Here is a 55,884-nt window from a genome sequence, read left to right as displayed (position 1 = left end):
CGGTGACCTCAGCCTCCGAGCGGGCCGAGGTCACCATGGACACCGTCATGCCGAACTGGAGAGCCAGGCGGACGAGCTGCCGGAGGTCCGGGTGGTGGGTCGGCTCACCGCCCGTGAGGCACACGCCCTCGACCCCGTTCTCCTTCAGCCGCGACAGGGCGCGCGTGTACGTGGCGGTGGTGAGGAAGCCGCGGGCGCGGTCGGCCCGGAAGCAGAAACTGCACGCGACTTCGCAGTGGCCGGCCGTCGAGATCAGCGCCGTACGGACCGGGGTGCTCATTGCACCCCCGTGTTGTCCCAGACCGCGATGGCCACGGTGTTGGTGTAGAAGGCGCACATCTGCGGGTCGGGGGTGCTGCCGCCGATGAGGGCCTGCTCGTTGCGGGACGGGCCGCCGCAGATGGCCAGCGCCGGGCAGTCGCCGCACTCGGGGAGCGGCGCGACCTTCTTCGTCGCCCTTGTGAGGAGGCTGAGGTCCGATCGCAGCTCGTCGAGTGTGTGGAGGAACGAGGGCTCGGTGAAGTTGATGTCGCACACGCTGACCCGGTTGCCGGGCAGCAGGGCTGCGTTGAGGCTGCGGTCGCCCTGCATGTGGTCGAACAGCATCGGCCGGCGGGTGTCGAGGGCCTGGAAGGCCCGGTCAAGGACGGAGAAGATCATCCCGCCCTTCCCAAGCGCGGTCAGGCGGGCCTCGTAGAGTTCCCGGGCCAGGTCCGCGCCGTTCACCCGCCACTTGCCCCCGGTGGGGATGGGCGTGTTGACGTAGATGAACTTGAGGCCGAGGTCGTCGATGATCCACTGCACGCTCTCGGCGAGGCGCCCGATGTTCGACGCAGTCGGGGTGAGGTTGCAGCCGACGTGCAGGCCCTTCGCCTCGACCAGACGCCGGACGTTGCGGCGGATGCGGTCGTCAGCGGGCTGTCCGCCGAGGAGGAGTCGGTTCGCCGAGTTGATCCCCGGAGGGCCGTCGATGGAGATACCCACCCCGTACTCGCGCTGTACGAAGTGGTCGAGGGCCTCGTCCGTCAGGCGGGCGCCGTTGGTGACGACCGTTCGCCGGACCCGCTCGACGCCGTACCGGGCGGCGAGGGTGTCGGCGAGCTCGTCGCCGTACTGCATGAGGTCGAAGCGGATCGTCGGCTCGCCGCCGAACCACTGGATCGAAACCTCCTCTTGCCCAGCGTTCTGCTCGAACAGGAACTCAAGGCCGGCGGCGAGCTCCTGCTCCGTCATGTCCGGCTTGCCGCTGTTGGTGTCGACGAAGCAGTACGTGCAGGCCATGTTGCAGCGGTCGGTGAGCACCACCCGGAGGCCGCTGATCCGGCGCGGCGTCGGGTCGATGCCCAGGGTGTGGAGGCGGTGGTGGAGAGCTTCACGACGGTCGGCCGCAGGGCCGTCCTGGGTGAAGCCGAGCCCGGCGAGGGCTAAGTGTGTCGCGGTCGGGGGGACCCCGGCGAGGTCAGAGACCTCGCCGGAGTCGAGAAGCACACTCTCCAGCGTGACCGGGTCGAGGAGGACAGCCTCGCCGTCACGGTCGTACTGGAAGTATTTCCCCCACAGCAGCTGGGGAGTGGCCACTGGGTCAGGCCGCCGTTTCCTCTTCGGCGATGCCCAGCTCGGCCATGACGGCGCGGACCTTGTCCTCGGCGTCGGCCTGGAGCCGGGCGGAGGCCGCGGGGGAACCGCCGTCGGAGAGGACGATCACACCGGGGAGCGTCGGGTTCGGCGCGATGACCGTGAGACCGGCCGGCTCGGTGCTGATGACCATGACCGCGCCCTCCAGGCTGACCCAGTCGGTGCGGTCCTTCAGGGCCTCCAGGATGCGGCCCTGCTTGTCGCGGAAGGAAGCACGCTCACCCATCCACACGCCCGCCTTGGACTTGGAGTCCACGACGTCCGCGTAGATGAGGTGGTTCTGCTTCTCTTTCCTGGGCTTCGGCATAGCTGATCTCCTTGGTGGAAGGGTGACTGCCCGGGACGGGCAGTTTGGATCCGCTCTGGTGCCGCCGGTGTGGTGCCGTACGGCACCAGACCGGTTTCGTGCACGGCGCCCTGGGCGCCGTTCCCGCCCGGTACCGACCGCTTGATCAGCACCGGGCGGGAAGTCTGTTCAGCCCTTTGTGCGGCTGGTCTGTGCCGAGTGGGCGATCGGCTGGAGGAGCTGGAGGGTGTCCGGATCGGCGGTCCATTCCCGACCCGAACGGTCCAGAGGGCGCATGTGCGCCACCTTCCTGACCGGTCTGCCGGTGAGTCTCGATGCGTAGATCAGGACGGCGCCCACGGTTCCGCGCCGTCCGCTGGCGGGGTGTTCGACGTCCTGGCCGAGGAACCGGTGCCCGGTGTCCTCCGTGACCCAGACGTTCGCCCCCGTGGTCTCGCTCATTGGGCTCCTCCGAGGCCGAGGAAGGCGTCGAACTGGGCGGAGCTCCAGGTGGAGGGGTCGCCGTTCCGGCTACGGAACGCCTCGGCGGCCCGGGGCAGGCCGTGGCGCTCCGACGGGGTGCCGGCTGACGTCTCCACGTACGGGGCTACGACGGCCTCGTAGTGCGTGCTGGTCGCGCCAGGGGTTCGTCGGGGAAGCCGGGGGCTGCTCACGGTCCACTCCCTTTCACCGGGGTCGTCGAAGTGACGTAAGAGTCCCCCTGGTATGGGTGTCACGGCCACGACGCGGTGGGTGTCATCTGGTGCTCGCCCGGGTGACCGAGGTGTCATGGAGGTAGCCCTGCGATGTCATCTGCTCGGATTTCATTGCGCAGCAGGGGTGTTGACGGGTAGGCACGAAGTGGAGCGGGGCGCGACGTGGCCCGTCTCCTGACCTTGAGGGAGCGACCGATGGACGATCCGGCGACGCTGCTGCGCGTCTTAGTCCAGCAGCGGCATTGGCGTTACAGGGACTTCGTCACGGCGTTCGAGCGCGCGGCCTCACAGGCCGGCGTACAGGGCCTGTCGGTGTCCGAGTCACAGTTCCGGCGGTGGACCTCGGGCCGGATCAAGACGATGCCGGGGCCGGACACGTGTCGGGTACTGGAGCGGCTCTTCGACGTGGAGGCCGCGGCACTGTTCGGGTCACCGCCCGCGCTATCGAACTCGACATCGGTGGCTTCCACTGCGTACGACCTCGAAAGTGAAATCGCGATGACCGCACGTGACGCCGCCGATGAGGCGGGGGCTGCCGCCGCGCAGTCCGTATCCGACACGACCATCGACCAGCTTCGTGACGACGCACTGTCCCTCGCCCGCTCGTACGGGGCCGTGAGCGCCTTCGACGTGTTCCGGCGGGCGAAGGTCCTGCGCTCGGAGGCGGAGCACCAACGTGGACTCACCAAGGTGCCTGTGCAGCAGCAGGACCTGCTGATCGTGGCGGGCCAGGCGTGCGCGCTGCTGTCGACCGCCGCGTTCGACCTCGGAGCCCTGGACGACTCGGCACGTCTCGCCCGGTCGGCTGCCCTGTATGGAGAGATGGCTCGCTTCGATCCGCTACGGGCCTATGCCACCGGGTCCTTAGCGGTCTGCGCGTACTTCACGGGCCGTCCCTCGGAGGCCGTACGGCACGCGCGGACCGCGCTGGCCTACGCCGGTCTGGGCGACACGGCCAGGCGGCGGCTGCTGTCCATCGAAGCCCGCGCCCACGGGCACCTCGGGGACCGGGAACGGGCCACCCGCGCGCTCGTCGCGTCCACGCGGCAGGACAGCGGCGAGCGGGACGCCCTGCACGACGAGGTCGGAGGTGAGTTTGCCTTCAGCGAGGAGCGGCTGCTGATGTCCAACGGCACCACCGCTCTGCTTGTCGGTGACGGAGCGGGGGCGGAAGTGACGGCGCGACGGGCGCTGGATCTGGTCGCGTCCCGGCCGCCGGCCCGGCAGTCGGTACCGGTACGGGGCAAGGCCGCGGCCGACCTCGCAGCGGCGCAGCTGCTCCGGGGCGACCTGGACGCGGCGGCTGCGACGCTGGAGACGGTGTGGGCGATTCCGGCGGAACAGCGTGTGGCGGGGCTGCTGGATCGCACCGGCGGTTTGCGGCGGGCTCTGACAGCCCCCGCGTTCAGGGAGACGCGGATAGCTGTCACGCTCGGCGAACAGATCGAGGAATTCGGGCGTCTCTCGGCACCGAGGCAGCTGGGTACGGGGAGCGGGCTCCTCGCCATCGAGCCCTGAACCTGCCCCTGTTCCTACGGGTGGCCGAGGGCGGCGAGGATCAGGGCTTCCTTGGCTGGGTCCACTCCGTGCTCGTCCCACCGTGGGTGTTCGACCGGTCGACCGTCTGCCTGCATCCACGCCCATGTGTCGGCAATGGTGTCGGCGAGCGGACGGCAGCGGAGCCCGGCCGCTACGGCACGGGAGGCGTCAACGGACCACACTCCAGAGTGGGTGCGCCACAGCGGGAGCTCTGTCCACTGCTTCACACCATGCGCGGTAAGTGCCGCCGCATCGGCCCACGCCGGGCTGCCAGTGTTACCGGTGACGGCCAGGCACGTGGCGATGAAGTCGGCCCAGCTGATGCCTTCGGGGTGGGCGATGTTGAACGCCTGGCCGGGGCCATCGGTGTCGGCGGCCTGATCGACGGCGAAGGTGGCGACGTCCCGCACGTCCACGGGCTGGATCATCTGGGCGGCGGGGGCGGGGACAACGATCGGGCCGCCGCGCTTGGCACGGGTGAGCCACCACGGGAGGCGGCCGACGTATTCGCCAGGCCCCAAGATCACCCCAGGCCGGAGGAACACCACGTCGTCCCCGAAGGCGGCGCGCACTGCGGCCTCTCCGCCTGCCTTCTGGAACCCGTACTTCGTCGGGCTCCCATCGGCGCCGGTGTACCCGAACGACTCATCGGCGTCCGGCGGGCACTCCAACAGCGGGGAGTCCTCGGTGAGCGGGTGGTGCGGCCACCCCTCATAGACGGAGACCGTGGAGACGTGCACCCACCGGGCTGCGGCCGGCCGCAGGAGGTCGGTGGCGAGGAGCACGTCACGGGGCGGGAACTCGCTGCTGGACGTGTCGACCACGGCATCCCACGGTCCTCGTGAGGCCAACCGCTTCAGATCATCGGCACTCGTCCGGTCACCCCGGACGGCGTCGGAACCCTCGACCGTACCGGAGCGGCCCCGGTTGAACGTCGTTACCTCCCAGCCGCGTCGAAGCGCGTCGTCAACGATCGCCCGGCCAAGGAACCAGGTGCCGCCCATCACCAAAATCCGCATGGGGGCGACCCTGCCACGAACCGCAACGCGACACCATCCCGCCTCTGATCTTGTGCGGCCGAGCCTGGCGGTAATTCGGATCGGCGAGGTCCCGGCCGTTGCTACCGTCGATTCGAAATCCCCATCCCACTCGCTGGATAACCGCAACGGCCTTTGCCTGGTCGGCTGGCCGGTCGCCGAGAGGATTGCGCGGCAGGTGGCTCAGCGTCTTGCCGAAGAGGTCCTGCCGGAGGTGGACCGGCGGCAGCAGGCCGTGGATGAGGAGCGCGCCCGGCCCTCCTGGCAGTCGTACCACCGCCGGGACGACCGCAAGCTGGACGCGGAGGCGGGTGCCCTGCGCACGGTCCAGGAGTGGTGCGGGGAGGAGAAGGCCGAGCGCTACGACGAGCTCGTCGCCCTACGCGCCGAGGTGCTGCGACTCGGCGAATTGGTCGAGCAGGCGGTGAAGGCGCTCCGGGACCGTGGGCACGGCGTCATCGCCTCCACCATTGAGCGCGGCCTTGGGGTCCATATCTCCAGCCTTGGTCCCGACGTACGTCGTTGAAGCCGTCACGCCACCGCTCGGGCTCCGGCTTGGGCGGTGTGGGCTCGGCCGGTGGCTTCACCTTTTCCGGGCGGTGCGGGTGCCAGCCGTCGAGGAACGGCTGCAGCTCGTCCCCCGTCGGCTCCGCGTGGAAGTTCCGGACGCCAAGCCCCTTCCCGTTCAAGGTGGGGTCCAGACGGTCGGCCTCCGTCCAGCCCCACGCCGACCACTCCCGGAGCCGCTCGGCCTCGATGGGGTCCTCCGTCTGGGCGGCGGCCTCATCCAGAGCGGTGCAGAAGGTCCGGATCTCTCCTTCGGCTCGCCACTGTTCCAGCGCCGTGCCGAAGTGCTCGGCCCGAGCGGCGTCCACCGCCTTGATCGAAGCCACGCCGACCGCAGCCTCCCACTCCCGTTGGGCGCGCTCTTGCCTCTCGGCTTCCAGTCGGCGGTTCTCGGCTTGCTGCCGTTCCCGCTCGTCCTGGAGCCGACGCTGTTCGGCCTCCCGCTCCAGCCGGGCCCGTTCCTGCTCGTCGGCCCGGGGCCTGAGCGCCCGGAGTACCGAACCGATCTGGTCCTCAAGCGGCTTCTTCTCGGTGTCGGCCCACTCCTTCTTCCAGCCGTACTGGTAGCCCTGTTGCTGGGCGAGGACCATCTCCAGTTCCCCGGACGGCTCGAACCGTTGCGCCGGGACGACTCGCTGCCAGTCGTACGTGCGGCGGCCCGTCGGCTTGGGCACGTACCGGACCTGTTTCTGTCGTTCCTTGAAGGTGATCTCGTACGTCCGGCCATGGATCGTGAGCAGTGGCCTCGGCTGCCTGCGCTTCTTGGACACCGCGATCTCCCCGTGGAGGGGGAGGGCCTGCTCGGCGATGAGGCGGAGCAGGTCCAGAACGCGGGGCAGGACCCCCTCGGAGATCTCGAAGGCGCTGTGATCCGCAGTCACGGCCGCGACGACATCGTCCACGTCGGTGATCACACGACTGCGCGCCAGCCGAATCCGGTTCCACTCCGTGTCGTCCTCGCCGGTCACCCGGAGCAGCCCCAGGAAGAAGTCCCCCTTGGTCCGCCCGCTGTACTTCAGGTGGTACCCGGCCGGCGCACACTGGCGAGCCGCGTCGAATGCCCTTCGGTAGCGGGCCCGCGCGGCCTCGTCCGGGTTCGGGACTCGGAGGAAGCGGCCGGCCTGCTGCACCTCGGTGATCAGAGCCGGTCCGATGTCGGCGGGAGAGGGCCTCGGGGTTCTAGCGATGCGCTGTGCCGGGGGCTTCTGTTCGACGGCGGCCTTCTGTTCAGGGCGGTCGGATTCCTGCTTCTTCGGTCCGGACGTGGTTGCCGGGCGAGACTTCCGTGGAGCCGGCTCGGGCCGGTCAGGGTGATGGCCGTGCTGGAGGTAGAAGCGCCCGACCTCGGTGATCTCCGCCCTCCATCGTCCGCCCTCTTTGGGCATGGCGATGTGCCCCCGCTCTTTCAGGGCTCGGGCGGTGAGGGCGAGTTCGGGGGTTCCCGACGAGACGGGTTCGACGCCCTCACTGATCCGAGTCAGGAGGGCGAGCTGGCGATCGTTGAGCGGTGACCAACGGTGCATGGTCTCGGTGGTACCGGCCGCGTCAGCCCCGCACAAGCGGAATCGTGATTCGGCTGGAAATCATCGCATTAGCTGACACGGCGTCGGGGAGAGATGAGCGAGTCATCACCGACAGTGAAGAGGGGGTTGCATGCGGCGGAGGGCCGAGACGGACAAGGCACTCAGTCAACTCGACGTCATACGGCGCACACTTGAGGATCCTGCTACGGGCCTGAGTGCGCTCTACGTGACGGTGGACCAGACACGCCAGAAGGTCCTCGAAGCAGTGGCGCAAGGCACGATGGGTCTGCGTGAGGAGAACCGCGAGCTCCGGCGGCGGCAGGAACGGATGCTCACCGACCTGGCGGAGGCGCGGAGCGGTCTGGAGGCCCTGAGTCGACGGCTGGAAGAGGGCGTTCAGGCGGTGCCGCTGCTGCCGCCCCAGGTGGCGAGCCCCTTGGTTGCCGGCGCCCCGGCCACCACGGAGTCCGTTGTGCAGCCGCCCGCTGGGCCGGACCCAGCCGAGCCCGAGGTACTCGGAGAGCCGGCCGAGCTGACCGAACGATCCGACGGGAAGGAACCCCGCGTGCTGGAAGAAGTCCGCAATGCCCACGGCCATGGGAACACGGCAGGAAAGCCGGAAACCGGGCCGCACCTGACGCCCGTCGCGGAGCCGGTCCAGGACCCCGCTCAGGCCGACCAGGATGACCAGCGCGCCCACCTGCAGTGCCTCCTGTCGGCTGCTGCGATCGCCTCCGCGACGCTGATCTGTCACCGGGAGACGTGGGACTTCATCGCAGAGCACACCAGCGGGCACACCCACTTCCGGCTCCCCGAGCGGATCGACGACGCGGATGGCGGCCGGGTCGAGGCATCCCTCTCGGGAAGGTCCCTGCTCGCCGTGCTCACCACGATGTGGAAGGTGACCCGGGAACACGAGGGCGGCGCAACGTCGCCTGGTGATGGCGGCCAGGACCTGGCCACGTGGGCGCTCGCCGCAGCCGTCTACCGCAGGACGGCTCTCGCGGTCGACCGCGTGACGCATCTGGCCGAGAAGGAGAACGGCCCCGCGTTGATCGTCCTCGACGACAGGAGTGCGCGCACGACTACCCCGGAAGGCGGCGCCGCTGCCTGACCGGCTCCCCGTGGGAGCCGGATCCGCGGAGGTCGGCTCCCCGATGGCTCCCGAGACAGGGGAAAACGCCAAACAGGGGCCTGATCCACTGAGTGGATCAGGCCCCTGACCTGGTCTTACGAAGTCGGGGTGGCGGGATTTGAACCCACGACCTCTTCGTCCCGAACGAAGCGCGCTGCCAAGCTGCGCTACACCCCGATCGTCGCCCTAGCGGCGCTTGCTGCCCTGGCGACATCGATTACTTTAGCGGACCCTTGGCCGGAGACGAAATCCGGTTTTCGCGCAGGGGGCGGCGGGGGCGCGGAAGACCGCCGTACCCGCCTTCCCTCACCCCTGCGACTTGGGGGTCAGCGTCAGGAGGGTCGCCTCCGGCGGACACGCGAAGCGGACCGGGGTGAACCGGTTGGTGCCGCAGCCGGCCGAGACGTGGAGGTACGCGCGGTGACCGCCCGCCTCGTGCGTGGAGAGGCCCTTCACCCGCTTCGTGTCCAGGTCGCAGTTGGTGACGAGCGCGCCGTAGAAGGGGATGCACAGCTGCCCGCCGTGCGTGTGGCCCGCCAGGATCAGCGGGTAGCCGTCCGCCGTGAAGGACTCCAGCGTCCGCAGGTACGGGGCGTGCACCACGGCCAGCGAGAAGTCCGCGTCCGTCTCCGGGCCGCCGGCCACCCGCTCGTAGCGGTCGCGCTTGATGTGCGGGTCGTCCAGCCCGGTGAAGGCGAGCTCCAGGCCTTCGAGCTTCAGCCGAGCCCGGGCGTTGGTGAGGTTCAGCCAGCCCGCGGCGTCGAAGGCGTCCCGCAGTTCCTCCCACGGGTTGTGCACGGCGCCGACGACCGGCTTGTTGCCGTTCAGCCCGTGCCGGCCCTGGACCTTCTCGATCAGGTAGCGCCCGGGGTTGCGCAGCCGCGGCCCGTAGTAGTCGTTCGACCCGAAGACGTAGACGCCGGGGAAGTCCATCAGGGGGCCCAGGGCGTCGAGCACCTCCGGGACACCCTCGGTGTCGGAGAGGTTGTCGCCGGTGTTCACGACGAAGTCGGGGCGCAGACCGGCCAGCGACTGCAGCCAGGCGCGCTTCTTGCGCTGCCCGCCGACCATGTGGATGTCCGAGACCTGGAGCACGCGCAGCGGGCGCATCCCCTGGGGCAGGACGGGCACCGTGATACGGCGCAGGCGGAAGGACCGCGCCTCGAAACCGGCGGCGTAGGCCACACCCGCGGCCCCCACCGCGGCGATTCCGGCAGCTGCCTTCAGGGGGACTCCGTAACGCGCACGCATGGGCCCATCGTCGCAGACCCGGAAAACCAACGGGCGCCACCGCCCCCGCACCTGGCAGACTCAGGTCCATGACCACGCTCAAGGCCAGGCTCCAGGAAGACCTCACGACCGCCATCAGGGAGCGGAACGAGCTGCACTCGTCCACCCTGCGACTGACCCTCTCCGCCATCACCAACCAGGAGGTCGCGGGCAAGGAAGCACGCGTGCTCTCCGACGAGGAAGTCCTCAAGGTGATCGCCAAGGAGGCGAAGAAGCGCCGCGAGGCCGCCGATGCCTTCGCCCAGGGCGGCCGTCCCGAGCAGGCCGCGCGGGAGACCGCGGAGGGCGAGTTCCTCGACACGTACCTGCCCAAGCAGCTCACCGACGACGAGCTCGTCGCGATCGTGGCGCAGGCCGTCGCGGAAGCCAGGGCCGCGGGAGCCGAGGGACCGCGGGCCATGGGCGCCGTCATGAAGATCGTGAACCCGAAGGTCGCCGGACTGGCCGAGGGCGGGCGCGTCGCCGCGGTCGTCAAGCAGCAGCTTTCCTGAGCCCGCACGGGAAGTGCGGAGGGGCCCCAGCCGGATCCGGCTGGGGCCCCTCTCGCGTGCGGGTGCCTACTGGGTGTCGGGTCCGCCGATCAGGCCCGGCGGGATCGTGATCCCCGGGAACGGGTTGGTCGGATCGCTACCGCCCGTGGGCCCGCCGGTCGTCTGGCCGCCGGGCCGGCCGCCGGGCTTGTTGTCGCCCGGCTTGCCGGGCTTGTGCGGGTTCGTCGGGGAAGTGGGCGGCTTGTTGGGGCGGGGACCGCCGGACGGAAGCAGCGGGTCCGGGATGCTGACCGTGGTGAAGGAGAGAACCTCGCGCCCGGCCAGTGCGCCCGTGACCGCGTCCTTCCAGATCGGGCCGGGCAGGCCGCCGCCGAAGACCTTCTCGTACGGCTTGCCGCCGATCACGATGTCCTCCATCGTGATTTTCTTCGCGCCGCCCGAGCCGACCCACACCGCGCTCGAGATGTTCGGGGTGTAGCCGACGAACCAGGCGTTGTACCGGGAGTCCGTCGTACCGGTCTTGCCGGCGCTGTCGCGGTCGGTCAGGCCGGCCCGCTCACCCGTACCGGAGTCGACCACTCCGCGCAGCAGGGTGTTGATGGTGTCGGCCGTGTCCTGCTCCATGGCCCGGTCGCACTTGGACTTCGGCACCGCCAGCGCCTTGCCGTGGGAGTCGGTGATCGACTCGATGGCGACCGGGGTGCAGTAGATGCCCCGGTTGGCGAAGGTCGCGTACGCGTTGGCCATGGTCAGCGGGGAGAGCTCGGCGGAGCCGAGCGCGATCGACGGGGCCTCCGGCAGCTTCGAGCCGTCCGCCGGGGTCACGCCGAGCTTCTGCGTCATCTCCGTCACCGGGCAGAGGCCGATCTCGCCGATCATCTCGACGAAGTACGTGTTGATGGACTTCTCCATCGCCGTCCTCAGCGCGTACGGGCCGATCTCGTCCTCGGTTTCGTTCTTGGCCGTCTGGATCTTGCCGTTGACGGGCAGGTTCAGCCACTGCGACCCGTCGCACTTCTGGATCGGCGTCGGGTAGTCGATCTTGTTCGGTGCTCCGTACACCTTCGTCGGCGGCAGGCCCCGCTCCAGGGCGGCCGCCGCGATGAACGGCTTGAAGGTCGAACCCACCTGGAAGCCGAAGTTCGAGCCGCCCATCCGCTTGTCCACGGAGAAGTTGATCTGCGTCTCGTTCTTCCCGAAGCCGTACGGCTTGGACTGGCCCATCGCCAGCACCCGTCCGGTGCCCGGCTGGACCATGGTCACAGCCGTCGCGATCGAGTCCTCCTGGTAGACGTGGTCCTTGATCGACTCGTTGGCCGCGTCCTGCGACTGCGGGTCCAGGGTCGTCCGTACCGTCAGGCCGCCCTGGTTCCAGATCTTCGCCCGCTCCTCGCGCGTCTTGCCGAAGACCGCGTCGGTCAGGAAGGTGTTGCGCACGTAGTCGCAGAAGAAGCCCGCGCCCTTGACCGCGGTGATGCAGCCGTTCTTGGGCCGGGTCACCTTCAGCGTGACCGGCTTCGCCTTCGCCGCGTCGACCTCCGCCTGGGAGACGTCCTTGATGTCGGCCATCCGCTGGAGGACGACGTTGCGGCGCTTGAGCGCCTCCTGCGCGTCGTTCACCGGGTCGTACCGGCTCGGCGACTGGACGACGCCCGCGAGCAGCGCGGACTCGTCCAGGGTCAGGTCCTTGGCCGGCTTGCTGAAGTAGCGCTGGGCGGCGGATTCGATTCCGTAGGCCTGCTGGCCGAAGTACGTGATGTTGAGGTAGTTCTCGAGGATCTTCTTCTTCCCGAGCTCCTCCTCGACCTGGATCGCGTACTTCAGCTCGCGGATCTTGCGGCCGAGGCTCTTCTCCTGGGCCTCGCGCACCTTGGTCTCGTCGTCGCCGGCCTCTTCGACGAACACGTTCTTCACGTACTGCTGCGTGAGCGTGGAGGCGCCCTGAGCGGCGCCGCCCTCCTGCGCGTTGCGGTTGACCGCGCGCAGGATGCCCTTCATGTCGACCGCGCCGTGCTCGTAGAAACGCGAGTCCTCGATGGCGACGATCGCCTTCTGCATGTACGGGGAGATCGCCGTGAGCGGGACCACCTGCCGGTCGCGCGAATAGACAGTGGCGATCAAGCCACCCTCCGCGTCCAGAATCGTGGTCCGCTGGCTCAGTGGCGGAGTCTTGAGATTGGCCGGGATCTCGTCGAATCCCTCGACCGTGCCCTTGGCCGCGAGTCCCAGGGCGCCTGCCGCCGGAATCGCCATACCGGCGAGCACAACTCCGGAGAGAACGGACACCCCGAGGAACTTGGCGGCCTGCTGGCTCCCCGTGAGCCCGCCGCCCGAGCGCTTCTTTCCCATGGAGGGCAGCCTACGTTCTCATTCGCCGGACACGCGCGAATGCCTTGGCCTAAGCTGTCCTCAACTGTCACAGCAGTGCGGTGCGACATCAACCCCTCGGCTTGATTTTCACCCTTCCCGAATGGGGTGGACTCATGTCCGAATATCGCCGTCCGTGCTGAGGGCACTCATCCGGCGACTCGGTGATTTCACCCGAATCGCCGGAATGGTCGGGCATGTCGTCCGATCACTCCGTCGGGTGATCTGCCGCTTACCCATAGTCCGTTCGGACCATTCAAGATTGGGCCCGTCGGGGGTGTTGCACTGTGCCCGCCTTCCGTAACGTCCTCAACTGGCAGCGGTGAATATGCCGCTGCCGCCGTGGGGGAGCCTCGATTCGGGAGAGGACGGCGCCGGGATGGGCTGGGTTACCGACTGGAGTGCGCAGGCAGCCTGCCGCACTACCGATCCGGATGAACTGTTCGTTCAAGGAGCGGCACAGAACAGGGCCAAGGCGGTGTGCACCGGATGTCCGGTGCGGACCGAGTGCCTGGCCGACGCGCTCGACAATCGTGTCGAGTTCGGCGTGTGGGGCGGAATGACCGAGCGGGAACGGCGTGCGCTGTTGCGCCGGCGTCCCACCGTCACCTCGTGGCGACGGCTGCTCGAAACCGCCCGCACGGAGTACGAGCGCAGTACGGGCATCCTGACCATGGATGTCGACGAGGAGATCGACGTTCCGTACGAGACGTACGCGGCGGCCGGGTAGATCACCCGGACTCGCACGTACGGTACGAACGCCTACGCTCCGGCCGGAACCCCGGCCGCGAGTCGCTCTCCGATGGCCCGCAGCCCGGCGAGGTCGTGCACATCGCCGGGCAGGGCGGCCACTTCGGCCACCGCCACCTCGGGGTGCAGTGAGGTGAAGCGATCGCGTGTGCGCTGCTCACGCGCGATCACCTGCATCCGTTCGGCATGCAGGCGCAGCAGTCCTGCCGTGATCTCGTCCACGTCGGGGGAGCCGTCGTCGGCGGCGTCACGAAGTCCAGCTTTCCCGGACTCCTGATCGACAATGCCGCCTTCTTCAAGATTCTCCGCGGCGGCCAGCGCCCGTGCGGCGGACAGCTGGTCGGCGCCGCTGCCGTGCACCCGGTTCAGTACCAGACCGGCCAGCGGCATGTTCTCCGCGGCCAGCCGCTCCACGAAGTACGCCGCCTCGCGCAGGGCGTCCGGTTCGGGCGCGGCGACCACCAGGAAGGCCGTACCGGGAGCCTGGAGGAGCCGGAAGGTGGCGTCCGCGCGGGTGCGGAAGCCACCGAACATGGTGTCCATCGCGGCCACGAAGGTCTGTACGTCCTTCAGCAGCGAGGCCCCCATCAACTTGCTGAGCGTGCCCGTCATCATCGACATGCCGACATTGAGGAACTTCATCCCGGCCCGGCCGCCCACCTTCGCCGGTGCCATCAGCACGCGGATGAACTTCCCGTCCAGGAAGGACCCGAGCCGCTTCGGCGCGTCCAGGAAGTCCAGCGCGGACCGGCTCGGCGGAGTGTCCACGATGATCAGGTCCCAGTCGTCCCGGGCCCGCAACTGCCCCAGCTTCTCCATCGCCATGTATTCCTGCGTGCCCGCGAAACCGGCCGACAGGGACTGGTAGAAGGGGTTGGCGAGGATGGCCTGGGCCCGTTCGCCGTCCGCGTGCGCCTCGACGATCTCGTCGAAGGTCCGCTTCATGTCCAGCATCATGGCGTGCAGTTCGCCGTCGTCCGCCCCTACGGTCGCCACCCTGCGCGGGGTGTTGTCCAGCGAGTCGATCCCCATCGACTGCGCGAGCCGCCGCGCCGGGTCGATGGTGAGCACGACCGCCCTGCGCCCGCGCTCGGCCGCCCGTACGCCGAGGGCCGCGGCCGTGGTGGTCTTGCCGACCCCCCCCGCCCCGCAGCACACGATGATCCGGGTCTTCGGGTCGTCCAGCAGCCGGTCGACCGCCAGCCGCGGCGGAGTGTCCAGACCCACGGTGTCCACCCCCTCGCTCATTCGGCCACCGACTGCTTCCGCAGTTCCTTGGCCAGGTCGTACAACCCGGCCAGATCCATCCCCGCGCCGAGCAGCGGGAGTTCGTACGTCGGCACGCCCAGCTCGGCCAGTACGGCACGCTGCGCGCGCTCCAGCTCCACCCGGCCCGCGTGCTCGGCGGCCTGCGCGAGCAGCGGGTCCACCAGCCGCTCGGCTGCCGCGCCGCGGCGCGCGCCGCCCAGGCCCGCCCGGGACAGCGCCCTGGCCACCTCGGCACGGTGCTCGCCGGCCGCGGCGCGCAGGGTGTCCTCGTCCAGGTGGTGCGGGCGCACCATGTTGACGACGACGCGGCCCACCGGAAGCCCGGCTTCCCGGAGTTCGGCGATGCCGTCCGCGGTCTCCTGGACGGGCATCTCCTCCAGGAGGGTGACCAGGTGCACGGCCGTCTCGGGGGACTTGAGCACCTTCATGACGGCCTGCGCCTGGTTGTGGATCGGCCCGAACCGGGCCAGGCCCGCCACCTCGTCGTTGACGTTCAGGAACCGGGTGATCCGCCCGGTCGGCGGCGCGTCCATGATCACGTGGTCGTAGACGAACCGGCCGGCCTTGTCCTTGCGCCGCACCGCCTCGCAGGCCTTGCCGGTCAGCAGCACGTCGCGCAGCCCCGGGGCGATGGTCGTGGCGAAGTCGATGGCGCCGAGCTTCTTGAGCGCACGGCCGGCCGATCCGAGCTTGTAGAACATCTGGAGGTAGTCCAGCAGCGCCCGTTCGGCGTCGATGGCGAGCGCGAAGACCTCGCCTCCGGCCTCGCCGCCCCCGCCGGGCGCGACGGCGATCTTCCGCTCCTCGTACGGGAGCGCCTCGGAGCCGAAGAGCTGCGCGAGCCCCTGCCTGCCCTCGACCTCCACCAGAAGAGTCCGTTTGCCCTCGCGTGCGAGGGCAAGCGCGAGTGCCGCGGCGACCGTGGTCTTGCCGGTGCCGCCCTTGCCGCTGACCACCTGGAGCCTGCTCACAGCGTCCGAGCCTAACGACTCGGATCCCGGGGCGCGCATGAGCCCCGTAGGACAGGCACTACCCTCGCTCCCATGACCAAGAAGTTCGAATACGCGACGGTCCCGCTGCTGGTCCACGCCACCAAGCAGATCCTGGACACCTGGGGCGAGGACGGCTGGGAGCTCGTCCAGGTCGTGCCCGGGCCGAACAACCCCGAGCAGCTCGTGGCCTACCTCAAGCGGGAGAAGGCATGAGCGGCGTTGTCGACGCGAAGCTGGCCGAGCTCGGCCTGACCCTGCCCGAGGTCGTCCCGCCGCTCGCCACCTACCAGCCGGCCGTGCGGTCGGGCGTGTACGTGTACACCGCCGGCCAGCTCCCGATGGTCAAGGGCAGCATGCCGGTCACCGGCAAGGTCGGCGCCGAGGTCTCCCCGGAGCAGGCCAAGGAGCTGGCCGCCACCTGCGCGCTGAACGCCCTGGCCGCGGTCAAGTCGGTCGTCGGCGACCTCGACAAGATCGCGCGTGTCGTGAAGGTCGTCGGCTTCGTCGCCTCGGCCCCCGACTTCACGGGCCAGCCGGGTGTGCTGAACGGTGCGAGTGAGCTCCTGGGCGCCGTCCTCGGCGACAAGGGCGTCCACGCCCGCAGCGCGGTCGGCGTGGCGGTCCTCCCGCTGGACGCCCCGGTCGAGGTCGAGATCCAGGTCGAGCTGGTCGCCGGAGCCTGAGCCCTCGGGGCAAAGACTCGGCGGGGGCCGGATTGCCCGTAGCGCAATCCAGCCCCCGCCCACGGCCGAGTCGGGCCGGGTGCCCTCGAACATCGGCCCGGATGGCCGTAGCATCCGGCCATGCCGAATGGTCAGCAGCAGCCCCAGGCCCAGCCCTCCGCCGGAGGCCAGTGGTACCCGCCGGAGTGGCCCGCCCGTATCCGCGCGCTCGCGGAGGGCTCGCTCACCCCGGTGGACCCGCGCCGCGCCGCCACCGTGATGCTGCTCCGCGACACCCCCGCGGGGCCCGCCGTGCACATGCTGCGCAGGCGCGCCTCCATGGCCTTCGCCGGAGGCGCGTACGCCTACCCCGGCGGCGGGGTCGACCCCCGCGACGAGGAACACCAGGTGGGCTGGGCCGGCCCGAGCCGGGACGACTGGGCCCGCCGCCTCGGCACGGACACCCGAACCGCCCAGGCCATCGTCTGCGGCGCCGTCCGGGAGACCTTCGAGGAGGCGGGCGTCCTGCTCGCCGGGCAGACCCCGGACACCGTCGTCGGCGACACCACCGGCGACGACTGGGAGGCCGACCGCCAGGCCCTCGTGGCGCGGGAGCTGTCCTTCGCGGAGTTCCTGGACCGCCGCGGCCTGCGGCTGCGCTCCGACCTGCTGGGGGCGTGGGCGCGCTGGATCACCCCGGAGTTCGAGCCGCGCCGCTACGACACGTGGTTCTTCGTCGCCGCCCTCCCCGAGGGCCAGCGCACCCGCAACGCCTCCACCGAGGCCGACCGGACCGTCTGGATCCGGCCCGCCGACGCGGCCGCCGGGTACGACAAGGGCGAGCTGCTGATGATGCCGCCCACCATCTCCACCCTGCGTTCCCTGGAGCCGTACGGGAGCGCCGCCGACGCGCTCGCCGCGGCCGACGCGCAGGACCTGACCCCCGTACTGGCCCGGGCCACGCTGGAGGACGGCGAGCTGGTGCTCAGCTGGCCGGGCCACGACGAGTTCACGAAGCGAGTGCGTCCCGGAGGCTCCGCATGACCGACGCCGCCGCTCTGCCCGGCCAGCCCCGCGGGGTCGTCACCTCCGGCCCCGCCACCGCCCGCGCGGTCAACGTCCTGGCCCCCAACGCTTCCGCGATGACCCTGGACGGCACCAACACCTGGCTGCTGTCCGAGCCCGGTTCCGACCTGGCCGTCGTCGTCGACCCCGGCCCGCTGGACGAGGCGCACCTGCGCGCGGTCGTCGACACCGCCGAGCGGGCCGGCAAGCGGATCGCGCTGACCCTGCTGACCCACGGCCACCCCGACCACGCCGAGGGGGCCGGCCGGTTCGCCGAGCTCACCGGCACCAAGGTCCGCGCCCTGGACCCGGCCCTGCGCCTGGGCGACGAGGGCCTGGCCGCCGGGGACGTGATCCGCACCGGCGGTCTGGAGCTGCGCGTGGTCCCGACCCCGGGCCACACCAGCGACTCGCTCTGCTTCCACCTGCCCGCCGACCAGGCCGTCCTGACGGGCGACACGATCCTCGGCCGCGGCACCACCGTCGTCGCGCACCCCGACGGCCGCCTGGGCGACTACCTGGACTCGCTGCGCCGCCTGCGCTCGCTCACGGTCGACGACGGCGTGCACACCGTCCTGCCGGGCCACGGGCCGGTCCTGGAGGACGCCCAGGGCGTCGTCGAGTACTACCTGGCCCACCGCGCGCACCGCCTCGCCCAGGTCGAGACCGCCGTCGAGGACGGCTTCGTCACCCCGGAGCAGGTCGTCGCCCACGTCTACGCGGATGTGGACCGCTCCCTGTGGCCGGCCGCGGAGTGGTCCGTCCGGGCGCAGCTGGAGTACCTTCAAGATCACGGACTGATCCCTGGAGGGCCCGAATGAACACCGTGTTCTTGCTGGTCATGCTGGTTGCCACGGCTGGTTGGATCACCTCCACGGTGACACTCCGCGTGCAGAGCCTGCAGCTCAAGGTGGACCGCACGGAGCGCCGCCTGGCCCTGGTGCTGGACCACTTCGGCATCGAGGAGCCGGAGCCGGCCGGGATGGACGAGGTGCGGGCCCACCTCATGGCCGACCGCAAGATCTCGGCCATCAAGACCTACCGCCGGATCACCGGCGCGGGCCTGGCGGAGGCCAAGACGGCCGTCGAAGCCCTCGTGGTCGACGAGAAGCGCTGAGGCTGCCCTAGCCCCTAGCCCCTAGCCCCTAGCCCCTAGCCCCGAGGCGTTTTCGTACCGTGCCGGGCCGTGTACTCGTCCGCGAGCCACGGCCCGAGGTCCTCGATGTAGCCGCGCAGCACGGCCGCGTCCGCGACCGGGTCGAGCGCCACGGCGGCCGCGGCCCGCATCTGGGCGGCGCGCTGCGGGTAGTACGTGCCGAAGACTTCCGCTGACTCGGTGAGATCGCTGGTCCAGCCGCCCCACCGTGGCATGACCAGCGTGAATCCGGTGCGCACCAGGCGCCGTGCGAAGGCCCGGGCGAGGGCCCGGTACTCGTCCGGGCCGGATGCCGCCTGCGCCTTCGCCCGCCAGGTGGGCAATACCTCGGCCAGGTCGCCGTTGGTCTCCCGGGCGAGCAGGCTGTCCGGGCGGTAGCGGGGCAGGTGCTCGGCCAGGTCTGCGCCGAGCAGCGGGGTGCACAGGCAGGCGAGGAACCAGCCGAGGTCGAATCGTTCCTGCTCGCTCAGCAGGTTGTCCTTGCCGTACAGCAGGACGGGGGCGCCGTCGATCTCGGGGAAGTCCTCGTCGAGCCCCTGTGCCAGCACCTCGGCGGCGTCCCGGTCCTCGTCGGCGGGCTCGTGGTGCAGGGCGAGCAACAGGTCGAGGTCGGACCGCCCGGGCCGGGCCGTCCCGCGCGGCACGGACCCGTACAGGTACGCGCTGTGCAGCCGCCGCCCGTACGCCTCGGAGATCCGCTCGCGCGCGGCGGCGACGACCCCCTTGAACTCGGCCTGCACCTGCCCGAGCGATCCCTCCCGCTCGAAGTACCCGTACGCGTCGAGACCTCTGTGCTCCATACCTCCACTGTGCACGGTCCCCGGGCGAATCCGGCCCCGTCCGGGCAGGGGGCCGCACCCGGGAAACGCGAAGGGCCCCGCCCGAGGTACAGGCGAGGCCCTTCACGAAGCCGGGGGTCAGCGCGAACGCTTCGCGAGGCGCTCCACGTCCAGCAGGATCACCGCACGCGCCTCCAGGCGGAGCCACCCACGGCCTGCGAAGTCGGCCAGAGCCTTGTTCACGGTCTCGCGAGAGGCGCCGACGAGCTGCGCGAGCTCCTCCTGCGTGAGGTCGTGCACCACGTGGATGCCCTCCTCCGACTGCACGCCGAAGCGGCGCGACAGGTCGAGGAGCGCCCGCGCCACACGACCGGGAACGTCGGAGAAGACCAGGTCGGACATCTGGTCGTTGGTCTTGCGCAGGCGCCGCGCGACGGCGCGCAGCAGCGCGGTCGCGACCTCGGGCCGGGCGTTGAGCCAGGGCTGGAGGTCGCCGTGGCCCAGGCCGAGGAGCTTGACCTCGGTCAGGGCGGTGGCGGTGGCGGTGCGCGGGCCCGGGTCGAACAGCGACAGCTCGCCGATCAGCTCGCCGGGACCGAGGACGGCCAGCATGTTCTCGCGGCCGTCGGGGGAGGTGCGGTGGAGCTTCACCTTGCCCTCGGTCACGACATACAGCCGGTCGCCGGGATCGCCCTCGTGGAACAGGGCGTCGCCGCGTGCGAGGGTCACCTCGCCCATGGAGGCGCGGAGCTCCGCGGCCTGCTCGTCATCGAGCGCCGCGAAGAGCGGGGCGCGCCGCAGAACGTCGTCCACGAGTCTCTCTCCTATGTCGACCAGCTCAGGGGACCGGTCTCCCATTTTGCCGGACGGCTCAAACAGTGCGATCAATCACTACCTAGGATGCCGGACATACGGGCGTGCTGTGCGGTGGGAGACCAATCGGGGTGGTGTTACCTGAGGTCCGGGCGGGTGTCAGCGGCCGGCCTTAGGCTGGCCGGGTGTCCAACAAGCCGGTGAGAGCACAGGCCAAGGGGTCTGCGGGAGTGACCGCCACCCAAAATTCAGCCGTGGGCGAACAAGCCCCCTCGAAGGTGTCCGCGAAGGCCCAGCCCGCCCGTCAGGGCAAAGGTTCGGCCAAGAAACCGTCCGTGGCCAAGCCCGAATCCCGTCTGGCGATGGTCCGCCGGGCCCGCCGCATCAACCGCGAGCTGGCCGAGATCTATCCGTACGCCCATCCGGAGCTCGACTTCCGCAATCCCTTCGAGCTGCTCGTCGCGACGGTGCTGTCCGCGCAGACCACCGATCTGCGGGTGAACCAGACGACCCCGGCCCTCTTCGCCGCCTACCCCACCCCCGAGGACATGGCGGCGGCGGCTCCCGAGCACCTGGAGGAGCTGATCAAGCCGACCGGGTTCTTCCGCGCGAAGTCCCGGTCCCTGCTCGGCCTCTCGCAGGCCCTGCGGGACAACTTCGGCGGGGAGGTGCCGGGCCGGATAGAGGACCTGGTGACCCTGCCCGGCGTCGGCCGCAAGACCGCGAACGTGGTCCTCGGCAACGCCTTCGGGGTCCCGGGGATCACCGTCGACACCCACTTCGGCCGGCTCGTGCGCCGCTGGAAGTGGACCGAGCAGGAGGATCCGGAGAAGGTCGAGGCGGAGATCTGCGCGATCTTCCCGAAGAGCGAGTGGACGATGCTCTCGCACCGCGTCGTCTTCCACGGCCGCCGGATCTGCCACGCCCGCAGGCCCGCCTGCGGAGCCTGCCCGATCGCCCCGCTCTGCCCGGCGTACGGGGAGGGCGAGACCGACCCGGAGAAGGCGCGCAAGCTGCTCAAGTACGAGAAGGGCGGCCAGCCGGGGCAGCGCCTGAGCCCGCCCCCGGACTACCCGGGCCTCCCGGCCCCGCCGCTGGGCACCCCGGCGCCCTGACGGGCGACGACAGGAACGAATCGGTACCCGGACCGCGTTTGGCGGTGTGGGACACGGTGTTGACGGAGAGACGCGGACAGGGGTGCCTATGACGCGCGGTACACGGGACGAGACGACGGCGGGAGCCCGTGATGTGGGCGGGGCCCGCGATGCCGGCGAGGCAGGGGAGGGCCGCGACGCGATCGAGGTCACCACGGACGGCCTGCCCGGCTGGCTCGACCCCGTCGTCGAGGCCGTGCGCACGGTGCGCCCGACCCAGCTGAGCCGGTTCCTGCCGCCCGAGGACGGCGGGGGCCGGCAGTCCGCCGTGCTCGTCCTGTTCGGCGAAGGCCCCCGCGGGCCCGAGCTGCTGCTCATGGAGCGCGCCGGCACCCTGCGCTCGCACGCGGGCCAGCCGTCCTTCCCAGGGGGCGCCCTGGACCCCGAGGACGGCGATCCGCACACCACCGGCCCGCTGCGCGCGGCGCTGCGCGAGGCCGAGGAGGAGACCGGGCTCGACCCCTCCGGTGTCCAGCTCTTCGGGGTGCTGCCCCGCCTCTACATCCCGGTCAGCGAGTTCGTCGTGACCCCGGTCCTCGGCTGGTGGCGCGCCCCGAGCCCGGTCGGCGCCGTGGACCCGGCCGAGACGGCCCGCGTCTTCACGGTCCCGGTGGCCGATCTCACGGACCCCGGGCACCGGGTCATGACCGTCCATCCCAGCGGCCACCTGGGCCCGGGATTCACCGTCGAATCGGCTCTGGTCTGGGGTTTCACCGCCGGGGTGATCGACCGGATCCTGCATTTCGCGGGCTGGGAGCGACCGTGGGACCGCTCACGTCACGTCCCGCTCGACTGGCGCGCATGAGACGGTGGCCCACGTGAACGTGCTGGACATCCTGTTGTTGCTCGCCGCCGTATGGTTCGCGATCGTCGGCTACCGCCAGGGCTTCGTCGTCGGCATCCTGTCGGTGATCGGCTTCCTCGGCGGTGGTCTCGTCGCGATGTCCTTGATCCCGCTGGTCTGGGACCGGGTGACGGACAACGGCACCCAGGTGTCCACCACGGTCGTCGTCATCGTCGTCGTCGTGATCATCGTCTGTGCCTCGATCGGCCAGGCCCTGACCACCCACCTGGGGAGCCGGCTCCGGCGCCACATCACCTGGTCACCGGCGCGCGTGCTGGACGCGACCGGCGGTGCCCTGGTCAACGTCGTCGCGATGCTGCTGGTGGCCTGGCTGATCGGATCCGCGCTCGCCGGTACGTCACTTCCCACGCTGGGCAAGGAAGTCCGCAACTCCAAGGTGCTCCTGGGCGTGTCGCGGGTGCTGCCCGCCCAGGCGAACACCTGGTTCTCGGACTTCAGTGCGACCCTCGCGCAGAACGGCTTCCCGCAGGTCTTCAGCCCGTTCTCCAACGAGCCCATCGCCGAGGTGAAGGCGCCCGATCCGGCGCTCGCGCACAGTCCCGTCACCCAGCAGGCCAAGCGCTCGATCGTGAAGGTCGTCGGCACCGCACCCAGCTGTAGCAAGGTGCTGGAGGGCACGGGCTTCGTCTTCGCGCCCGGCAAGGTGATGACCAACGCGCATGTCGTCGGCGGAGTCGGCGAGCCGACCGTGCAGGTCGGCGGCGAGGGCAAGCTGTATGACGGCAAGGTCGTGCTCTACGACTGGGAGCGCGACATCGCCGTCCTGGACGTGCCCAAGCTGAAGGCCCCGGCGCTGGAGTTCACCGACAGGGACGCGGCGAGCAGCAGCGACGCGATCGTCGCCGGCTTCCCGGAGAACGGCGCGTACGACGTCCGCTCCGCCCGCGTCCGCGGCCGGATCAACGCCAACGGCCCGGACATCTACCACCGGGGCACCGTCCGGCGCGACGTCTACTCGCTGTACGCGACGGTCCGCCAGGGCAACTCCGGCGGTCCGCTGCTGACGCCCGACGGCAAGGTGTACGGGGTCGTCTTCGCGAAGTCTCTCGACGACCCGAACACCGGTTACGCGCTGACGGCGGACGAGATCCGCGACGACATCCGGATCGGCCGGATCGCCGAGCAGCGGGTCGACAGCCAGGGCTGCGCCCTCTGACGCGCTGAGGCCGAGGTGCGGGGCCCGGCGCCGAGTCGCGGGCCCCGCCGGTGTCTCTACGTCCGCGGATGACGCAGCCGCGCCGAGACCCACAGGGCCCGGCGGCGCAGGATGCGCGGAATCCCGAGTCGGAGGTCGTGGCCGTGGCGGCCGGCCCTCTCGTAGCTGCCCGGCGTCGCTGCCGAGCGGCGTTCGCGTGCGGTGTCACCGTAGTCGTGCGTCCAGCCCATACTCCGAGCTGTGCCCGTGCCCCAAGGTCGGTAACCCCGTCCGGGGCGGCCAATTGGCCTATGCGCCGGGCAATTGAATGCTTGTCATATCGATCAGCGGTCGGGTTCGGGGTCCTTGAGCCAGTTCACCAGCTCGGTGGAGAAGGCCAACGGGTCCTCCTCGTGCGGGAAGTGCCCGAGGCCGTCGAACAGCCGCCACCGGTACGGGGCTTCGACGTACTGGCCGGAGCCGGCCGCGCTCCGCGTGCGCATCACGGGGTCGAGCGAGCCGTGCAGGTGCAGCGTCGGCACCCGTACCGGCCGCTTCATCCGCCGGTTGAACTGGAGCCCGTCGGGCCGGGCCATGGACCGCATCATCCAGCGGTAGGGCTCGATCGAGCAGTGCGCGGTGGACGGGATGCACATCGCCCGCCGGTACACCGCGATGTCCTCGTCGGTGATGTCCTCCTGGAGCCGCGGCCCGGACCAGTCCCTGATCAGCTGCCCGACGAGCGCCCCGTCGTCGGCGACGAGCTGCCGCTCGGGCACGAACGGCCGCTGGAAGCCCCAGATGTGCGAACTCGCCCGGGTCTGACCGAAGTCCGACAGCATCGCCGAGCGCCAGCGCCGAGGATGCGGCATGGACGAGACGACGAGCCGGCGCACGAGCTTGGGCCGCATCACGGCCGCCGTCCAGGCGAGGTAGCCGCCCAGGTCGTGCCCCACGAGCGCGGCGTCCGGCTCGCCGAGGGACCGTACGACCCCGGTGATGTCGAGCGCCAGGTTGGCGGGGTCGTAGCCGCGCGGAGTGCGGTCGCTGCCGCCCACGCCGCGCAGGTCCATCGCGACCGCGCGGTACCCCGCATCGGCGAGCGCCACCATCTGGTGCCGCCAGGTCCACCAGAACTGCGGGAAGCCGTGCAGGAGCAGCACCAGCGGTCCGTCACCGAGCTCGGCGACGTGGAAGCGGGCGCCGTTGGCGGCGACGTCCCGGTGCGTCACCGCTTTCCCGCCGGGGAGATCGAGCCGTACCGCCGTGGCAGCAGTGGGGGGAGTGCTGGGGTCCGGCGAAGGCGCTGTCATGAGGACGAGCGTGCCACACCCACGGCCTTGTCACTCAACGGCCGCTCGTGGGGCTTGACGGTCACGACGAGCGCGGCGGTCTGCTTGACCGCTTCGATGGTCTTCGCCGGCGGCTTGACCTTCTTGAACTTCGCGTAGGCGACCAGCCCGACCAGGCCCGCGAGCAGCCAGAACGCGACGCCGACGATGAGGAAGGACCAGGCGAGCCCGAGCCCGAGGTTATGGATCCCGTAGGCCGCGGCGAAACTCAGTACGGGGAGGGAGAAGAGCAGGAGCACGCCCGCGACGATCGCCGCGCCGCTGCCGATGCCCGCGCGCTTGACGTCCTGCTTGATCTCGACCTTGGCGAGGGCGATCTCGTCGTGCACCAGGGCGGACATCTCGGCGGTGGCCGAGGCGACCAGCTGGCCGAGCGTGCGCTCGGCTCCTTGCGCCCCTTGGTCCACTGCGCTCATCGCTCTCTCCCTCTGTCGTCAGTTGCCGGCGGCTGTCCTGCGCCGTCGGTCCCAGTCAGATCATGCCGGACCGTCGCCCTCGATGCTGGACCCGGCCGCCGCTTCGGCCTTGCGGCGGTGCTCCGCGGCCTTCTCGTCGTAGATCTTCGCCATCCGCAGGTGGTATGCGGGGTTGTGCTCCTCGTAGATGTCCGGGATGCCGTCGCGGTCCTCGTCGCGCTCCTCGGCCTCGGTGAGCGCCCGGTACTTGCGGTCGCGGAGCTTGAGCAGGACGCAGGCGACGATCGCGGCGATGAGGGAACCGATCAGGACGGCGGCCTTGATCTCGTACATGAGGGTCCGGTCGTCTGCGAAGGCGAGTTCGCCGATCAGCAGCGAGACCGTGAATCCGATGCCGGCGACCGAGGCGACGGCGAGCACGTCCGGCCAGGCGAGGTCCTCGTTCAGCTCCGCCTTGGTGAAGCGAGCCGCCAGCCAGGTGCCGCCGAAGATGCCGACGGTCTTGCCGACGACCAGGCCGAGGACGACGCCGAGGGTCTCCGGCCGGGTGAAGACCTGGGCGATGGCCTCGTCGGAGAGCGAGACTCCGGCCGAGAAGAGCGCGAAGAGCGGTACGGCGAGCCCGGCCGAGACGGGCCGTACGAGGTGCTCGATGTGCTCGCCGGGGGACTGCTCCTCGCCCTCCTTGCGGTGACAGCGCAGCATCAGGCCCATGGCGACACCGGCGATGGTGGCGTGGACCCCGCTGTTGTACATGAGGCCCCAGATGACCAGGGCGAGCGGGACGTAGACGTACCAGCCGCGGACACCTCGGCGCAGCAGGAACCAGAACAGCGCGAGGCCCACGACGGCGCCACCGAGGGCCGGGAAGTTGATGTCGCTGGTGAAGAACACCGCGATGATGATGATCGCGAAGAGGTCGTCGACGACGGCCAGGGTCAGCAGGAAGGCGCGCAGGGCGGAGGGCAGCGAGGTGCCGATGACCGCGAGGACGGCGAGCGCGAAGGCGATGTCGGTTGCGGTCGGGACCGCCCAGCCGGCCAGTGAGCCGTCGCCGAGCACGTTGACGAGGGCGTAGACCAGCGCCGGGGCGGCCATGCCGCAGACGGCGGCGATGACCGGGAGGGCGGCGGCCTTGCGGTCGCGCAGATCGCCCGCGACCAGCTCGCGTTTGAGCTCGATGCCGGCGACGAAGAAGAAGATGGCGAGCAGGCCGTCGGCCGCCCAGTGCTGTACGGACAGGTCCAGGCCGATGGCGGCGGGGCCGATGTGGAAGTCGCTGACGGTCTGGTAGCTGGCCGCAAGGGGAGGGGTGTTCGCCCAGACCAGGGCGCAGATCGTGGCCACGAGCAGCAGCACACCGCCGACGGTCTCGGCGCGCAGGGCATCGGCCACGAAGCGGCGCTCGGGCAGCGAGAGCCGGCCGAGGAACTTGCGGCGCTGGGGTTCGGTCGAGTTGGGCGTGGCCACGGAAGGGGACCTCCGGTTGGTCGACGGCATGACGAATGCAGTTGCCGACCAGACTTCCCGGCTCACCCTGTGGACTTTCTTGACGCTTTCAATATTTTACAGGGTGTAGCCAAGGGTGTATCGGGCGATCATCACTTTATGCGCGAAAAGGGCGTCCGGCGCGTTGCGCACCGGACGCCCTTCCGAGCCCGATCGGCCCGTCGGCCCGCGTCAGTCCTCGCTGGAGGCGGCCGGCAGCTTGGACTGGATCAGGTCCATGACCGAGGAGTCGGCGAGCGTGGTGACGTCCCCGACCGCGCGGTTCTCCGCGACGTCGCGCAGCAGACGGCGCATGATCTTGCCCGAGCGGGTCTTCGGCAGCTCCTGGACCGGCAGGATCCGCTTCGGCTTGGCGATCGGGCCGAGCGTGGCGCTCACGTGGTTGCGCAGGTCCGCGACCAGGTTCTCGGTCTCGGAGGCGCTGCCGCGCAGGATGACGAAGGCCACGATGGCCTGGCCGGTGGTCTCGTCGTTCGCGCCGACCACGGCCGCCTCGGCGACCGAGGGGTGGGAGACGAGCGCCGACTCGACCTCGGTGGTCGAGATGTTGTGCCCGGACACCAGCATCACGTCGTCCACCCGGCCCAGCAGCCAGATGTCGCCGTCCTCGTCCTTCTTGGCGCCGTCGCCGGCGAAGTACTTGCCCTCGAAGCGCGACCAGTAGGTGTCGATGAACCGCTGGTCGTCGCCCCAGATGGTGCGCAGCATCGAGGGCCACGGCTCGGTGAGGACGAGGTAGCCGCCTCCGCCGTTGGGGACCTCGTTCGCCTCGTCGTCCACGACGGTGGCGCAGATGCCCGGCAGCGCACGCTGTGCCGAGCCCGGCTTGGCCTCCGTGACGCCCGGCAGCGGGGAGATCATCATCGCGCCGGTCTCGGTCTGCCACCAGGTGTCCACGATCGGGCAGCGGTCGCCGCCGATGTGCTTGCGGTACCAGATCCAGGCCTCGGGGTTGATCGGCTCGCCGACCGAGCCCAGCACGCGCAGGCTCGACAGGTCGAACTTCGCGGGGATGTCGTCGCCCCACTTCATGAAGGTACGGATGGCCGTGGGCGCCGTGTAGAGGATGGTGACGCCGTACTTCTGCACGACCTCCCAGAACCGGCCCTGGTGCGGGGTGTCCGGGGTGCCCTCGTACATCACCTGGGTGGCGCCGTTCGCGAGCGGCCCGTAGACGATGTACGAGTGCCCGGTCACCCAGCCGATGTCGGCGGTGCACCAGTAGACGTCGGTCTCCGGCTTCAGGTCGAAGACCGCGTGGTGGGTGTACGCGGCCTGCGTGAGGTAGCCGCCCGAGGTGTGCAGGATGCCCTTCGGCTTACCCGTGGTCCCCGAGGTGTAGAGGATGAACAGCGGGTGCTCGGCGTCGAAGGCCTGCGGCGTGTGCTCGGCGGACTGGCGGCCGACCACGTCGTGCCACCAGACGTCGCGGCCCTCGGTGAAGGCGGTGTCCTGGCCGGTGCGCCGTACGACGAGCACGCGCTCGACCTGCGGACACTTGCCGACGGCCTCGTCGATGGCGGGCTTCAGGGCGCTGGGCTTGCCGCGGCGGTAGCCGCCGTCGGCGGTGATGACCAGCTTGGCGTCGGCGTCCTGGATGCGGGAGGCGACGGCGTCGGCGGAGAAACCGCCGAAGACCACGGAGTGCGCGGCGCCGATGCGGGCGCACGCGAGCATCGCGACGACCGCCTCGGGGATCATCGGCAGGTAGACGGCGACGCGGTCGCCGGCCTGGACGCCCAGCTCGGTCAGGGCGTTCGCGGCCCTGGAGACCTCGTCCTTGAGCTCGGCGTAGGTGATCGCACGGCTGTCGCCGGGCTCGCCCTCGAAGTGGATGGCGACGCGGTCGCCGTTGCCGGCCTCCACGTGCCGGTCCACGCAGTTGTACGCGACGTTCAGCTTGCCGTCCGCGAACCACTTCGCGAAGGGCGGGTTCGTCCAGTCGAGCGTCTCGGTCGGCTCCGTGGCCCAGGTCAGCCGCCGGGCCTGCTCGGCCCAGAAGCCCAGCCGGTCCGCGTCGGCCTGTGTGTACGCAGCCTGTGTCACATTGGCAGCGGCGGCCAGATCGGCAGGCGGTGCGAACCGCCGCTCCTCCTTGAGCAGATTGGCCAGGCTTTCATTGCTCACGACATCTCCCTTTCCCAGGGTGTCCGTTGTGTCCCCGGGCATAGCTCATCAGTCAGCGGCCCAGGTGACAAGGGGTAGCCGGAAATTGGTTTAGACCTATAGCACGTTCGGACCCATGCGACGGCCCCTTCCCGCTGCAGGGCACGGGAAGGGGCCACACGATTGCACGGAGGGGTGAGGCTATCGGTTCATCAACGCTGAGGTTCAGGCGTGCTGTCCGACGGTGGCGAAGACCCGGCAGTCGAAGAAGTCCTCGCCTTCGGACAGCAGGTAGGCCTGTGCCTCGCCCACGTGGAAGTACATCCCGTGCAGCTCCAGCGTGCCCTCGGCGAGCCGCCTCGCCACCGATTCGTGGGCCCGCAGGTGCTCCAGCTGCTGCACCACGTTGGTCAGGCACAGCTGCTCCACGGCGTCGGCCGGGAGCCGGCCCGAGATCCGGGCCCAGGCGTGGTGACGGCTGGCCATCCGCTCAAGGCTGGGCAGCCCGTGCCGCAGCCAGCGGCGCAGCGGGGTGATCGGGGCCCCGGGGGTGGAGTTGAGGAGCGCCTGCATGGCCCCGCAGCCCGAGTGGCCGCACACCGTGATGCTGTCCACCTTGAGAACGTCCACCGCGTATTCGATGGCGGCCGCGACCGAGTCGTCGGTGGACTCGGCGCCCGGCAGCGGGACCAGGTTGCCGACGTTGCGGACCGTGAACAGGTCGCCCGGTCCGCTGGCCGTGATCATGCTGGTCACCAGGCGGGAGTCGGCGCAGGTGAGGAAGAGCTGGGAGGGCCGCTGCCCCTCGCGGGCCAGCCGGGCCAGCTCGTCCCGTACGTGGGGCGCGGTGTCGCGCTGGAAGGCGCTGATCCCGTTGGCCAGCTGACCGGCGCCGCGCCGGCGGGGGGCCAATGCCGGGGCGGCCGCGGCCGCCGCTGACGTGGGAGCCCCCGCCGCGACAGAGCCGTCCGTGACCGTGGCCTCCGCCGTGTCCGTACGGGTGTCCATGGCGCGGTGGTCGCAGTGGTTCTGCCACGGCGTCCAGGGGCGGCAGCACTGGTGGCCCCCGCGTTGTGGTGCGCGCCGGGCCGGGTCGAAGAAGTGCGCCCCGTCGGTGCGGCGGCCGGTGACCTCCACCGATCCGCCGTGGGCGCGATGGGAGTCCTGCCAGTCCTGCAGCGTCTCGTAGGCCGCGTGGTCCATGAACGAGCCGTCCAGCTCGATCACGGCGCGCCCGTCGTGCGGGATCTGGTTCAGTACCCGGGTCAGCCGCGGCACGGCGAGGAAGGTCAACTGGCCGCGCGCCCACACCCGGTGGACCCCGGTCTCCAGCTGCTCCACCGTGATCCGGGTCTTTGCCAGCCGGTGGAGGGCGAGCGCGACCGCCACTGCGATGCCGATGGCCACGCCCTCCAGGACCCCGCCGAGGACCACTCCCACGATGGTCGTGCCGTAGACCACGGCCTCGCGGTGCCGGGTGACGGTACGCAGGTGCGTGGCGCTCACCATCCGCACTCCGACCGCCATCACCAGTGCTGCCAGCGCGGCCAGCGGGATCAGGTCGAGGGCGGGGACGAGCAAGCCAGCTGCGAGCAGCACCCAGAGGCCGTGCAGCATGACCGAGCGCCGGCTGACGGCTCCGGACTTGACGTTGGCCACGCTGCGCATGGCCCCGCCCGCGACGGGCAGCCCGCCCAGCGCACCGGAGACGATGTTCGCCGCGCCCTGTCCCCGCAGTTCCCGGTTGAGGTCGGCGCGCGGCGGGCGGTTGCCCGTACCGCGCTCGGAGGCGATCAGCTTGTCGGTCGCGACAGCGGAGAGCAGGGACTCGACGCTGCCGACCAGGGTGACGGTCAGCACGGCGGCGATGATGCCGAGAACAGGGCCCTCGGGGAGCTCGGGCAGGGCGTGGCTGCGCCAGGAGGGCAGGTCCACCCGGGGCAGGCTGAGGCCGGTCAGGGCGGCGAAAGCGGTGGCCGTCGCCACGGCGGCGAGCGCCGCCGGCACCTTGCGCAGGGCTTGGCCGGTCCGCCCGGGCAGCTTCGGCCAGGTGAACAGGACGAGAAGCGTCAGCACGCTCACACCGAGCGCGACCGGGTGCAGATCGGCCAACTGATCCGGTAGGGCGAGGACGTTGGCGACGGCGGAGCTCTGCGGCGTGCCACCGAGCACGATGTGCAGCTGGGCCAGCGCGATGGTCACGCCGATGCCGGCGAGCATGCCGTGCACGATGGCCGGGCTGACCATGAGCGCCGACCGGGCGGTGCGCAGCAGGGCGAGGCCGAGCTGGCAGACGCCGGCGAGCACGGTGACGGCGCAGGTGGTACGCCACCCGTAGTGCTGGATCAATTCGGCGCTGACGACCGTGAGTCCGGCCGCGGGTCCGCTCACCTGGAGCGGGGCTCCGCCGAGCCGTCCGGCGACGATCCCGCCGACGGCCGCGGCGACCAGCCCGGCCTGGAGCGGGGCGCCGGTGGCCAGGGCGATGCCGAGGGAGAACGGCAGGGCGATCAGGAAGACCGCGATGGAGGCGGAGAGGTCCGCGGGAAGGTCCTTGCGGCTCTCCCGGCGGATCCTTTTGTTCGTCGGTGTGGGGGAGGTGGCTGTCATAAGGTCCCGTCTCCTCTGAGGGAGGGATGAAGCGGCGGGAGTCTCAACACTCGGTAAATGGATGGTAATGGAGAGTAAAGAGCGATGGTAGGTAATAGGGGCAAATGGCCTATGAATTAACCCTCCAGGGTGATTAATCATTTTGTACGGCTTGTCACATCTTCCTCATATCGGATCGCGTGGGACGTTGCGGCGCGGAAGTCCTGCGATGAACTGCGAGGGAGAGGTGGGCGGATGATCGCCGCCACGAAGAAGATCGCCGGCGGCCTGGCCGCCACGGCCCTGGTCCTGGGAGCCGCCGGGTGCGGCTCCTCGGAACCCGCCAAGTCCCCGGCGCCGGGAAGCCAGAACGCCCGCAAGGGCGCCGCCGCCCCCGAGGCACCCGGCAGCGTCAACCGGCCCATCGGCGACGGTTCGACCGCGTACACGGGCACGCAGCCGAACGTGCAGAAGGCGCAGAAGCTGAAGCCCGGCGAAAAGCCGCCGCAGTTCGTCGTGTTCTCGTGGGACGGGGCCGGCGAGGACAGCCAGAAGCTCTTCTCGCACTTCCGCGAGGTCGGCAAGAAGTACAACGCCCGGATGACGTACTTCCTCAGCGGCGTGTACATGCTCCCGGAGGAGAAGCGTTCCCTCTACACGGCCCCGCAGCACGAGTCCGGCCGCTCCGACATCGGCTTCGGCGACCTCCAGGGCATCAAGGACACCGCCACCCAGGTCCGCGGGGCCTGGCTGGAGGGCAACGAGATCGGTACCCACTTCAACGGCCACTTCTGCGGTCCCGACGGCGGCGTCGGCACGTGGTCCGTGGACGAGTGGAAGAGCGAGATCAACCAGGCCAAGTCGTTCGTCAAGAACTGGAAGACCAACGCGGGCCTGAAGGACATGCAGGCGCTCCCGTTCGACTACGACAAGGAGCTCATCGGGGCCCGTACCCCCTGCCTCGAAGGCCAGAAGAACTTCATGCTGGCAGCGAAGGACATGGGCTTCCGCTACGACTCCAGCGGCATCAGCAAGCAGCTCTGGCCCAAGAAGACGGACGGGCTCTGGGACATCCCGCTGCAACTGGTGCCCGTGCCGGGCCGCGCTTTCGAGACCCTGAGCATGGACTACAACTTCATGACGAACCAGTCCGGGACGACCTCCCAGGGCGACCCCTCGCAGCACGCGTACTGGGGCGACCAGATGCGCGACGGCCTGCGCCAGGCCTTCGACCGGGCCTACGAGGGCAACCGCGCACCGCTGATCATCGGCAACCACTTCGAGTCCTGGAACGGCGGCACCTACATGCGCGCCGTCGAGGAGTCCATCAAGGGCATGTGCACCCAGAAGGAGGTCCGCTGCGTTCCGTTCCGCGAGCTGGTGGACTGGCTGGACGCCCAGGACCCCAAGACCCTGGAGTGGATGCGCACCCTCGACGTCGGCGAGACGCCGAAGGCCGGCTGGACGAAGTTCCTGACCGCGGGGCCGCCGGCCGCACCTCCGACGGCCCCCGCCGGGGTCAAGCCGGCTGCGGAGCCGGCTGATGCCGGTGCGGACCAGGGCTGACGAGAGCGTCCGGATCGGCCGTCTCCCCGCCCCGTTCGGTACACCCGAGGCCCTCGTGCAGGACGAACTCGGGGTCGACCTGGTCCGCCAGGTCGGCCCCGGTCTTGGCGTTGCCCCAGCTCTCCGCGTTCTTGAGGTGGAACCGCACCATCTGCTCGGTGTACCGCTCCCAGTCGCGGTGCGCGTACGAGTCGTCGGCCGTGTCCTGGAGGACCTGGAGGGCGAGCCTGTTGGTCGCCTCCAGCAGCTCGAAGGAGGCCGGCCGGCCCTTCTCCATCGCCCGTACCCAGTCGGAGTGCCCGACGGTGACCAGTAGGTCCTCGCCCACCTCGTCCTGGAGGAACTCGATGTCCTCCGGGCCCTGCACCTTGTTGCCGATGACCTTGAGCGAGACCCCGAAGTCCCGCGCGTACTCCTTGTACTGGCGGTAGACGGAGACGCCCTTGCGGGTCGGCTCGGCGACCAGGAACGTCATGTCGAAGCGGGTGAACATGCCCGAGGCGAAGGAGTCCGATCCGGCGGTCATGTCGACGACGACGTACTCGTCGGGTCCGTCGACGAGGTGGTTCAGGCACAGCTCGACGGCCCCGACCTTGGAGTGGTAGCAGGCCACGCCCAGATCGGCCTCGGTGAACGGCCCGGTAGCCATGAGCCGTACGGGCTCCCCGTCGAGCAGGAGCGTGCGCGCGCAGGCCTCGTACACCGGGTTGTCCTCGGTGACCCGCAGCAGGCGCGAGCCCCGGCCGGGCGGGGTCGTCTTGATCATCGTGTCGGCGGACGTGATGCGCGGGTTGGAGCCCCGCAGGTACTCCTTGATCAGGGGCAGGTGCGCGCCGAGGGCGGGCATTGCGGAGGTCGCGCCGTCGTCGAGTCCGAGCGCGGCGCCCAGGTGCTGGTTGATGTCGGCGTCCACCGCGACGACGGGGACCTCATTGGCGGCGAGGTGGCGGATGAAGAGGGAGGACAGCGTCGTCTTGCCGCTGCCGCCCTTTCCCACGAAAGCGATCTTCATGTTCACCAAGCGTAGCGGGTTGACCGCATTGCGTTGTCAAGGTGAGTGAAGAAGACCACTCCAAGGAGGGGTCGGTGCTACGGGGGCGCAGTGCGTAGGCTCCCTACTTATGAGTAGCGCTTCTGACCCGTTGGCCGCCCTGTCCGGGCTGCCGGGTGTCGCCGATTCCGTGGATTCCGTACGCAAGGCCGTGGACCGGGTCTACGGGCACCGGGTGATGCGCCGCCGCAGCGGCGAGATCACCTCGGAGGCCGCGCTGCGCGGCGCCCGCGGGAGCGCGGCGCTGTCCGGTGCGGACTGGGCGTTGGAGGAGGTGCGCCGCCGGACCGACTTCGGGTCGGAGCCGGAGGCGCTGACGGTGGGCGCCGCGCTGCGGCTCACCGCCGAGGCCGGCCAGCTGCTGAGCATCTGGCGCCAGTCGCCGCTACGGGTGCTGGCGCGGCTCCACCTCGTGGCGTCGGGGTCGACGGCGGACGGGGACGTGGTGGGCCGTCCGCGGCTGGCGGGCGAGCCGGTGGACGAGCCGCTGGTCGAACTCCCGCTGCCGAGCGCCGAGGAGGTCGCCGGCCGACTGGACGGACTCTCCCGCCTGATCATCGCTGGCGGCTCCGCCCCGGCGCTGATCACGGCGGCGGTGGTGCACGGTGAACTGCTGGCCCTGCGCCCCTTCGCCACGTACAACGGTCTGGTCGCGCGGGCGGCCGAGCGCATCGTCCTGATCAACAGCGGGTTGGACCCGAAGGCGATCTGCCCGGCGGAGGTCGGCCACGCGGAGCAGGGCCCGGAGGCCTATCTGGCCGCCTTCGAGGGGTACGTCTCCGGTACCCCGGAGGGGATGGCCGCCTGGATCGCCCACTGCGGCCGCGCGATCGAGCTCGGGGTGCGCGAGTCGACGGCGGTGTGCGAGGCGCTGCAGCGCGGCGCGGCCTGAGATTTTCCGGCCGGAACCGGCCGGATCCGGTGCTGGATCCGGCGAACAGGGCCGGACATGGGTTGCGGCGACACCGTCTTGCTTTGGTGTCGCCGCTGGCACTTACGCCCAGTTACCAAGCGTCCTCGAAGGTTGCCCATCAGGTCGGGAACTTTGCCCGTCACCTGGTGCGGCTGGCCCGTAATCGACGGGTCGACGTCGCGTGGGTGCTCGGCGTTCATGCTTCGGTCCGTGGGCCTTACTGCGTTTTAAAGATGATCCTCTCGGATGTTCTTTGGTCTCGCGGGCCGTTGCTTTATTTGTACTCCGCTTGGGAGCCATGCGAAACCCCTGGCTCCACTTTTTACCTACCGGGATGACCTCGGGCGAATCGGACAGTCCGTATCGCCCCAGGTCAGGACATTCGCCCCGGCGGGCGTCAGGCGGACGCGGCGGCGGCCAGTGCGCGGTTGCGGCGCCGGCTCGCGTACCAGACCAGCCCGGCGGTGGCGGCGGCCGCGCCCACGGCCGCGGCGGCGACCAGCGCCGGCCGCGCGGGCATCGACAGTCCGGGCAGTCGCTGCTTCAGCCGCACCGGGCGGTTGAACACGAGCACCGGCCACTCCCGTGCCAAGGCCTCCTTGCGCAGGGCCCGGTCGGGATTGACGGCGTGCGGGTGTCCGACCGCCTCCAGCATCGGGATGTCGGTGGCCGAGTCGCTGTAGGCGTAGCAGCGGGCGAGGTCGTACCCCTCGGACTCCGCGAGCTCGCGGACGGCTTCCGCCTTCGTGGGTCCGTAGGCGTAGTACTCGATCTCGCCGGTGAAGCAGCCGTCCTCGCCCACGACCATGCGCGTGGCGACGACCCGGTCGGCGCCGAGCATCTCGCCGATCGGCTCGACCACTTCCGCGCCGGAGGTCGACACGATCACCACGTCGCGGCCGGCGGTGTGATGGGCCTCGATGAGGGACGCGGCCTCGTCGTAGATGATCGGGTCGATGAGGTCGTGCAGGGCTTCCGCGACGATCTCCCGCACCTGCTGCACGTTCCACCCCTTGCAGAGGGCGGAAAGGTACTCGCGCATCCGTTCCATCTGGTCGTGGTCGGCGCCGCCGGCCAGGAAGATGAACTGCGTGTACGCGGTGCGCAGCACGGCGCGCCGGTTGATCAGGCCGCCCCGATAGAAGGACTTGCTGAACGTCAGGGTGCTCGACTTCGCAATGACCGTCTTGTCCAGGTCGAAGAAGGCTGCGGTGCGAGGCGAGGAGTGCGGCAAGGGCTGATTTTCCACGCCCCGAGCATATGCGCCCACCATTCGGCGTAAGGTGTGGCGCGTGGGTTTGCCTGAGAAGGCTCTCGGGTACACCATGGAAGTCACGGATCGTTCGCGACCGTGCTAACCCGGTCTGGCTCCTCCCCCCCCGAGTCGGACCGTGGGGACGACCCCCGCTCTCCCCCCCGGCGGGGGTCGTCGCATGTCCGGACGCGGTTCGCGTCCACGCCTTCGGCCCCAAGTGGCCATTCCTGCGGCCCTCCTGTCGTACGAGGCCTCCATGGCGAAGGCCCCTCACCCCTTCTGACTCGTGACGTTGCGTAGTGGTTCCGCAGCGCTCCGGAACTCACCGGTGAGGGTGACCGGGTTATTCACAATCGGCTCGGTGTCCACAGTTTTCGCGCAAGATCCACTTCTTTTTCCCGATCGCTGCACGGTGATTCCAGCCGCGAAGTCCGCGGTGCTGGATTTGCAGTGAGAAGGGGGCGGAGATCGTGGCTCGATCGAAGTCGTGCGAAACACCGGAGTCCGTGGTGGGCGGGGCCGGGAGCGCCGCCGGGAGCGTGGCCGTGGGCGCGGTCGTCGGCGGGCGTCCGCTGATCATCACCGAGGATCCCCTGCTGCTCGACGATCTGCTGCGGCTGTGCGCCGCCGCGGGTGCCGAGCCGCACGTGCACCACGAGGTGCCGGAGCCGGGCGGGGCGGGCGGGCCCGGCGGGAGCGTCGGATGGGAGTCCGCGCCCCTGGTGCTCGTCGGGGACGATGCCGCCCGACGGGTGCGCGGGGCGCCGCGCAGGGACGGCGTGTTCCTCGTCGGCCGGGACCTGGACGACCCCGTCGTGTGGCAGCGGGCGGTGGAGATCGGCGCCGAGGAGGTGCTGAGGCTCCCGGACGCCGAGAGCCGTCTCGTCGACCGCATCGCCGATGTGGTGGAAGGAGCCGGCCGGCCCGCGCTCGCCGTCGGGGTGATCGGCGGCAGCGGCGGGGCCGGGGCCTCCACCCTCGCCTGCGCACTCGCCGTCCGCGCCGCGCGCACCGGGGAGCGGACGATCCTCATCGACGGAGACCCGCTCGGCGGGGGCATGGACGTCCTGCTCGGAGGCGAGCGCGCGGAAGGGCTGCGCTGGCCCGACTTCGCGGGCTCGCGTGGACGGGTGGGCGCCGGAGCCCTGGAGGAGTCCCTGCCCGAACTGCACGCCCTGCGGGTGCTCAGCTGGGACCGCGGGGACCGGGTGGTGGTGCCGCCCGCCGCGATGCGGTCGGTGGTGTCGGCCGCGCGCCGCCGGGGCGGTGTCGTCGTGGTCGATCTCCCGCGGAGGGTGGACGAAGCCGTGGCGGAGGTACTGGCCCAGCTCGACCTGGTGCTGATGGTGGTGCCGGGCGAGCTGCGGGCAGTGGCGGCCGCGGGCCGGGTTGCGGCCGGGGTGCGGATGGTGGCCCGGGACGTACGCGTCGTCGTACGGGGCCGTTGCCCGGGCGGTCTCGACCCGGAGGCGGTGGCCGCACTGCTGGGGGTGCCACTGGCCGGTGAGGTGCCGGTCGAGGTGGGGCTTCCCGGGCGGGTGGCCGAGGGGGAGGCGCCGGGGGCGCAGGGGCGGGGCGCGCTGTCGCGCTTCTGCGACGGCTTCTGGCAGCGGGCGCTCGGTTCCGCCCAGGGGGTGCCGGCATGAGCACGTTGCTTCTGGACGCGGTGCGCCGTCAGCTCGCCGAGAGCGGGGCGGAGCCGACCCCGGCGCGGGTCGCGGCGGCCCTGCGGTCTCAGGGCCGGCTGCTGGGTGACGCGGAAGTGCTCGGCGTTGCCGCCGAGTTACGGTCCGAGCTGGTCGGCGCGGGCCCCCTGGAACCCCTGCTCGCCGACCCGGACGTCACCGATGTGCTGGTGGCGGCCCCGGACCGGGTGTGGGTGGACCGGGGCGGCGGGCTGGAGCTGACGGGGGTGACGTTCACCGACCAGGGAGCGGTGCGCAGGCTCGCCCAGCGGCTGGCCGCCGTCGCGGGGCGCCGGCTGGACGACGCCCGGCCCTGGGTGGACGCCCGGATGCCCGACGGGACCCGGCTGCACGCGGTGCTGCCGCCGGTGGCGGTCGGGTCGGCCTGCCTCTCCTTGCGGGTGGTGCGGCCGCGGGCGTTCACGCTGGAGGAACTGGTGGCGGCGGGGACACTGCCGCCCGGCGGGCACCGGCTGCTGCGGGAGATGATCGAGGCCAGGCTGTCCTTCCTCGTCTCCGGCGGCACCGGAACCGGTAAGACCACTTTGCTCAGCGCCCTGTTGGGGCTGGTCGGCCCCGGCGAGCGGATCGTGCTGGCCGAGGATTCGGCCGAGCTGCGCCCCGACCATCCGCATGTGGTGCGGCTCGAAACCCGGCCCGCCAACCAGGAGGGCGCGGGCCTGGTCACGCTGGCGGACCTCGTCCGCCAGGCGCTGCGGATGCGGCCCGACCGCCTGGTGGTCGGCGAGGTCCGGGGAGCGGAGGTCGCAGACCTGCTCGCTGCTCTGAACACTGGTCACGAAGGGGGCTGTGGCACGGTCCATGCCAATGCCGCCGCCCATGTCCCGGCCCGGCTGGAGGCCCTGGGGACGGCAGCCGGGCTCGACCGGGCCGCCCTGCACAGTCAGTTGGCCGCCGCGCTGACGCTGGTGGTGCACCTGGTGCGGGACCGGGAAGGGCGGCGCCGGGTGGCCGAGGTGCACGTGCTGGAGCGGGACGCCGCAGGTCTGGTGGTCACCGTGCCGGCGCTGCGCTGGGCCGCGCAGGGCTTCGTACGGGAGCGGGGCTGGGAGCGGCTGCGCCCGCTGTTGCGAGGTGCCCGGTGAGCGCCGTGGCGGCGCTGCCGGTGCCGGTGTTCGCGGGGGTGCTGTGCGCCGGGGCGGCCACCTGGGGTCTGACCGGAGGCGACCGGGAGTTCCACAGGGCCCGGGCGGTGGTGTCGGCCCGGGGCTGTCCGCAGGCGCCGCGCGTGCCGGCGCGCCCGGATCGGCTGCTCGCGGCCGTACGGGTGCGGGCGGCGCGGTGGCGGGAGTGGGGCTGTCTCGGCGCCGGGCTGGTGGTCGCCCTGCTCGGCACATCGGTGATCCCGCTGCTGGCCGGGGCGGCAGCGGTGCCGCTGGTGCGGCGGTGGCTGCGGACAAGGGCGCGGGAGCTGGCCAGGGTGGCGCGGGCGGCCGAGGTGGTGGCTCTGTGCGGTGCGGCGGTGGGGGAGCTACGGGCGGGAGCACAGCCCGGTCAGGCCCTGACCGCGGCGATACGGCGGACGGCGCCCGTCCCCGGCGGTCCGGGCGCCATGGAGGCGGGCGTGCTGGCCGCCGCGGCGTTCGGCGGGGACGTGCCCGGGGCGCTGCGCCAGGCGGCGCGGGAGCCCGGCGCGGAAGGGCTGGCCGGGATGGCGGCCTGCTGGCGGGTGTCGGTGGACGGCGGTGCGGGCCTGGCCGCCGGGCTGGACCGGCTGGAGGGGGCCCTGCGGGCGGAGCGGGACCGGCAGGAGTCGCTGAGGGCCCAGTTGGCGGGGGCGCGGTCCACGACGGTGGTGCTCGCGCTTCTGCCCCTCGTGGGCCTCTTGATCGGCACAGGGCTGGGAGCGAATCCGCTGCGGGTGCTGCTGCACACCCCGATGGGGTGGGGCTGTCTGGTCGCGGGCGGGGTGCTGGAGGCGCTGGGGCTCCTCTGGTGCCGACGGATCGTACGGATGGGGGAGCGGTGATGGGCGGCTTCGTGATCCACAGGCTGGGGATCGTGCTGTGTCTGGCGGTGGCCGCGCTCTCGGCAATGTCGGCGGTGGCGGGGCGGCTCCGGGCGCGGCGGGCCCGGCGCAGGCTCGGGGCTCTGCTGGGCGTGCGACCGGGCCCGAAGGGGCCGGTGCCGGGTGCGCGGCTGCGCCGTGTGGCGGCCGCCTGGGGTGGGCCGGCCGGGGCGCTGCTGGCGGCCTGGGTGCTCGTCGGCGGGGTGGCCGGTGGGGCAGTTGGCGTCGTGGCTGCGCTCGGGACGCGGCGGTGGCAGGGCAGGGCGCGGCCCGCGGCAGGCCTGGGCCTGCGGGAGGCGGAGCGTCAGCTGCCGTTCGCGGCCGACCTGTTGGCCGCCTGTCTGGCGGCCGGGGCCGGTCCGGTGGAGGCCGCCGAGGTGGTGGGTGAGTCGCTGGGCGGCCCGGTGGGTGAGCGGCTGGCGCGGGCCGGGGCTGAGCTGCGGCTCGGCAGCGAACCTGGAGCGGCGTGGGGGAGGTTGGCGGAGATACCGGGCGCCCGAGCTCTCGCGGAGTGCCTGGAGCGGGCCGCACGGACGGGTGCTCCTGCGGCGGAACCCGTCTCCCGGCTCGCGTCCGCTCTCCGGGAGGACCGGACCAGGCAGGCGGGCGCCAGGGCGCAGCGGGCGGCAGTGCTCGTCACCGCGCCGGTGGGGCTGTGTTTTCTCCCCGCTTTTCTCGCGATCGGGGTAGCGCCGGTGGTGATCGGAATGGCTTCCGGCCTCCTCACGAACACCTGACGCCACATTAACCACGTACATCAGCAAGGAATATCAACGGGAGGTTGCCATGAGGATCATCTGGTTTCGTGTGCGGACGGCGCTGCGAGGTCGCGGGAGCGACGCGGGGATGTCCACCTCGGAATACGCCATGGGCACGATCGCGGCCTGTGCGTTCGCGGCTGTTCTGTACAAGGTGGTGACGAGCGAAGTGGTCTCCACGGCCCTTCAGTCGACCATCGGGAAGGCGCTCGATGTGCCGTTCTGAGAGAAATCCCGGGGGAAACCGGGGAATGGGCGACCGGGGATATGTGACGGCCGAGGCCGCCTTGGTGATCCCGGCGCTGGTGCTCTTCGCGGCGCTGTTGGTGTGGGCGCTGATGGCGGCGGCCGCCCAGATCCGGTGCGTGGACGCGGCCCGGGTCGGCGCCCGGGCGGCGGCCCGGTCGGAGCCCACAGAGGTGGCGGTGGCGGCGGCCCGGGCGGCCGCGCCGTCGGGGGCGCGGGTGGAGCTGGAGCGGGAGGGGGATCTGTGGCGGGTGCGGGTGGCGGCCCCGGCTCCCGGGCCGGGCGGACTGCCGGTGCGGCTCGGGGCGCGGGCGGTGGCCTTGGCGGAGGACAGCGTGGGGCCGCCGCCGTGAGCCGGGACCGGGGTTCGGCGACGGTGTGGGGGGCGCTGGTGGCGACGGTGCTGGGGGCCGTGTTCGGCGGTGTGCTGCTGCTCGGGCAGGCGGTCGTGGCCCGGCACCGGGCGGCGGCGGCCGCGGACCTGGCGGCGCTCGCGGCGGCGGCGACCTGGGCCCACGGACCGGAGACCGCCTGCGCCGCGGCCCGCCGGGTCGCCCGGGCGCAGGGCGCGTCCCTGGGTGCCTGCACCGTCCGGGGCGAGGTGGCCGAAGTGACGGCCCGCCCCGCCACGGGACCCTTCGCCCCGACGATCACCGCCCGCGCGGGCCCTGCGGCCGAGGACGTCGGGGCCGGCGGTCGCGGGGGCGGGGCGGACTCCAGCCCGTCCCGGAAGCCGCCCGGAGCCGGCCCCGCTACTGCGGTGGGGCCTGCGGGGCCTGCGGGGCTTCGGACAGGAGGCGGGTGAGGAGGCGGATGGCGCCGCGCTTGTGGAGGGGGTCGTTGCCGTTGCCGCACTTGGGGGACTGGATGCAGGAGGGGCAGCCGGCCTCGCACTCGCAGGCCGCGATCGCGTCGCGGGTCGCCGTCAGCCAGGCGCGGGCCGTGTGGAAGGCCCGCTCCGAGAATCCGGCGCCGCCGGGATGGCCGTCGTAGACGAAGACCGTCGGGAGGAGGGTGTCGGGATGCAGCGGCACGGAGACGCCGCCGATGTCCCAGCGGTCGCAGGTGGCGAACAGCGGGAGCAGACCGATGGAGGCGTGCTCGGCGGCGTGCAGGGCGCCGCCGAGGATCTCCGGGTTGATCCGGGCCTCGTCGAGCTGGTCCTCGGTGACCGTCCACCACACGGCCCGGGTACGCAGGGTGCGGGGCGGCAGGTCCAGCTTGGCCTCGCCCAGCACCTCGCCGGTGATCAGTTTGCGCCGCAGATAGGAGACGACCTGGTTGGTGACCTCGACGGAGCCGTAGCAGAGCCGGGCCGAGCCCCACGGGATCTCGGACTCGGTCTCCAGGACCGAGATGGAGGTGGTGTCGCGGGCGGTGGTGGAGAAGGGCGGATCCGCCTCCTCGACGAGGGCGGCGGCATCCTCCAGGTCCAGCTGCTTCACGAGATACGTGCGGCCCTGGTGCAGGTGGACGGCTCCCTCGTGGACGGCGGTGTGGGCGGCCGACTCGTCGACCGTGCCCAGCAGCCGGCCGGTCGAGGCCTCGACGATCTGCACCGGGCGGCCGCCGCCGCCCCGGATGTCGGTCAGGTCCGAGGCCCGCTCCCGGCGGGTCCAGTGCCAGGCCGTGGCCCGCCGGCGGAGCAGCTTCGCCGCCTCCAGCTGGGGGATGAGCTCGTGGGTGGCCGGGCCGAAGAGCTCCAGGTCGGCCTCGGTCAGCGGCAGCTCCGCCGCTGCCGCGCACAGGTGGGGGGCCAGGACGTACGGGTTGTCCGGGTCCAGGACGGTGGCTTCCACCGGCTGGCGGAACAGTGCCTCGGGATGGTGGACGAGGTAGGTGTCGAGCGGGTCGTCGCGGGCGATCAGCACGGCCAGGGCGCCCTGGCCCGAGCGCCCGGCCCGGCCCGCCTGCTGCCACAGGGAGGCCCGGGTGCCCGGGTAGCCGGTGATCAGGACCGCGTCCAGGCCGGAGACGTCCACGCCCAGCTCCAGGGCGGTCGTGGCGGCCAGACCCAGCAGCTCGCCGGAGTGCAGGGCCCGCTCCAGGGCCCGGCGCTCCTCGGGCAGGTATCCGCCACGGTAGGCGGCAACCCGCCGTACCAGCGAGCGGTCCACCTCCGCGAGGCGCTCCTGGGCGATCACGGAGATCAGCTCGGCGCCGCGCCGGGAGCGGACGAAGGCCACCGTGCGGACCCCCTGCACGACCAGGTCCGCCAGCAGGTCGGCGGTCTCGGCCGTGGCCGTACGGCGGACGGGCGCGCCCTTCTCGCCCCGCAGCTCGGTGAGGAGCGGCGGTTCCCAGAGGGCGAAGACCACCTCGCCGCGCGGGGAGGCGTCGTCGGTGATCTCGATGACGCGGACCCCGGTCAGGCGGGACGCGGCTTCCGCCGGGTCGCTGGCGGTGGCGGAGGCCAGCAGGAACACCGGGTCGGAGCCGTAGCGGGCGCACAGCCGCCGCAGCCGGCGCAGTACCTGGGCCACGTGGGAGCCGAAGACCCCGCGGTAGGTGTGGCACTCGTCGATCACGACGTAGCGCAGGGCCCGCAGGAAGGAGGACCAGCGCGGGTGGGCCGGGAGGATGCCGCGGTGCAGCATGTCGGGGTTGGTGAGGACGTAATTGGCGTACTGGCGCACCCATTCGCGTTCTTCTACCGGCGTGTCGCCGTCGTAGACGGCGGGCCGGACCGCGTTGCCCAGCGGGGCGGCCAGTTCCCGTACGGCGCGGCGCTGGTCGGCCGCCAGGGCCTTGGTGGGGGCCAGGTACAGGGCGGTCGCCCCGCGTCCGTTCGGCGCCTCGGCGCCGTCCGCGAGGGCGGAGAGCACGGGGGCCAGATAGGCCAGCGACTTGCCCGAGGCGGTACCGGTGGCGACGACCACGGATTCGCCGTCCAGGGCGTGCTCGGCCGCCGCGGCCTGGTGTTCCCACGGATGGTCGATCCCGGCGGCCTGAATTGCGGCTACGACATTCGTTCGGATGCGGTCGGGCCAGACCGCATGACGACCCTCCCGAGGGGGCAAGTGCTCCGTATGGGTGATGCGCGCAGCCCGGGAAGGCCCCCGTGACAGCCTGTCCAGGGCCGTGCCGGGGGTGGTTCGGAGGTCCGCGGGTGGCGTGGGCCGACCGGGACGGTGAGTATTGGCCATTGGAACCGAGTGTGTCACTGGCGTGCGGGACAATGGTCCCAAGGCGTCGTGCGCGCCTGCCGGTAAGTGATTGAATGCCATCGCGGCAGCCAATCCCTCACCTACCTTCGGGTGGGGAGGCCCCTGGGGGGCGCCGCTCGATAGCAAGGTGCTGGAGGATCCGTGGACCTGTCCCTGTCGACTCGCACTGTCGGCGACCGTACGGTCGTAGAGGTCGGTGGCGAGATTGATGTGTATACCGCGCCCAAGCTGCGCGAGCAGTTGGTCGAGTTGGTGAACGACGGCAGCTACCACCTGGTTGTCGACATGGAGCGAGTGGACTTCCTCGACTCCACCGGCCTTGGTGTGCTCGTGGGAGGCCTCAAGCGCGTCCGCGCGCACGAGGGTTCGCTGCGTCTGGTGTGCAACCAGGAGCGCATCCTGAAGATCTTCCGCATCACCGGTCTGACCAAGGTGTTCCCGATCCACACCACGGTGGAAGACGCCGTCGCCGCCACCGACTGACGGCTCCGTACGGCGAGGAGCCGAGACGAGAGCGGGGGTACCGGGCCACGGTTGGCCCGGGCCCCTGTCAAGGCACGCCCGTAGTCCGAGGGGGACGCGCATGGCCACCGTTGAACTCCGCTTCAGCGCCCAGCCCGAACACGTCCGTACGGCCCGCCTGGTCGCGGCCGCCGTGGCGCGCCGGGCGGGCGTGGAGGAAGCCGTCCTCGACGAGGTCCGCCTCGCCGTGGGTGAGGCCTGCTCGCGTGCCGTCGGACTGCATCGCAGCATCGGACTGACCGCGCCCGTCCGGGTCGTCCTGACCGAAGAGGAGAAGGTCTTCTCCATCGAGGTCGGCGACGGGGTTCCCGGACCGGGCGGCGGCCCGGGCGATGCCGTGTCGGGCATCGATGCCGTCCTGGACCCCGACATCGAGGGCGAGGACGAGATGGGCCTCGCCGTGATCAGCGGGCTCGTCGACGACGTCGAGGTGACCAGTGGGGAATCGGGCGGGACCATCCGGATGAGCTGGCCGGTCTCGGGAGCCCCCGAGTCGCCGTAGATCCACTGCGCCGCGCATTCCTTCGTATCTTCCGATCTTTATCCAGGCCCTGCTGAGCAGGGCCTTTTTCATTTCCCTAGATCAATGACCGTGCGTCAATGCTTTTGCCCCATTACCACTTTCGAGGGTAATGGAGTGACGCGATCTATTGCTGAGGAGCAGGAGCACGCCAATTCCGTTTCCTGCGCACTGTTTTGATCAGGGCGCGCTCCCTACAATCCGTCCACATCTTGAGCTCATCACGTCAAGGAGGACGAATGACGGGGCTCTTCACCCCTATCGCGCCGGATCGCACCTCTGATCTGGCAGCCGCAGTACTCACCGATGACAACCGGCTCATCGTGATCGTCATCGCGGCCGTGGCACTGGCCGCACTCGTCGTCGCGCAGATCCTGGTCCGCCAGGTCCTCGCCGCCGACGAGGGAACCGACAGCATGAAGAAGATCGCCGCAGCCGTTCAGGAAGGCGCCAACGCCTATCTGGGCCGCCAGCTGCGCACGCTCGGCGTCTTCGCCGTCGTGGTCTTCTTCCTGCTCTTCCTGCTGCCCGCCGACACCTGGTCCCAGAGGGCGGGGCGGTCCGCCTTCTTCCTCGTCGGTGCCCTCTTCTCGGCGGCCACCGGCTACATCGGCATGCGCCTCGCGGTCCGCGCCAACGTCCGCGTCGCCGCCGCCGCGAGAGAGGCCACCCCCGCGGAGGGCGAGCCCGCCAAGGACCTGACCGAGGTCTCCCACAAGGCGATGAAGATCGCCTTCCGTACGGGCGGCGTGGTCGGCATGTTCACCGTCGGCCTCGGCCTGCTCGGCGCCTCCTGCGTCGTCCTGGTCTACGCGGCCGACGCGCCGAAGGTCCTGGAGGGCTTCGGCCTCGGCGCCGCGCTGATCGCGATGTTCATGCGCGTCGGCGGCGGCATCTTCACCAAGGCCGCCGACGTCGGCGCCGACCTGGTCGGCAAGGTCGAACAGGGCATTCCGGAGGACGACCCGCGCAATGCCGCGACCATCGCCGACAACGTGGGCGACAACGTCGGAGACTGCGCCGGAATGGCCGCCGACCTCTTCGAGTCGTACGCCGTCACCCTCGTGGCCGCACTCATCCTCGGCAAGGCCGCCTTCGGCGACCTGGGCCTGGCCTTCCCGCTGATCGTCCCCGCGATCGGCGTCATCACCGCCATGATCGGCATCTTCGCGGTCTCCCCGCGCCGCAGCGACCGCAGCGGCATGACGGCGATCAACCGCGGCTTCTTCATCTCCGCAGTGATCTCCCTGGCCCTGGTCGCGATCGCCGTCTACGCGTACCTGCCGGCCACGTACAAGGAGCTCGTCGGGGTCGAGGACGCCGCGATCTCGGGGCACTCCGGAGACCCGCGCGTCCTGGCGGTCGTAGCCGTCGCGATCGGCATCGTGCTCGCGGCGCTGATCCAGCAGCTGACCGGCTACTTCACCGAGACCAACCGCCGGCCCGTCCGGGACATCGGCAAGTCCTCCCTGACCGGCGCGGCCACCGTCGTCCTCGCCGGCATCTCCGTCGGCCTGGAGTCCGCCGTCTACACGGCGCTGCTCATCGGCCTCGGCGTCTACGGGGCGTTCCTGCTCGGCGGTACGTCGATCATGCTCGCGCTCTTCGCGGTGGCCCTGGCCGGCACCGGCCTGCTCACCACGGTCGGCGTCATCGTCGCCATGGACACCTTCGGGCCCGTCTCCGACAACGCCCAGGGCATCGCCGAGATGTCGGGCGACGTCGAGGGCGCCGGGGCGCAGGTCCTGACCGACCTGGACGCGGTGGGCAACACCACCAAGGCCATCACCAAGGGCATCGCCATCGCCACGGCCGTGCTCGCCGCCGCCGCGCTGTTCGGCTCGTACAACGATGCGATCGCCGGCGCGGTCAAGGAAGTCGCGGCCAAGGCGGGGGAGATGAACCTCAGCCTGGACATCGCCCAGCCCAACAACCTGGTCGGGCTGATCCTCGGCGCGGCCGTGGTGTTCCTGTTCTCCGGCCTCGCCATCAACGCGGTCTCCCGCTCCGCGGGCGCCGTGGTCTACGAGGTGCGCCGCCAGTTCCGCGAGCACCCCGGGATCATGGACTACTCCGAGAAGCCCGAGTACGGGCGCGTCGTGGACATCTGCACCAAGGACGCGCTGCGCGAGCTCGCCACGCCCGGCCTGCTCGCCGTCCTCACCCCGATCGCCGTCGGCTTCAGCCTCGGCGTCGGCGCGCTCGGCTCCTTCCTCGCGGGTGCCATCGGCACGGGCACGCTGATGGCGGTCTTCCTCGCCAACTCCGGCGGTGCGTGGGACAACGCGAAGAAGCTCGTCGAGGACGGCCACTACGGCGGCAAGGGCAGCGAGGCCCACTCCGCGGTCGTCATCGGGGACACGGTCGGTGACCCGTTCAAGGACACCGCCGGTCCCGCGATCAACCCGCTGCTGAAGGTGATGAACCTGGTGGCGCTGTTGATCGCCCCGGCCGTCGTGCAGTTCAGCTACGGCCCGGACGCCAGCCCCGTGGTACGGGCGATCGTCGCGGTCCTCGCGATCGGCGTCATCATCGGCGCGGTGTACGTCTCCAAGCGCCGCGGCATCGCGGTCGGCGACGAGACCGAGGGCGGAGCCGCCGAGCGGGTGGCCCAGCCGGCCGACCCCGCCACGGTCTCCTGACCCGAGGCCTCATCGGTACGGGCAGAGCCGGGCAGGGCCGGCCGTGCGCCCGAAAGGCGGACAGGCGGCGCGGACTGACGCGCCGTCTGTCCGCCTTTGTGTGTCCCCGGATGGCAGCCGTGTATCTTCCGGGCCGAGAGCCTTCGAAGGGACCAATCCGGTGAACAAGAAGCTTGCGGCCGCGTTGTCGGGCGGTGCGGTACTGATGCTCGTCCTGTCCGGCTGCGGCGGGGACGACAGCGATGGGAAGGCCAACGCCTGGGCCAAGAAGGTCTGCGACCAGTGGCAGCCCGAGCTCACGAAGATCGAGGCGGCCAACGCCGACATCAAGCGCGTGGCGACGGAGAGCAGCAAGCCCGAGGAGGTCCAGAAGACCGACTCGGCGGCGTTCGGGACCATGTCCGAGTCGTACAAGACGATGGGGACCGCCCTGCAGCAGGCGGGAAGTCCGCCGGTCAAGGACGGCGCCGCGACCCAGGAAGCCGCGGCCAAGGGCTTCGAGGCGACCTCCAAGGGGTATGCCGACCTGAAGGTCAAGATGGACGCCCTGGACCCCAAGGACCAGACGAAGTTCGCCGACGGCCTCAAGGAAGTGGCCGGCGGCCTCCAGGAGGCGACGAAGGGCGGCAAGGACGCGCTCGCCCAGCTCAACGCGGGCGGTCTGGACAAGGCCATCAACAGCCAGAAGGGCTGCCAGGTGGCGGCGCCGTCGCCGTCGCCCAAGTAGCGCGCCGGTCGGGGCGATGAGCTGACAGCCGACGGTCAGGGCGGCCGGGTCCCGTGAGGGGCCTTGGCCGCCCTGTCGCACGTTCCACCCCGTGGCCCGCCCCGGTGGCCCACGCCGACGCCCGTGCTCCGCACGGATTGACGGCCCCAACCGCCACAATGGTGGGGTGAGTACCACCAGCCTTCCCTCGCCCGATCACGCCTCCGAGCTCCGCACCGCCATGCTCGCCGCCGGTTTCACCGCCGACGGCCTGCTCGACCTGCTCGGCGCCCCCGCCTACGCCGCACTGGCCCGCAGCGAGACTGTTCCCGCCCTGCGCGCCACCCGCGGAGGTGGTGACGGCCCGCTCGCGAGCCTGGTGCGGCTGTTCCTGCTCCAGCAGCCCGTTCCGTACGCGCAGGCCGCGGCCGCGCTGCCCGCCGAGGCGGCCCTGGCCGACGGCTGGCTACGCCGGGAGGGTGCCGCCGACGGCGAGGACACCGTGCGCGCCACCGTCGACGTGCGGCCGTACGGAGGCCCGGACGGCGAGGACTGGTTCATCGTCTCCGACCTCGGCTGCGCCGTCGGCGGAGCGGGCGGGATCGGCAGCCGCGACGAGGGTGTGGTCCTAGGTGTGGGCGGCGCCTCCACCACCCTGGCCGGGATCACCGTCCGGATCCCGGCGGGTTCCGCGCTGGACCTCGGCACCGGCTCGGGCCTCCAGGCGCTGCACGCGGCCCAGCACGCCACCCGGGTCACGGCCACCGACGTCAACCCCCGGGCCCTGGAATTCACCCGTCTGACGCTGGCGCTGTCCGGCGCCCCGGAGGCCGAGCTGCTCACCGGGTCCCTCTTCGAACCGGTCGGGGACGCCACGTACGACCTGATCGTGTCGAACCCGCCGTTCGTGATCTCGCCCGGCGCCCGCCTCACGTACCGGGACGGCGGTATGGGCGGCGACGACCTGTGCCGGACGCTGGTCGAGGACGCGGGCGCGCACCTCAATCCCGGCGGGTACGCGCAGTTCCTCGGCAACTGGCAGCACGTGGAGGGCGAGGACTGGCACGACCGGGTCCGTTCCTGGGTGCCGCGCGGCTGCGACGCGTGGATCGTGCAGCGTGACGTGCAGGACGTGACGCAGTACGCGGAGCTGTGGCTGCGCGACGCGGGCGACCACCGCACCGACCCGGCCGAGTACGCGCGGCGGTACGAGGCCTGGCTGGACGAGTTCGAGGCCCGCAAGACGAAGTCCGTCGGCTTCGGGTGGATCACCTTGCGCCGGTCGGACGCGGCCGAGCCCTCGATCGTGGTCGAGGAGTGGCCGCACTCCGTGGAGCAGCCGCTCGGCGAGACCGTCCTGGCCCACTTCGCCCGCCAGGACTACCTGCGCGAGCACGACGACGCCTCCCTGCTGGAGGGCTACTTCGTGCTGGCGGGCGAGGTGGTGCAGGAGCAGGTCGGCGCGCCCGGCGCGGAGGATCCGGAGCACGTGGTGCTCCGGCAGAACCGCGGGATGCGGCGTGCCACCAAGGTCGACACGGTGGGGGCGGGCTTCGCCGGAGTGTGTGACGGCTCACTGACCGCGGGTCGGATCCTGGATGCCATCGCGCAACTGGTGCAGGAGGATCCGGTTGTCCTGCGGGACCGGACCCCGGAGGCCATCCGGATGCTGGTCGAGCAGGGCTTCCTGGAGCCGGTGACGCACCCCGCCCGGTAGTCGGCACCGGGATGTAACCCGGGGTTCGCCCGCCGTTCCCGAGTGGCTGGAAGGCTCCTGACCAGCGGGATCCGGGGGGATCCCGGGAGCGGCCCAGGGGTAAGGGGAGCGGCATGGAGAACGGCCCGGCGATCTTCGCGGGGACCGTGTTCCTGCTGTTCGGGGCAGCTCTGCTGGCCTGGACGGGGGCGCGCACACTGCACCGCGCGCCGGTGGCTGAGGGTGTGCGCCCCGTCGTGGCCGTACCGCTGGCCCTGCTCGCCGGCGGGACGTCGCTGGCGCTCGGGGTGTGGTGCCTCGCACGGTTCTGAGGCGGGGCCGCGACCGGCCCGAATCCGTGGGAGAAGCCCACGTGGGACAGGGTGCGGGAGCGCGGCCAGACGGCCCCCCGGCCACCCGGCACGGTGATCGGGAAGGGTCCGGCGCGGCATCCGGGCGGCAGAAACGGCACTTGTCGGGTTACCGTTCGAGTGGCCGTTGCGGGCTTGTGCCGTTTGACACGGGGGCGGGTTGTACCGTCACACTCCGCAGCGTCGCCGTACTGCGACCGAGTGCCGACCGGAGAGAAGAGCCAAGTTGTCCCCGACTAGCGAGACCGCAAAGGGCGGCCGCCGACTCGTCATTGTCGAGTCCCCTGCCAAGGCGAAGACGATCAAGGGCTACCTCGGCCCGGGATACGTCGTCGAGGCGAGCGTCGGGCACATTCGCGACCTCCCGAACGGCGCCGCGGAGGTCCCCGACAAGTACACGGGCGAGGTCCGTCGCCTCGGTGTGGACGTCGAGCACGACTTCCAGCCGATCTACGTCGTCAACGCCGACAAGAAGTCGCAGGTCAGGAAGCTCAAGGAGCTGCTGGCCGACTCCGACGAACTCTTCCTCGCCACCGATGAGGACCGCGAGGGCGAAGCCATCGCGTGGCACCTGCAGGAAGTCCTCAAGCCCAAGGTCCCCGTCCACCGGATGGTCTTCCACGAGATCACCAAGGACGCGATCCGTGACGCCGTCGCCAACCCGCGCGAGCTCAACCAGCGCATGGTCGACGCACAGGAGACCCGCCGCATCCTCGACCGTCTCTACGGCTACGAGGTCTCGCCGGTCCTGTGGAAGAAGGTCATGCCCCGGCTGTCGGCCGGACGCGTCCAGTCCGTGGCCACCCGCCTCGTCGTCGAGCGGGAGCGCGAGCGCATCGCCTTCCGCTCCGCCGAGTACTGGGACCTGACCGGGACCTTCTCCACCGGCCGAGCCGGGGACGCCTCGGACCCGTCCACGCTGGTCGCCCGCCTGAACACGGTGGACGGCAAGCGCGTCGCACAGGGCCGCGACTTCGGCTCGAACGGGCAGCTCAAGAGCGAGGTGCTGCACCTCGACGAGGGGAACGCCCGGGCGCTGGCCGCCGCGCTGGAGGGTGCCTCGTTCGCCGTCCGCTCGGTCGAGTCCAAGCCGTACCGCCGTTCCCCGTACGCCCCGTTCCGCACCACGACGCTCCAGCAGGAGGCCTCGCGCAAGCTGGGCTTCGGTGCGAAGGCGACCATGCAGGTGGCGCAGAAGCTGTACGAGAACGGCTTCATCACCTACATGCGTACGGACTCCACCACGCTCTCCGACACCGCGGTGTCGGCGGCGCGGGCGCAGGTCACGCAGCTCTACGGGGCCGACTACCTGCCGGAGAAGCCGCGCGTCTACGCCGGCAAGGTCAAGAACGCGCAGGAGGCGCACGAGGCGATCCGCCCCTCGGGTGATCGTTTCCGCACTCCGGCCGAGACCGGCCTGTCCGGCGACCAGTTCCGCCTCTACGAGCTGATCTGGAAGCGGACCGTCGCCTCCCAGATGAAGGACGCGGTCGGCAACTCGGTCACCGTCAAGATCGGCGGCCGGGCGTCGGACGGCCGGGACGCCGAGTTCACCGCGTCCGGCAAGACGATCACCTTCCACGGCTTCATGAAGGCGTACGTCGAGGGCGCGGACGACCCGAACGCCGAGCTCGACGACCGCGAGAAGCGCCTTCCGCAGGTCGCGGAGGGCGACGCGCTGGCCGCCGACGAGATCACGGCGGACGGCCACTCGACCAAGCCGCCGGCCCGCTACACCGAGGCCTCGCTGGTCAAGGAGCTCGAAGAGCGCGAGATCGGCCGCCCGTCGACGTACGCGTCGATCATCGGCACGATCCTGGACCGCGGCTACGTCTTCAAGAAGGGCACGGCGCTCGTGCCGTCCTTCCTGTCCTTCGCCGTGGTCAACCTGCTGGAGACGCACTTCGGCCGGCTCGTCGACTACGACTTCACCGCGAAGATGGAGGACGACCTCGACCGCATCGCGCGGGGCGAGGCCCAGTCCGTGCCGTGGCTGAAGCGGTTCTACTTCGGCGCCGAGGACGCCTCGGAGGTCGTACCGGCCGACGGCGACGCGCTCGGCGGCCTGAAGGAGCTGGTCACGGACCTGGGCGCGATCGACGCCCGGGAGATCTCCTCCTTCCCGGTGGGCGAGGGCATCGTGCTGCGGGTCGGTCGCTACGGGCCGTACGTCGAGCGGGGCGAGAAGGACGCGGAGGGCCACCAGCGTGCCGACGTACCGGACGACATGGCTCCGGACGAGCTCACGGTCGCGTACGCGGAGGAGCTGTTCGCCAAGCCGAGCGGCGAGTTCGAGCTGGGCAAGGACCCGGTGACCGGGAACGAGATCGTCGCGAAGGACGGCCGCTACGGGCCGTACGTGACGGAGATCCTGCCCGAAGGCACGCCGAAGACGGGCAAGAACGCGGTCAAGGCACGGACGGCTTCGCTCTTCAAGTCGATGAGCCTGGACACGGTCACGCTGGACGACGCGCTGAAGCTGATGTCGCTGCCGCGCGTGGTCGGCGTGGACGCGGAGGGCGTGGAGATCACGGCCCAGAACGGCCGCTACGGCCCGTACCTGAAAAAGGGCACGGACTCGCGGTCGCTGGAGACCGAGGACCAGCTGTTCTCGATCACGCTGGACGAGGCGCTGGCCATCTACGCGCAGCCGAAGCAGCGTGGCCGGGCCGCGGCCAAGCCGCCGCTGAAGGAGCTGGGCACCGACCCGGTCAGCGAGAAGCCGGTGGTGGTCAAGGACGGCCGCTTCGGGCCGTACGTGACGGACGGCGAGACGAACGCGACGCTGCGGCGGGACGACGACGTCGAGACGATCACGCCGGAGCGGGGCTACGAGCTGCTCGCCGAGAAGCGGGCGAAGGGCCCGGCCAAGAAGGTGGCGAAGAAGGCCCCCGCCAAGAAGGCCCCGGCGAAGAAGGCGACGGCGAAGAAGGCGACGGCGACGAAGACCGCCGCCGCGAAGAAGACGACGGCGGCCAAGAAGACCACTGCCGCGGCTGCCGCCAAGAAGACGACGGCGAAGAAGACGGTGACGAAGAAGATCGCTGCCGCCCCGGCGGACGAGTAGCCGCCACGGCTGCGGTCTTCCGCTCCGCCTGCCCCGGGCCCCTGTGCGACCGCACGGGGGCCCGCGGCGTTCCCGGCGGGACGGGCGGGGCCCCGCGAGGTGGGTGCGGGGTCACACGGCACCTTGTCCACAGGCCTCCGCAATGGCGAAGCGCAGCGGATAGGCTGGGCGGATGACGCGAGCCGAGCAGCCAGCGGTCGTGACCGCCCCGGCGAACCCCACCTACGACGAAGCCCTAGCCGCGGATTCCCGCGAGCGTGCGGTGCGCGCACTGCTGCGCACCCCCAGGCTGCGCCGGCTGTGGAGCGCCCAGCTGGTGAGCGGCATCGGTGACGCCCTCGCCCTGCTGGTGCTGGTGCTGCTGGCCCTTCAGGCGGCCGTCTCCGAAGGAGCCTTCGGCGACGGCTACCGCGGCGCGGCCCTGGCCGTCGCAGTCGTCTTCGGAGTCCGGATCCTCGCCACCCTGTTCTTCGGTGCGGTCCTGCTGGGCCCGCTGGCCGGGCTCGTCGCCCCCGGCGGCAAGCTGGACCGCCGCTGGACGATGATCGGCGCCGACGGGGTCCGCCTCGGGCTCTTCGTCGTCGCCCCCCTGTGGCTCGACTGGATCCCGGCCCACGCGCTCACCGCGTTGCTGGCCACCGTCTTCGTCGCCGGCGCCGCCGAGCGGCTGTGGACCCTGGCCAAGGACAGCGCCGCTCCCGCCCTGCTGCCGACGCCGCCGCCGGAGGGGGCGACCGTACGGCCGCTCCCGGACCACCTGGACGCGCTGCGGCGGCTGAACCTGCGTACGTCCTTCGCGGCGCTCCCGATCGCAGCGGCCGCGCTGCTCGGCGCGACCCTGGTCGGCAAGGCCCTCGCCCTCGGCGTGGACTGGTTCGCCGAGAACCAGGCCGCCCTCGGCTCGTACGTGGCCTCCGGCCTCTTCGCGGCCTCGGTCTCGCTGCTGCTGCCGCTGGTGCTGCCCGGGGCCAAGACCCCGCGCCCCCGCTCGCCGCTGGAGGGCCTGCGCGCACCCAAGGCGGGTGACCGGCCCGACAAGGGCCGTACCGGCGCCGTCCCGCTCCTGGTCCTGGCCTGCGCCGCAGTCGCCGGAGCCGTGTCCAGCGCCGTCGCCGTGTCTGTACTGCACGCCTTCGACCTGGGTGGCGGCCCGGCCGCTTTCGCGCTGCTCGTCCTCGCGCTGGTCGGCGGCACCGCCGCCGGCATCCGCGCCACCCAGGCCGGCAAGGTTCTGCCCGGCCTGTCGCGGCGCCGTCTGCTGGCCCTCGCCATAGCGGTGGCCGGGCTTGCGCTGCTGCTGGCCGGGCTGGTCCCGGACACGGCGACCGTGCTCCTCCTGTCGCTGTCGGCCGGCACCGCCGCGGGCGTCGCGGCCAGCACCGGCCACACCCTGCTGGACCAGGAGACCGAGGAGTTCCGCCGGGCGCGGGTCACCGAGCACCTCCAGGCGGTCGTGCGGGTGGCCGTGGCCCTCGGGGCGGTCCTCGCCCCGGTGCTGGCCGCGGTGATCGGCCCGCACCGGCTGACCGGCGCCGAGGTCGTCCTCGCGCACGGCGGCGCCGCCTTCACCCTGATGCTGGTCGGCGCGCTGCTGCTGCCGGTCGCCGCCGTGGTCCTCGCCAAGCTCGACGACCGCAGCGGCGTGCCCCTGCGGCGCGACCTGCGCGAGGCGCTGCGCGGCGGGGAGCCGGTGCAGGCCGCCTCCGGCACCGGATTCTTCATCGCCCTGGAGGGCGGCGACGGAGCCGGCAAGTCCACCCAGGTGGAGGCGCTGGCCGACTGGATACGGGGCAAGGGCCACGAGGTGGTCGTGACGCGGGAGCCGGGGGCCACCCCGGTCGGCAAGCGGCTCCGCTCGATCCTGCTCGACATCTCCTCCGCGGGGCTGTCGAACCGCGCCGAGGCGCTGCTGTACGCCGCCGACCGCGCCGAGCACGTCGACACCCTGGTGCGCCCGGCCCTGGAGCGCGGCGCCGTCGTCATCTCGGACCGCTACATCGACTCCTCGGTGGCCTACCAGGGCGCCGGCCGCGACCTCTCCCCGACGGAGATCGCCCGGATCTCGCGCTGGGCCACCGACGGGCTCGTGCCGAACCTGACCGTGCTGCTCGACGTATCGCCGGAGGCGGCGCGGGAGCGGTTCACGGAGGCGCCGGACCGGCTGGAGTCGGAGCCGGCGGAGTTCCACCAGCGGGTGCGGTCCGGGTTCCTGACGCTGGCCGCGTCCGACCCGGGGCGCTACCTGGTGGTCGACGCGGGCCAGGACCCGGACTCGGTGACCACCGTCGTACGGCACCGCCTGGACCGGATGCTCCCGCTCTCCGAGGCCGAGGTGGCCGCCCAGGCCGAGGCCCGGCGCCTCGCCGAGGAGGAGGCCCGGCGCAAGGCCGAGGAAGAAGCGGCACGCAAGGCGGAGGAAGCCCGCCTGAAGGCCGAAGAAGAGGCCCGGCTGGCCCGCGAGGCCGAGGCGGCACGGATCAAGGCCGAGGCGG

51 protein-coding genes, 1 tRNA gene and 1 pseudogene (2 of these 53 running past the window's edge) are annotated in these 55,884 nt (G+C 71.2%); 30 read left to right on the top strand and 23 right to left on the bottom strand.

Translation table 11 applies throughout. The annotated features are described in order from the left end of the window. The 5 genes from ACFYOB_RS19980 to ACFYOB_RS19960 form a co-directional block, all read right to left on the bottom strand. Positions 1 to 280: the 5' portion of a radical SAM protein gene (locus ACFYOB_RS19980; protein ID WP_388561158.1), read on the bottom strand. It extends 599 nt beyond the left edge of the window; 280 of the gene's 879 nt are visible here — the first part of the coding sequence; its start codon is at positions 278 to 280; the stop codon falls past the left edge of the window. Then, positions 277 to 1,578 carry a radical SAM protein gene (locus tag ACFYOB_RS19975; RefSeq protein ID WP_388561156.1) on the bottom strand — a complete coding sequence of 434 codons (1,302 nt, stop codon included), beginning with the start codon at positions 1,576 to 1,578 and terminating at the stop codon, positions 277 to 279. Before ACFYOB_RS19975 ends, ACFYOB_RS19980 begins: the two co-directional genes overlap by 4 nt. Before the next feature lie 4 nt (positions 1,579 to 1,582). Beyond that, positions 1,583 to 1,942 (bottom strand): hypothetical protein, encoded by a 360-nt coding sequence (locus tag ACFYOB_RS19970; protein ID WP_266907177.1) that lies wholly within the window; start codon positions 1,940 to 1,942, stop codon positions 1,583 to 1,585. Positions 1,943 to 2,110: 168 nt separating this feature from the next. Further along, complete coding sequence (locus ACFYOB_RS19965) at positions 2,111 to 2,383, bottom strand: hypothetical protein (RefSeq protein ID WP_388561154.1); 273 nt, start codon at positions 2,381 to 2,383, stop codon at positions 2,111 to 2,113. Further along, positions 2,380 to 2,595, bottom strand: a complete 216-nt coding sequence (locus tag ACFYOB_RS19960) for a hypothetical protein (RefSeq protein WP_388561152.1) — start codon at positions 2,593 to 2,595, stop codon at positions 2,380 to 2,382. The genes ACFYOB_RS19965 and ACFYOB_RS19960 overlap by 4 nt, the downstream gene beginning before the upstream one ends. Positions 2,596 to 2,832: 237 nt before the next feature. Between ACFYOB_RS19960 and ACFYOB_RS19955 the strand changes: the two genes are divergently transcribed. Further along, complete coding sequence (locus tag ACFYOB_RS19955; RefSeq protein ID WP_388561150.1) at positions 2,833 to 4,155, top strand: DNA-binding protein; 1,323 nt, start codon at positions 2,833 to 2,835, stop codon at positions 4,153 to 4,155. Between the two features lie 14 nt (positions 4,156 to 4,169). Here ACFYOB_RS19955 and ACFYOB_RS19950 read toward each other — a convergent pair whose 3' ends face one another. Next, positions 4,170 to 5,180 (bottom strand): NAD-dependent epimerase/dehydratase family protein, encoded by a 1,011-nt coding sequence (locus ACFYOB_RS19950; RefSeq protein WP_388561440.1) that lies wholly within the window; start codon positions 5,178 to 5,180, stop codon positions 4,170 to 4,172. 151 nt (positions 5,181 to 5,331) lie between these two features. Here ACFYOB_RS19950 and ACFYOB_RS19945 point away from each other — a divergent pair. Continuing rightward, positions 5,332 to 5,739: pseudogene (locus ACFYOB_RS19945) on the top strand (PE-PGRS family protein); the annotation flags it as partial. Here ACFYOB_RS19945 and ACFYOB_RS19940 read toward each other — a convergent pair. Next, positions 5,669 to 7,303, bottom strand: a complete 1,635-nt coding sequence (locus ACFYOB_RS19940; RefSeq protein WP_388561148.1) for a PE-PGRS family protein — start codon at positions 7,301 to 7,303, stop codon at positions 5,669 to 5,671. The pseudogene ACFYOB_RS19945 and the gene ACFYOB_RS19940 sit on opposite strands and share 71 nt — an antisense overlap. Positions 7,304 to 7,535: 232 nt before the next feature. Between ACFYOB_RS19940 and ACFYOB_RS19935 the strand changes: the two genes are divergently transcribed. After that, positions 7,536 to 8,417 (top strand): hypothetical protein, encoded by an 882-nt coding sequence (locus ACFYOB_RS19935; protein ID WP_388561146.1) that lies wholly within the window; start codon positions 7,536 to 7,538, stop codon positions 8,415 to 8,417. A 124-nt stretch (positions 8,418 to 8,541) separates the two neighbouring features. Here ACFYOB_RS19935 and ACFYOB_RS19930 read toward each other — a convergent pair. Then, positions 8,542 to 8,615, bottom strand: a tRNA-Pro gene (locus ACFYOB_RS19930). Positions 8,616 to 8,744: 129 nt separating this feature from the next. Then, on the bottom strand, positions 8,745 to 9,689 hold the full coding sequence (locus ACFYOB_RS19925) for a metallophosphoesterase (protein WP_388561144.1): 945 nt from the start codon (positions 9,687 to 9,689) through the stop codon (positions 8,745 to 8,747). Positions 9,690 to 9,757: 68 nt separating this feature from the next. Between ACFYOB_RS19925 and ACFYOB_RS19920 the strand changes: the two genes are divergently transcribed. Continuing rightward, positions 9,758 to 10,219 carry a GatB/YqeY domain-containing protein gene (locus ACFYOB_RS19920; RefSeq protein ID WP_388561143.1) on the top strand — a complete coding sequence of 154 codons (462 nt, stop codon included), beginning with the start codon at positions 9,758 to 9,760 and terminating at the stop codon, positions 10,217 to 10,219. Positions 10,220 to 10,285: 66 nt separating this feature from the next. Here ACFYOB_RS19920 and ACFYOB_RS19915 read toward each other — a convergent pair whose 3' ends face one another. After that, positions 10,286 to 12,568 (bottom strand): transglycosylase domain-containing protein, encoded by a 2,283-nt coding sequence (locus ACFYOB_RS19915; RefSeq protein WP_388561142.1) that lies wholly within the window; start codon positions 12,566 to 12,568, stop codon positions 10,286 to 10,288. A 397-nt stretch (positions 12,569 to 12,965) separates the two neighbouring features. On the opposite strand from ACFYOB_RS19915, the gene ACFYOB_RS19910 reads away from it, so the two are divergent. Further along, positions 12,966 to 13,316: a WhiB family transcriptional regulator gene (locus ACFYOB_RS19910; RefSeq protein ID WP_388561438.1), complete on the top strand. Its 351-nt coding sequence runs from the start codon at positions 12,966 to 12,968 to the stop codon at positions 13,314 to 13,316. Positions 13,317 to 13,348: 32 nt separating this feature from the next. Here ACFYOB_RS19910 and ACFYOB_RS19905 read toward each other — a convergent pair whose 3' ends face one another. Both ACFYOB_RS19905 and ACFYOB_RS19900 read right to left on the bottom strand, forming a co-directional pair. Then, complete coding sequence (locus ACFYOB_RS19905; RefSeq protein ID WP_388561141.1) at positions 13,349 to 14,584, bottom strand: ArsA family ATPase; 1,236 nt, start codon at positions 14,582 to 14,584, stop codon at positions 13,349 to 13,351. Next, a complete protein-coding gene (locus ACFYOB_RS19900) occupies positions 14,581 to 15,576 on the bottom strand; it encodes an ArsA family ATPase (protein ID WP_388561140.1) in 996 nt (331 codons plus the stop codon). Before ACFYOB_RS19900 ends, ACFYOB_RS19905 begins: the two co-directional genes overlap by 4 nt. A gap of 72 nt (positions 15,577 to 15,648) precedes the next feature. Between ACFYOB_RS19900 and ACFYOB_RS19895 the strand changes: the two genes are divergently transcribed. From ACFYOB_RS19895 to ACFYOB_RS19875, 5 genes are all read left to right on the top strand, one after another. Next, complete coding sequence (locus ACFYOB_RS19895; protein WP_007264966.1) at positions 15,649 to 15,810, top strand: DUF4177 domain-containing protein; 162 nt, start codon at positions 15,649 to 15,651, stop codon at positions 15,808 to 15,810. Next, entirely contained in the window at positions 15,807 to 16,280 is a 474-nt protein-coding gene (locus tag ACFYOB_RS19890) for a RidA family protein (RefSeq protein WP_388561139.1), read from the top strand. The genes ACFYOB_RS19895 and ACFYOB_RS19890 overlap by 4 nt, the downstream gene beginning before the upstream one ends. A 120-nt stretch (positions 16,281 to 16,400) precedes the next feature. Beyond that, a complete protein-coding gene (locus ACFYOB_RS19885) occupies positions 16,401 to 17,303 on the top strand; it encodes an NUDIX hydrolase (RefSeq protein WP_388561138.1) in 903 nt (300 codons plus the stop codon). Beyond that, positions 17,300 to 18,145, top strand: a complete 846-nt coding sequence (locus ACFYOB_RS19880; RefSeq protein WP_388561137.1) for an MBL fold metallo-hydrolase — start codon at positions 17,300 to 17,302, stop codon at positions 18,143 to 18,145. The genes ACFYOB_RS19885 and ACFYOB_RS19880 overlap by 4 nt, the downstream gene beginning before the upstream one ends. Then, positions 18,142 to 18,441, top strand: coding sequence for a ribosomal protein L7/L12 (locus tag ACFYOB_RS19875; protein ID WP_388561136.1), 300 nt, complete (start codon positions 18,142 to 18,144; stop codon positions 18,439 to 18,441). Before ACFYOB_RS19880 ends, ACFYOB_RS19875 begins: the two co-directional genes overlap by 4 nt. Positions 18,442 to 18,476: 35 nt before the next feature. Here ACFYOB_RS19875 and ACFYOB_RS19870 read toward each other — a convergent pair whose 3' ends face one another. Continuing rightward, positions 18,477 to 19,280, bottom strand: a complete 804-nt coding sequence (locus tag ACFYOB_RS19870; RefSeq protein ID WP_388561135.1) for a nucleotidyltransferase domain-containing protein — start codon at positions 19,278 to 19,280, stop codon at positions 18,477 to 18,479. Positions 19,281 to 19,397: 117 nt separating this feature from the next. Next, complete coding sequence (locus ACFYOB_RS19865; RefSeq protein WP_003981529.1) at positions 19,398 to 20,072, bottom strand: Crp/Fnr family transcriptional regulator; 675 nt, start codon at positions 20,070 to 20,072, stop codon at positions 19,398 to 19,400. A gap of 254 nt (positions 20,073 to 20,326) precedes the next feature. On the opposite strand from ACFYOB_RS19865, the gene nth reads away from it, so the two are divergent. The 3 genes from nth to ACFYOB_RS19850 all read left to right on the top strand — a co-directional run bounded on the left by nth (position 20,327) and on the right by ACFYOB_RS19850 (position 23,247). Further along, positions 20,327 to 21,187: an endonuclease III gene (gene nth, locus ACFYOB_RS19860; protein ID WP_388561134.1), complete on the top strand. Its 861-nt coding sequence runs from the start codon at positions 20,327 to 20,329 to the stop codon at positions 21,185 to 21,187. Between the two features lie 88 nt (positions 21,188 to 21,275). Beyond that, positions 21,276 to 22,031: an NUDIX hydrolase gene (locus ACFYOB_RS19855; RefSeq protein WP_388561133.1), complete on the top strand. Its 756-nt coding sequence runs from the start codon at positions 21,276 to 21,278 to the stop codon at positions 22,029 to 22,031. 13 nt (positions 22,032 to 22,044) lie between these two features. Then, positions 22,045 to 23,247: a MarP family serine protease gene (locus ACFYOB_RS19850; protein ID WP_388561132.1), complete on the top strand. Its 1,203-nt coding sequence runs from the start codon at positions 22,045 to 22,047 to the stop codon at positions 23,245 to 23,247. A 56-nt stretch (positions 23,248 to 23,303) separates the two neighbouring features. Here the strand turns inward: ACFYOB_RS19850 and ACFYOB_RS19845 are convergent, their stop codons facing one another. The 6 genes from ACFYOB_RS19845 to ACFYOB_RS19820 form a co-directional block, all read right to left on the bottom strand. Then, positions 23,304 to 23,477, bottom strand: a complete 174-nt coding sequence (locus tag ACFYOB_RS19845) for a hypothetical protein (RefSeq protein WP_388561131.1) — start codon at positions 23,475 to 23,477, stop codon at positions 23,304 to 23,306. A gap of 93 nt (positions 23,478 to 23,570) precedes the next feature. Beyond that, positions 23,571 to 24,539 (bottom strand): alpha/beta fold hydrolase, encoded by a 969-nt coding sequence (locus tag ACFYOB_RS19840; RefSeq protein ID WP_388561130.1) that lies wholly within the window; start codon positions 24,537 to 24,539, stop codon positions 23,571 to 23,573. Further along, on the bottom strand, positions 24,536 to 24,994 hold the full coding sequence (locus ACFYOB_RS19835; RefSeq protein ID WP_388561129.1) for a phage holin family protein: 459 nt from the start codon (positions 24,992 to 24,994) through the stop codon (positions 24,536 to 24,538). Before ACFYOB_RS19835 ends, ACFYOB_RS19840 begins: the two co-directional genes overlap by 4 nt. 60 nt (positions 24,995 to 25,054) lie before the next feature. Further along, positions 25,055 to 26,494 (bottom strand): Na+/H+ antiporter NhaA, encoded by a 1,440-nt coding sequence (nhaA, locus tag ACFYOB_RS19830; protein ID WP_388561436.1) that lies wholly within the window; start codon positions 26,492 to 26,494, stop codon positions 25,055 to 25,057. Between the two features lie 180 nt (positions 26,495 to 26,674). Further along, on the bottom strand, positions 26,675 to 28,672 hold the full coding sequence (gene acs, locus ACFYOB_RS19825) for an acetate--CoA ligase (RefSeq protein WP_388561128.1): 1,998 nt from the start codon (positions 28,670 to 28,672) through the stop codon (positions 26,675 to 26,677). A gap of 162 nt (positions 28,673 to 28,834) precedes the next feature. Further along, a complete protein-coding gene (locus tag ACFYOB_RS19820) occupies positions 28,835 to 31,219 on the bottom strand; it encodes a SulP family inorganic anion transporter (RefSeq protein ID WP_388561127.1) in 2,385 nt (794 codons plus the stop codon). A 234-nt stretch (positions 31,220 to 31,453) separates the two neighbouring features. Here ACFYOB_RS19820 and ACFYOB_RS19815 point away from each other — a divergent pair, with 234 nt between their 5' ends. Next, a complete protein-coding gene (locus ACFYOB_RS19815) occupies positions 31,454 to 32,764 on the top strand; it encodes a hypothetical protein (protein ID WP_388561126.1) in 1,311 nt (436 codons plus the stop codon). Here ACFYOB_RS19815 and ACFYOB_RS19810 read toward each other — a convergent pair. After that, entirely contained in the window at positions 32,718 to 33,776 is a 1,059-nt protein-coding gene (locus ACFYOB_RS19810) for an ATP-binding protein (RefSeq protein WP_388561125.1), read from the bottom strand. The genes ACFYOB_RS19815 and ACFYOB_RS19810 overlap by 47 nt on opposite strands. A gap of 109 nt (positions 33,777 to 33,885) precedes the next feature. On the opposite strand from ACFYOB_RS19810, the gene ACFYOB_RS19805 reads away from it, so the two are divergent. Beyond that, positions 33,886 to 34,707, top strand: a complete 822-nt coding sequence (locus tag ACFYOB_RS19805; protein WP_388561124.1) for an oxidoreductase — start codon at positions 33,886 to 33,888, stop codon at positions 34,705 to 34,707. Between the two features lie 418 nt (positions 34,708 to 35,125). Here the strand turns inward: ACFYOB_RS19805 and ACFYOB_RS19800 are convergent, their stop codons facing one another. Continuing rightward, positions 35,126 to 36,001, bottom strand: coding sequence for an HAD family hydrolase (locus ACFYOB_RS19800; protein WP_388561123.1), 876 nt, complete (start codon positions 35,999 to 36,001; stop codon positions 35,126 to 35,128). Positions 36,002 to 36,492: 491 nt separating this feature from the next. Here ACFYOB_RS19800 and ssd point away from each other — a divergent pair, with 491 nt between their 5' ends. The 7 genes from ssd to ACFYOB_RS19765 are packed head-to-tail and all read left to right on the top strand — an operon-like array spanning position 36,493 to position 41,506. Further along, positions 36,493 to 37,629, top strand: a complete 1,137-nt coding sequence (gene ssd / locus ACFYOB_RS19795) for a septum site-determining protein Ssd (protein WP_388561434.1) — start codon at positions 36,493 to 36,495, stop codon at positions 37,627 to 37,629. Beyond that, positions 37,626 to 38,774 (top strand): TadA family conjugal transfer-associated ATPase, encoded by a 1,149-nt coding sequence (locus ACFYOB_RS19790; protein WP_388561122.1) that lies wholly within the window; start codon positions 37,626 to 37,628, stop codon positions 38,772 to 38,774. Before ssd ends, ACFYOB_RS19790 begins: the two co-directional genes overlap by 4 nt. Further along, entirely contained in the window at positions 38,771 to 39,658 is an 888-nt protein-coding gene (locus ACFYOB_RS19785) for a type II secretion system F family protein (protein WP_388561121.1), read from the top strand. The genes ACFYOB_RS19790 and ACFYOB_RS19785 overlap by 4 nt, the downstream gene beginning before the upstream one ends. Continuing rightward, positions 39,658 to 40,434: a type II secretion system F family protein gene (locus tag ACFYOB_RS19780; RefSeq protein WP_388561120.1), complete on the top strand. Its 777-nt coding sequence runs from the start codon at positions 39,658 to 39,660 to the stop codon at positions 40,432 to 40,434. Before ACFYOB_RS19785 ends, ACFYOB_RS19780 begins: the two co-directional genes overlap by 1 nt. 49 nt (positions 40,435 to 40,483) lie before the next feature. Further along, complete coding sequence (locus tag ACFYOB_RS19775) at positions 40,484 to 40,681, top strand: DUF4244 domain-containing protein (protein ID WP_388561119.1); 198 nt, start codon at positions 40,484 to 40,486, stop codon at positions 40,679 to 40,681. Then, positions 40,668 to 41,054, top strand: a complete 387-nt coding sequence (locus ACFYOB_RS19770) for a TadE family type IV pilus minor pilin (protein WP_388561118.1) — start codon at positions 40,668 to 40,670, stop codon at positions 41,052 to 41,054. Before ACFYOB_RS19775 ends, ACFYOB_RS19770 begins: the two co-directional genes overlap by 14 nt. Continuing rightward, positions 41,051 to 41,506, top strand: a complete 456-nt coding sequence (locus tag ACFYOB_RS19765) for an Rv3654c family TadE-like protein (protein ID WP_388561117.1) — start codon at positions 41,051 to 41,053, stop codon at positions 41,504 to 41,506. Before ACFYOB_RS19770 ends, ACFYOB_RS19765 begins: the two co-directional genes overlap by 4 nt. Here ACFYOB_RS19765 and ACFYOB_RS19760 read toward each other — a convergent pair. Further along, positions 41,454 to 43,928 carry a DEAD/DEAH box helicase gene (locus ACFYOB_RS19760; RefSeq protein ID WP_388561116.1) on the bottom strand — a complete coding sequence of 825 codons (2,475 nt, stop codon included), beginning with the start codon at positions 43,926 to 43,928 and terminating at the stop codon, positions 41,454 to 41,456. The genes ACFYOB_RS19765 and ACFYOB_RS19760 overlap by 53 nt on opposite strands. Before the next feature lie 81 nt (positions 43,929 to 44,009). Here ACFYOB_RS19760 and bldG point away from each other — a divergent pair, with 81 nt between their 5' ends. The 8 genes from bldG to tmk form a co-directional block, all read left to right on the top strand. Then, a complete protein-coding gene (bldG, locus tag ACFYOB_RS19755; RefSeq protein ID WP_030152678.1) occupies positions 44,010 to 44,351 on the top strand; it encodes an anti-sigma factor antagonist BldG in 342 nt (113 codons plus the stop codon). Positions 44,352 to 44,451: 100 nt separating this feature from the next. Further along, positions 44,452 to 44,892, top strand: a complete 441-nt coding sequence (locus tag ACFYOB_RS19750) for an ATP-binding protein (RefSeq protein WP_388561115.1) — start codon at positions 44,452 to 44,454, stop codon at positions 44,890 to 44,892. 257 nt (positions 44,893 to 45,149) lie between these two features. Further along, positions 45,150 to 47,552, top strand: a complete 2,403-nt coding sequence (locus ACFYOB_RS19745) for a sodium-translocating pyrophosphatase (RefSeq protein WP_388561114.1) — start codon at positions 45,150 to 45,152, stop codon at positions 47,550 to 47,552. Between the two features lie 160 nt (positions 47,553 to 47,712). Further along, the gene (locus ACFYOB_RS19740; protein ID WP_388561113.1) at positions 47,713 to 48,279 is read left to right on the top strand and encodes a small secreted protein; all 567 of its coding nucleotides are present in this window, start codon (positions 47,713 to 47,715) and stop codon (positions 48,277 to 48,279) included. A 166-nt stretch (positions 48,280 to 48,445) separates the two neighbouring features. Beyond that, positions 48,446 to 49,975 (top strand): methyltransferase, encoded by a 1,530-nt coding sequence (locus ACFYOB_RS19735; RefSeq protein ID WP_388561112.1) that lies wholly within the window; start codon positions 48,446 to 48,448, stop codon positions 49,973 to 49,975. A 113-nt stretch (positions 49,976 to 50,088) separates the two neighbouring features. Continuing rightward, positions 50,089 to 50,286, top strand: a complete 198-nt coding sequence (locus tag ACFYOB_RS19730) for a hypothetical protein (protein ID WP_388561111.1) — start codon at positions 50,089 to 50,091, stop codon at positions 50,284 to 50,286. A 265-nt stretch (positions 50,287 to 50,551) separates the two neighbouring features. Next, positions 50,552 to 53,392, top strand: a complete 2,841-nt coding sequence (gene topA / locus ACFYOB_RS19725; protein ID WP_388561110.1) for a type I DNA topoisomerase — start codon at positions 50,552 to 50,554, stop codon at positions 53,390 to 53,392. 172 nt (positions 53,393 to 53,564) lie between these two features. Beyond that, positions 53,565 to 55,884, top strand: the 5' portion of a protein-coding gene (gene tmk, locus ACFYOB_RS19720) for a dTMP kinase (RefSeq protein ID WP_388561109.1). The gene runs 887 nt beyond the window's last position; only the first 2,320 of its 3,207 coding nucleotides appear in the window; its start codon is at positions 53,565 to 53,567; its stop codon lies off the right edge, out of view.

It is taken from the genome of Streptomyces sp. NPDC006463, from assembly GCF_042870715.1.
Lineage (GTDB): Bacteria > Actinomycetota > Actinomycetes > Streptomycetales > Streptomycetaceae > Streptomyces.
The sequence above is the reverse complement of the archived record's forward strand: the minus strand, read 5'-3'. Positions and strand labels throughout refer to the sequence as shown.

Excerpts from the sequence above, each read along its gene's own strand:
- ACFYOB_RS19875 (WP_388561136.1), top strand. The coding sequence starts at position 18,142 with ATGAACACCGTGTTCTTGCTGGTCATGCTGGTTGCCACGGCTGGTTGG.
- ACFYOB_RS19925 (WP_388561144.1), bottom strand. The coding sequence starts at position 9,689 with ATGCGTGCGCGTTACGGAGTCCCCCTGAAGGCAGCTGCCGGAATCGCC.
- ACFYOB_RS19750 (WP_388561115.1), top strand. The coding sequence starts at position 44,452 with ATGGCCACCGTTGAACTCCGCTTCAGCGCCCAGCCCGAACACGTCCGT.
- ACFYOB_RS19745 (WP_388561114.1), top strand. The coding sequence starts at position 45,150 with ATGACGGGGCTCTTCACCCCTATCGCGCCGGATCGCACCTCTGATCTG.
- ACFYOB_RS19905 (WP_388561141.1), bottom strand. The coding sequence starts at position 14,584 with ATGAGCGAGGGGGTGGACACCGTGGGTCTGGACACTCCGCCGCGGCTG.
- ACFYOB_RS19920 (WP_388561143.1), top strand. The coding sequence starts at position 9,758 with ATGACCACGCTCAAGGCCAGGCTCCAGGAAGACCTCACGACCGCCATC.
- ACFYOB_RS19965 (WP_388561154.1), bottom strand. The coding sequence starts at position 2,383 with ATGAGCGAGACCACGGGGGCGAACGTCTGGGTCACGGAGGACACCGGG.
- ACFYOB_RS19845 (WP_388561131.1), bottom strand. The coding sequence starts at position 23,477 with ATGGGCTGGACGCACGACTACGGTGACACCGCACGCGAACGCCGCTCG.
- ACFYOB_RS19885 (WP_388561138.1), top strand. The coding sequence starts at position 16,401 with ATGCCGAATGGTCAGCAGCAGCCCCAGGCCCAGCCCTCCGCCGGAGGC.
- ACFYOB_RS19970 (WP_266907177.1), bottom strand. The coding sequence starts at position 1,942 with ATGCCGAAGCCCAGGAAAGAGAAGCAGAACCACCTCATCTACGCGGAC.
- ACFYOB_RS19780 (WP_388561120.1), top strand. The coding sequence starts at position 39,658 with ATGGGCGGCTTCGTGATCCACAGGCTGGGGATCGTGCTGTGTCTGGCG.
- ACFYOB_RS19810 (WP_388561125.1), bottom strand. The coding sequence starts at position 33,776 with ATGAAGATCGCTTTCGTGGGAAAGGGCGGCAGCGGCAAGACGACGCTG.
- ACFYOB_RS19835 (WP_388561129.1), bottom strand. The coding sequence starts at position 24,994 with ATGAGCGCAGTGGACCAAGGGGCGCAAGGAGCCGAGCGCACGCTCGGC.
- ACFYOB_RS19800 (WP_388561123.1), bottom strand. The coding sequence starts at position 36,001 with ATGGTGGGCGCATATGCTCGGGGCGTGGAAAATCAGCCCTTGCCGCAC.
- ACFYOB_RS19870 (WP_388561135.1), bottom strand. The coding sequence starts at position 19,280 with ATGGAGCACAGAGGTCTCGACGCGTACGGGTACTTCGAGCGGGAGGGA.
- ACFYOB_RS19790 (WP_388561122.1), top strand. The coding sequence starts at position 37,626 with ATGAGCACGTTGCTTCTGGACGCGGTGCGCCGTCAGCTCGCCGAGAGC.
- ACFYOB_RS19840 (WP_388561130.1), bottom strand. The coding sequence starts at position 24,539 with ATGACAGCGCCTTCGCCGGACCCCAGCACTCCCCCCACTGCTGCCACG.
- ACFYOB_RS19890 (WP_388561139.1), top strand. The coding sequence starts at position 15,807 with ATGAGCGGCGTTGTCGACGCGAAGCTGGCCGAGCTCGGCCTGACCCTG.
- ACFYOB_RS19895 (WP_007264966.1), top strand. The coding sequence starts at position 15,649 with ATGACCAAGAAGTTCGAATACGCGACGGTCCCGCTGCTGGTCCACGCC.
- ACFYOB_RS19955 (WP_388561150.1), top strand. The coding sequence starts at position 2,833 with ATGGACGATCCGGCGACGCTGCTGCGCGTCTTAGTCCAGCAGCGGCAT.
- ACFYOB_RS19805 (WP_388561124.1), top strand. The coding sequence starts at position 33,886 with ATGAGTAGCGCTTCTGACCCGTTGGCCGCCCTGTCCGGGCTGCCGGGT.
- ACFYOB_RS19940 (WP_388561148.1), bottom strand. The coding sequence starts at position 7,303 with ATGCACCGTTGGTCACCGCTCAACGATCGCCAGCTCGCCCTCCTGACT.
- ACFYOB_RS19855 (WP_388561133.1), top strand. The coding sequence starts at position 21,276 with ATGACGCGCGGTACACGGGACGAGACGACGGCGGGAGCCCGTGATGTG.
- ACFYOB_RS19815 (WP_388561126.1), top strand. The coding sequence starts at position 31,454 with ATGATCGCCGCCACGAAGAAGATCGCCGGCGGCCTGGCCGCCACGGCC.
- ACFYOB_RS19760 (WP_388561116.1), bottom strand. The coding sequence starts at position 43,928 with ATGGCATTCAATCACTTACCGGCAGGCGCGCACGACGCCTTGGGACCA.
- nhaA (WP_388561436.1), bottom strand. The coding sequence starts at position 26,494 with ATGCCGTCGACCAACCGGAGGTCCCCTTCCGTGGCCACGCCCAACTCG.
- ACFYOB_RS19910 (WP_388561438.1), top strand. The coding sequence starts at position 12,966 with ATGGGCTGGGTTACCGACTGGAGTGCGCAGGCAGCCTGCCGCACTACC.
- acs (WP_388561128.1), bottom strand. The coding sequence starts at position 28,672 with ATGCCCGGGGACACAACGGACACCCTGGGAAAGGGAGATGTCGTGAGC.
- ACFYOB_RS19770 (WP_388561118.1), top strand. The coding sequence starts at position 40,668 with ATGTGCCGTTCTGAGAGAAATCCCGGGGGAAACCGGGGAATGGGCGAC.
- ACFYOB_RS19880 (WP_388561137.1), top strand. The coding sequence starts at position 17,300 with ATGACCGACGCCGCCGCTCTGCCCGGCCAGCCCCGCGGGGTCGTCACC.
- ACFYOB_RS19915 (WP_388561142.1), bottom strand. The coding sequence starts at position 12,568 with ATGGGAAAGAAGCGCTCGGGCGGCGGGCTCACGGGGAGCCAGCAGGCC.
- ACFYOB_RS19730 (WP_388561111.1), top strand. The coding sequence starts at position 50,089 with ATGGAGAACGGCCCGGCGATCTTCGCGGGGACCGTGTTCCTGCTGTTC.
- ACFYOB_RS19820 (WP_388561127.1), bottom strand. The coding sequence starts at position 31,219 with ATGACAGCCACCTCCCCCACACCGACGAACAAAAGGATCCGCCGGGAG.
- ACFYOB_RS19950 (WP_388561440.1), bottom strand. The coding sequence starts at position 5,180 with ATGGGCGGCACCTGGTTCCTTGGCCGGGCGATCGTTGACGACGCGCTT.
- ACFYOB_RS19775 (WP_388561119.1), top strand. The coding sequence starts at position 40,484 with ATGAGGATCATCTGGTTTCGTGTGCGGACGGCGCTGCGAGGTCGCGGG.